The sequence below is a fragment of the Brachybacterium sp. NBEC-018 genome, from assembly GCF_024860185.1.
Taxonomy (GTDB): Bacteria; Actinomycetota; Actinomycetes; order Actinomycetales; family Dermabacteraceae; genus Brachybacterium; species Brachybacterium rhamnosum.
In genome coordinates this window covers 734624-789743 of sequence record NZ_CP100650.1, presented here as the reverse complement: position 1 = coordinate 789743, position 55120 = coordinate 734624, and the positions used below count along the sequence as shown (strand labels likewise).

The 55120-nt window shown below is 74.3% G+C and carries 57 protein-coding genes (2 of these 57 cut by a window edge); 29 read left to right on the top strand and 28 right to left on the bottom strand.

All coding sequences use genetic code 11. The features are described from left to right. Window positions 1-808: the 3' portion of a S41 family peptidase gene (locus NLU66_RS03575; RefSeq protein WP_259361572.1), read on the top strand. It extends 2750 nt beyond the left edge of the window; 808 of the gene's 3558 nt are visible here — the last part of the coding sequence; the start codon falls outside the window, past its left edge; it ends in the stop codon at window positions 806-808. 105 nt (window positions 809-913) lie between these two features. Here NLU66_RS03575 and NLU66_RS03570 read toward each other — a convergent pair whose 3' ends face one another. Further along, window positions 914-1285 (bottom strand): hypothetical protein, encoded by a 372-nt coding sequence (locus NLU66_RS03570; protein WP_259361571.1) that lies wholly within the window; start codon window positions 1283-1285, stop codon window positions 914-916. An 89-nt stretch (window positions 1286-1374) separates the two neighbouring features. Here NLU66_RS03570 and NLU66_RS03565 point away from each other — a divergent pair, with 89 nt between their 5' ends. Then, entirely contained in the window at window positions 1375-2466 is a 1092-nt protein-coding gene (locus tag NLU66_RS03565) for a LysR family transcriptional regulator (RefSeq protein WP_259361570.1), read from the top strand. A gap of 105 nt (window positions 2467-2571) precedes the next feature. Beyond that, entirely contained in the window at window positions 2572-3117 is a 546-nt protein-coding gene (locus NLU66_RS03560) for a hypothetical protein (protein WP_259361569.1), read from the top strand. 348 nt (window positions 3118-3465) lie between these two features. Here NLU66_RS03560 and NLU66_RS03555 read toward each other — a convergent pair whose 3' ends face one another. The 5 genes from NLU66_RS03555 to NLU66_RS03535 form a co-directional block, all read right to left on the bottom strand. Next, window positions 3466-4419 carry a hypothetical protein gene (locus NLU66_RS03555; RefSeq protein ID WP_259361568.1) on the bottom strand — a complete coding sequence of 318 codons (954 nt, stop codon included), beginning with the start codon at window positions 4417-4419 and terminating at the stop codon, window positions 3466-3468. Beyond that, on the bottom strand, window positions 4416-4907 hold the full coding sequence (locus NLU66_RS03550) for a heme-degrading domain-containing protein (protein WP_259361567.1): 492 nt from the start codon (window positions 4905-4907) through the stop codon (window positions 4416-4418). Before NLU66_RS03550 ends, NLU66_RS03555 begins: the two co-directional genes overlap by 4 nt. Beyond that, window positions 4904-6016, bottom strand: a complete 1113-nt coding sequence (locus NLU66_RS03545) for a Gfo/Idh/MocA family protein (RefSeq protein WP_259361566.1) — start codon at window positions 6014-6016, stop codon at window positions 4904-4906. Before NLU66_RS03545 ends, NLU66_RS03550 begins: the two co-directional genes overlap by 4 nt. Window positions 6017-6157: 141 nt before the next feature. Further along, window positions 6158-7297 carry a LacI family DNA-binding transcriptional regulator gene (locus NLU66_RS03540; RefSeq protein WP_267136239.1) on the bottom strand — a complete coding sequence of 380 codons (1140 nt, stop codon included), beginning with the start codon at window positions 7295-7297 and terminating at the stop codon, window positions 6158-6160. Between the two features lie 25 nt (window positions 7298-7322). Beyond that, window positions 7323-7613 (bottom strand): DUF1905 domain-containing protein, encoded by a 291-nt coding sequence (locus NLU66_RS03535; RefSeq protein WP_259361565.1) that lies wholly within the window; start codon window positions 7611-7613, stop codon window positions 7323-7325. A 246-nt stretch (window positions 7614-7859) separates the two neighbouring features. Here NLU66_RS03535 and NLU66_RS03530 point away from each other — a divergent pair, with 246 nt between their 5' ends. The 4 genes from NLU66_RS03530 (at window position 7860) to NLU66_RS03515 (ending at window position 12179) form a co-directional block, all read left to right on the top strand. Then, on the top strand, window positions 7860-9347 hold the full coding sequence (locus NLU66_RS03530; RefSeq protein WP_259361564.1) for a gluconokinase: 1488 nt from the start codon (window positions 7860-7862) through the stop codon (window positions 9345-9347). Window positions 9348-9352: 5 nt separating this feature from the next. Continuing rightward, a complete protein-coding gene (locus NLU66_RS03525; RefSeq protein ID WP_323374439.1) occupies window positions 9353-9802 on the top strand; it encodes a GNAT family N-acetyltransferase in 450 nt (149 codons plus the stop codon). A 397-nt stretch (window positions 9803-10199) separates the two neighbouring features. Beyond that, window positions 10200-11129, top strand: a complete 930-nt coding sequence (locus tag NLU66_RS03520) for a DUF559 domain-containing protein (RefSeq protein WP_259361563.1) — start codon at window positions 10200-10202, stop codon at window positions 11127-11129. A 108-nt stretch (window positions 11130-11237) separates the two neighbouring features. Continuing rightward, window positions 11238-12179, top strand: a complete 942-nt coding sequence (locus NLU66_RS03515; protein ID WP_259361562.1) for a methyltransferase family protein — start codon at window positions 11238-11240, stop codon at window positions 12177-12179. Window positions 12180-12563: 384 nt separating this feature from the next. Here NLU66_RS03515 and NLU66_RS03510 read toward each other — a convergent pair whose 3' ends face one another. The 5 genes from NLU66_RS03510 to NLU66_RS03490 form a co-directional block, all read right to left on the bottom strand. After that, window positions 12564-13835, bottom strand: coding sequence for a mannitol dehydrogenase family protein (locus NLU66_RS03510; RefSeq protein WP_259361561.1), 1272 nt, complete (start codon window positions 13833-13835; stop codon window positions 12564-12566). Window positions 13836-13855: 20 nt separating this feature from the next. After that, window positions 13856-15283: a glucuronate isomerase gene (gene uxaC / locus NLU66_RS03505; protein ID WP_259361560.1), complete on the bottom strand. Its 1428-nt coding sequence runs from the start codon at window positions 15281-15283 to the stop codon at window positions 13856-13858. A 78-nt stretch (window positions 15284-15361) separates the two neighbouring features. Further along, window positions 15362-16360, bottom strand: coding sequence for a LacI family DNA-binding transcriptional regulator (locus NLU66_RS03500; RefSeq protein WP_259361559.1), 999 nt, complete (start codon window positions 16358-16360; stop codon window positions 15362-15364). 72 nt (window positions 16361-16432) lie between these two features. Further along, window positions 16433-16753, bottom strand: a complete 321-nt coding sequence (locus NLU66_RS03495; protein ID WP_259361558.1) for a DMT family transporter — start codon at window positions 16751-16753, stop codon at window positions 16433-16435. Then, window positions 16750-17211 carry a multidrug efflux SMR transporter gene (locus tag NLU66_RS03490; protein ID WP_323374438.1) on the bottom strand — a complete coding sequence of 154 codons (462 nt, stop codon included), beginning with the start codon at window positions 17209-17211 and terminating at the stop codon, window positions 16750-16752. Before NLU66_RS03490 ends, NLU66_RS03495 begins: the two co-directional genes overlap by 4 nt. Before the next feature lie 295 nt (window positions 17212-17506). On the opposite strand from NLU66_RS03490, the gene NLU66_RS03480 reads away from it, so the two are divergent. Together NLU66_RS03480 and NLU66_RS03475 are read left to right on the top strand one after the other, a co-directional pair. Further along, window positions 17507-18889 carry an AAA family ATPase gene (locus NLU66_RS03480; RefSeq protein WP_259361557.1) on the top strand — a complete coding sequence of 461 codons (1383 nt, stop codon included), beginning with the start codon at window positions 17507-17509 and terminating at the stop codon, window positions 18887-18889. Between the two features lie 98 nt (window positions 18890-18987). Continuing rightward, a complete protein-coding gene (locus NLU66_RS03475) occupies window positions 18988-19662 on the top strand; it encodes a hypothetical protein (RefSeq protein WP_259361556.1) in 675 nt (224 codons plus the stop codon). 18 nt (window positions 19663-19680) lie between these two features. Here NLU66_RS03475 and larB read toward each other — a convergent pair whose 3' ends face one another. The 3 genes from larB to NLU66_RS03460 are packed head-to-tail and all read right to left on the bottom strand — an operon-like array spanning window position 19681 to window position 22620. Further along, complete coding sequence (gene larB, locus NLU66_RS03470) at window positions 19681-20415, bottom strand: nickel pincer cofactor biosynthesis protein LarB (RefSeq protein WP_259361555.1); 735 nt, start codon at window positions 20413-20415, stop codon at window positions 19681-19683. Then, window positions 20408-21289, bottom strand: a complete 882-nt coding sequence (gene larE / locus NLU66_RS03465) for an ATP-dependent sacrificial sulfur transferase LarE (RefSeq protein ID WP_259361554.1) — start codon at window positions 21287-21289, stop codon at window positions 20408-20410. The genes larB and larE overlap by 8 nt, the downstream gene beginning before the upstream one ends. Further along, window positions 21286-22620, bottom strand: a complete 1335-nt coding sequence (locus tag NLU66_RS03460; protein WP_259361553.1) for a lactate racemase domain-containing protein — start codon at window positions 22618-22620, stop codon at window positions 21286-21288. Before NLU66_RS03460 ends, larE begins: the two co-directional genes overlap by 4 nt. 146 nt (window positions 22621-22766) lie before the next feature. Here NLU66_RS03460 and NLU66_RS03455 point away from each other — a divergent pair, with 146 nt between their 5' ends. Both NLU66_RS03455 and NLU66_RS03450 read left to right on the top strand, forming a co-directional pair. Next, window positions 22767-23945 (top strand): AI-2E family transporter, encoded by a 1179-nt coding sequence (locus NLU66_RS03455; protein WP_259361552.1) that lies wholly within the window; start codon window positions 22767-22769, stop codon window positions 23943-23945. Between the two features lie 246 nt (window positions 23946-24191). Continuing rightward, window positions 24192-25124 carry an aminoglycoside phosphotransferase family protein gene (locus NLU66_RS03450; RefSeq protein WP_323374652.1) on the top strand — a complete coding sequence of 311 codons (933 nt, stop codon included), beginning with the start codon at window positions 24192-24194 and terminating at the stop codon, window positions 25122-25124. 9 nt (window positions 25125-25133) lie between these two features. Here the strand turns inward: NLU66_RS03450 and NLU66_RS03445 are convergent, their stop codons facing one another. Beyond that, window positions 25134-25508 carry a TraR/DksA family transcriptional regulator gene (locus NLU66_RS03445; protein ID WP_259361551.1) on the bottom strand — a complete coding sequence of 125 codons (375 nt, stop codon included), beginning with the start codon at window positions 25506-25508 and terminating at the stop codon, window positions 25134-25136. A gap of 82 nt (window positions 25509-25590) precedes the next feature. Between NLU66_RS03445 and NLU66_RS03440 the strand changes: the two genes are divergently transcribed. The 7 genes from NLU66_RS03440 to NLU66_RS03410 all read left to right on the top strand — a co-directional run bounded on the left by NLU66_RS03440 (window position 25591) and on the right by NLU66_RS03410 (window position 31518). Then, window positions 25591-26853, top strand: coding sequence for a sensor histidine kinase (locus tag NLU66_RS03440; protein WP_259361550.1), 1263 nt, complete (start codon window positions 25591-25593; stop codon window positions 26851-26853). Further along, on the top strand, window positions 26850-27524 hold the full coding sequence (locus NLU66_RS03435; RefSeq protein WP_259361549.1) for a response regulator: 675 nt from the start codon (window positions 26850-26852) through the stop codon (window positions 27522-27524). The genes NLU66_RS03440 and NLU66_RS03435 overlap by 4 nt, the downstream gene beginning before the upstream one ends. A gap of 130 nt (window positions 27525-27654) precedes the next feature. Next, window positions 27655-29007 carry an acyltransferase family protein gene (locus NLU66_RS03430; protein WP_259361548.1) on the top strand — a complete coding sequence of 451 codons (1353 nt, stop codon included), beginning with the start codon at window positions 27655-27657 and terminating at the stop codon, window positions 29005-29007. Window positions 29008-29174: 167 nt separating this feature from the next. Further along, on the top strand, window positions 29175-29432 hold the full coding sequence (locus tag NLU66_RS03425; RefSeq protein ID WP_259361547.1) for a hypothetical protein: 258 nt from the start codon (window positions 29175-29177) through the stop codon (window positions 29430-29432). Window positions 29433-29441: 9 nt separating this feature from the next. After that, the gene (locus NLU66_RS03420; protein WP_259361546.1) at window positions 29442-29618 is read left to right on the top strand and encodes a hypothetical protein; all 177 of its coding nucleotides are present in this window, start codon (window positions 29442-29444) and stop codon (window positions 29616-29618) included. A gap of 323 nt (window positions 29619-29941) precedes the next feature. Next, window positions 29942-30796 (top strand): 3-methyl-2-oxobutanoate hydroxymethyltransferase, encoded by an 855-nt coding sequence (panB, locus tag NLU66_RS03415; protein WP_259361545.1) that lies wholly within the window; start codon window positions 29942-29944, stop codon window positions 30794-30796. Window positions 30797-30876: 80 nt separating this feature from the next. Then, the gene (locus tag NLU66_RS03410) at window positions 30877-31518 is read left to right on the top strand and encodes a dihydrofolate reductase family protein (RefSeq protein ID WP_259361544.1); all 642 of its coding nucleotides are present in this window, start codon (window positions 30877-30879) and stop codon (window positions 31516-31518) included. A gap of 19 nt (window positions 31519-31537) precedes the next feature. Here NLU66_RS03410 and NLU66_RS03405 read toward each other — a convergent pair whose 3' ends face one another. Both NLU66_RS03405 and NLU66_RS03400 read right to left on the bottom strand, forming a co-directional pair. Beyond that, entirely contained in the window at window positions 31538-32452 is a 915-nt protein-coding gene (locus NLU66_RS03405; protein WP_259361543.1) for a DUF4862 family protein, read from the bottom strand. A gap of 112 nt (window positions 32453-32564) precedes the next feature. Next, the gene (locus NLU66_RS03400) at window positions 32565-33101 is read right to left on the bottom strand and encodes a GNAT family N-acetyltransferase (RefSeq protein ID WP_259361542.1); all 537 of its coding nucleotides are present in this window, start codon (window positions 33099-33101) and stop codon (window positions 32565-32567) included. 47 nt (window positions 33102-33148) lie between these two features. Here NLU66_RS03400 and NLU66_RS03395 point away from each other — a divergent pair, with 47 nt between their 5' ends. From NLU66_RS03395 to NLU66_RS03365, 7 genes are all read left to right on the top strand, one after another. After that, window positions 33149-33829, top strand: coding sequence for a hypothetical protein (locus NLU66_RS03395; RefSeq protein WP_259361541.1), 681 nt, complete (start codon window positions 33149-33151; stop codon window positions 33827-33829). Window positions 33830-34105: 276 nt separating this feature from the next. Continuing rightward, a complete protein-coding gene (locus NLU66_RS03390; RefSeq protein ID WP_259361540.1) occupies window positions 34106-34741 on the top strand; it encodes a copper chaperone PCu(A)C in 636 nt (211 codons plus the stop codon). Then, window positions 34738-35997: a Dyp-type peroxidase gene (locus NLU66_RS03385; RefSeq protein WP_259361539.1), complete on the top strand. Its 1260-nt coding sequence runs from the start codon at window positions 34738-34740 to the stop codon at window positions 35995-35997. Before NLU66_RS03390 ends, NLU66_RS03385 begins: the two co-directional genes overlap by 4 nt. 104 nt (window positions 35998-36101) lie before the next feature. Then, entirely contained in the window at window positions 36102-37538 is a 1437-nt protein-coding gene (locus tag NLU66_RS03380; RefSeq protein ID WP_259361538.1) for a PepSY-associated TM helix domain-containing protein, read from the top strand. 46 nt (window positions 37539-37584) lie between these two features. Next, on the top strand, window positions 37585-38346 hold the full coding sequence (locus NLU66_RS03375) for an alpha/beta fold hydrolase (protein ID WP_259361537.1): 762 nt from the start codon (window positions 37585-37587) through the stop codon (window positions 38344-38346). 210 nt (window positions 38347-38556) lie between these two features. Next, complete coding sequence (locus NLU66_RS03370; RefSeq protein WP_259361536.1) at window positions 38557-38766, top strand: type II toxin-antitoxin system VapB family antitoxin; 210 nt, start codon at window positions 38557-38559, stop codon at window positions 38764-38766. A gap of 6 nt (window positions 38767-38772) precedes the next feature. Beyond that, window positions 38773-39177 (top strand): PIN domain-containing protein, encoded by a 405-nt coding sequence (locus NLU66_RS03365; protein ID WP_259361535.1) that lies wholly within the window; start codon window positions 38773-38775, stop codon window positions 39175-39177. Between the two features lie 30 nt (window positions 39178-39207). Here NLU66_RS03365 and NLU66_RS03360 read toward each other — a convergent pair whose 3' ends face one another. The 6 genes from NLU66_RS03360 to NLU66_RS03335 form a co-directional block, all read right to left on the bottom strand. Then, window positions 39208-40479 (bottom strand): hypothetical protein, encoded by a 1272-nt coding sequence (locus tag NLU66_RS03360; protein ID WP_259361534.1) that lies wholly within the window; start codon window positions 40477-40479, stop codon window positions 39208-39210. Window positions 40480-40547: 68 nt separating this feature from the next. Next, complete coding sequence (locus tag NLU66_RS03355; RefSeq protein WP_259361533.1) at window positions 40548-42806, bottom strand: heavy metal translocating P-type ATPase; 2259 nt, start codon at window positions 42804-42806, stop codon at window positions 40548-40550. Between the two features lie 87 nt (window positions 42807-42893). Beyond that, a complete protein-coding gene (locus NLU66_RS03350) occupies window positions 42894-43103 on the bottom strand; it encodes a heavy-metal-associated domain-containing protein (protein WP_259361532.1) in 210 nt (69 codons plus the stop codon). A 408-nt stretch (window positions 43104-43511) separates the two neighbouring features. After that, window positions 43512-45641, bottom strand: a complete 2130-nt coding sequence (locus NLU66_RS03345) for a heavy metal translocating P-type ATPase (protein WP_416232178.1) — start codon at window positions 45639-45641, stop codon at window positions 43512-43514. Between the two features lie 83 nt (window positions 45642-45724). After that, window positions 45725-46549 (bottom strand): sugar phosphate isomerase/epimerase family protein, encoded by an 825-nt coding sequence (locus tag NLU66_RS03340; protein ID WP_259361531.1) that lies wholly within the window; start codon window positions 46547-46549, stop codon window positions 45725-45727. An 85-nt stretch (window positions 46550-46634) separates the two neighbouring features. After that, a complete protein-coding gene (locus tag NLU66_RS03335) occupies window positions 46635-46949 on the bottom strand; it encodes a hypothetical protein (protein WP_259361530.1) in 315 nt (104 codons plus the stop codon). Between the two features lie 73 nt (window positions 46950-47022). Between NLU66_RS03335 and NLU66_RS03330 the strand changes: the two genes are divergently transcribed. Together NLU66_RS03330 and NLU66_RS03325 are read left to right on the top strand one after the other, a co-directional pair. Continuing rightward, window positions 47023-48018: a hypothetical protein gene (locus NLU66_RS03330; protein WP_259361529.1), complete on the top strand. Its 996-nt coding sequence runs from the start codon at window positions 47023-47025 to the stop codon at window positions 48016-48018. Between the two features lie 53 nt (window positions 48019-48071). Continuing rightward, window positions 48072-48896: a phosphotransferase gene (locus NLU66_RS03325; RefSeq protein WP_259361528.1), complete on the top strand. Its 825-nt coding sequence runs from the start codon at window positions 48072-48074 to the stop codon at window positions 48894-48896. A gap of 21 nt (window positions 48897-48917) precedes the next feature. Here NLU66_RS03325 and NLU66_RS03320 read toward each other — a convergent pair whose 3' ends face one another. Continuing rightward, on the bottom strand, window positions 48918-49628 hold the full coding sequence (locus NLU66_RS03320) for a Pr6Pr family membrane protein (protein WP_259361527.1): 711 nt from the start codon (window positions 49626-49628) through the stop codon (window positions 48918-48920). Window positions 49629-49816: 188 nt separating this feature from the next. On the opposite strand from NLU66_RS03320, the gene NLU66_RS03315 reads away from it, so the two are divergent. After that, on the top strand, window positions 49817-50785 hold the full coding sequence (locus tag NLU66_RS03315) for an aldo/keto reductase (protein WP_259361526.1): 969 nt from the start codon (window positions 49817-49819) through the stop codon (window positions 50783-50785). Between the two features lie 54 nt (window positions 50786-50839). On the opposite strand, the gene NLU66_RS03310 is transcribed toward NLU66_RS03315, so the two are convergent. Both NLU66_RS03310 and NLU66_RS03305 read right to left on the bottom strand, forming a co-directional pair. Then, window positions 50840-52195 carry a NupC/NupG family nucleoside CNT transporter gene (locus NLU66_RS03310; RefSeq protein ID WP_259361525.1) on the bottom strand — a complete coding sequence of 452 codons (1356 nt, stop codon included), beginning with the start codon at window positions 52193-52195 and terminating at the stop codon, window positions 50840-50842. An 81-nt stretch (window positions 52196-52276) separates the two neighbouring features. Next, entirely contained in the window at window positions 52277-52690 is a 414-nt protein-coding gene (locus NLU66_RS03305; protein WP_259361524.1) for a VOC family protein, read from the bottom strand. Between the two features lie 88 nt (window positions 52691-52778). On the opposite strand from NLU66_RS03305, the gene NLU66_RS03300 reads away from it, so the two are divergent. Continuing rightward, window positions 52779-53519 (top strand): 3-keto-5-aminohexanoate cleavage protein, encoded by a 741-nt coding sequence (locus NLU66_RS03300; RefSeq protein WP_259361523.1) that lies wholly within the window; start codon window positions 52779-52781, stop codon window positions 53517-53519. A 16-nt stretch (window positions 53520-53535) separates the two neighbouring features. Here the strand turns inward: NLU66_RS03300 and NLU66_RS03295 are convergent, their stop codons facing one another. After that, window positions 53536-54759: an MFS transporter gene (locus NLU66_RS03295; RefSeq protein ID WP_259361522.1), complete on the bottom strand. Its 1224-nt coding sequence runs from the start codon at window positions 54757-54759 to the stop codon at window positions 53536-53538. 20 nt (window positions 54760-54779) lie between these two features. Next, window positions 54780-55120: the 3' portion of an NADPH-dependent F420 reductase gene (locus NLU66_RS03290; RefSeq protein ID WP_259362531.1), read on the bottom strand. 301 nt of this gene lie beyond the right edge of the window; 341 of the gene's 642 nt are visible here — the last part of the coding sequence; its start codon lies beyond the right edge, outside the window — the gene reads right to left on this strand; the stop codon is at window positions 54780-54782.

Genomic DNA, 55120 nt, shown 5'->3' with positions numbered 1-55120 from the left:
CGACGGCCGCGAGGTGGGCGAGGCGGGCGTGGCCCCGCTGCTCATCGGCTCCGCGGGCCGCGCCACGGAGCTCGTGCTCGAGCGGGACGGCGGCGAGCGCCGCGTCGCGGTCGTGCCCCTCGCCGACGAGTCCGCGCTGCGCTACCAGGCGTGGGTCGACTCGCGGCGCCGGGCCGTGGCGGAGGCCTCGGGCGGCCGCCTCGGCTACCTCCACATCCCCGACATGGTCTCCTCCGGCTGGGCGCAGATGCACCGCGACCTGCGGGAGGCGTCCACGAAGGAGGGCATCGTGGTGGACGTCCGCTACAACAGCGGCGGCCACACCTCGCAGCTCGTCACCGACCGCCTCGCCCGCACGGTCCGCTCCTGGGACTTCCCGCGCCATGAGCGGCCCGGCACCTACCCGCAGTTCGCGCCGCGCGGCCCGGTCGTGCTCGTGACGAACCAGGAGGCCGGGTCCGACGGCGACATCGTCAACGCCGTCGCGCAGGCGATGGGCATCGGCCCCGTGATCGGCACCCGCACCTGGGGCGGCGTGATCGGGATCGACGGCCGCTACGACCTCGTGGACGGCACCGGCATCACCCAGCCCAAGTACGCGAGCTGGTTCGAGGGCGTGGACTGGGAGATCGAGAACTACGGCGTGGACCCCGACATCGAGGTGCCGCTCCCGCCGAACGCGTGGGTGGCCGGGGACGATCCGCAGCTCGCCCGCGGCGTCACCGAGGCGCTCGCCCTGCTCGAGCAGCACCCGGCGAAGACGGCCCCGCCGCTGCCCGCGCCGCGCTTCGCCCCGCGCGAGGGCTGAGCGGTCCGGAGGTCCGCACGCCGGCGGCCCGTCGGCCGGTCCCCGATCCCGGGGCCGGCCGACGGGCCGTCGTGCTGGTCGCGCCCGAGCGGATCCCCTGCGCTCTCAGCGCCGGGTCGCCCCGGCGAGCGGTGTGCGCGGCGCCTCGACGGTCTCCGCGACCGTCGGTCGCGACGTCTCCGGCTCGGCGGGCTCCCGCTCGGTGCGGGGCTGCTCGACGTCGGCGAGGCGGGCCATGGGGACCACGGCGTCGGGCATGAGGGTGCGGATCATGAGGGCGCCGCCGCGCTCGGCGGCCTGGGCGGCGGTGCGGGGTGCACGGCGCTCGGCGGGCGTGCGGCCCACCCAGCGGGGGTCGTCGTCCGGGGCGGGGGCCGGGAACAGCGCACCGAGGACGATGCGGCCCAGCGCGCCGAGGGCGACGGAGGCGGTGGCGATGAGGAGGAGGGCGGGGATTCCGATGAGCAGTGCGTCCATGCCTCGATCCTTCGCCCGTCGGCCGTGAAGGACAAGCGAACGTTTCTACCGCTCTGTTCACCCGGACTGAACAGTCGTAGGGTGGTCCCATGCTCGATCCCGTGAAGCTCCGCGTGCTCCGCTCCGTCGTCGAGACGGGCAGCATCCGCGCGAGCGCCGAGGCCCTCGGCTACACCCCCTCCGCCGTCAGCCAGCACCTCTCGACCCTGCGCCGCGAGACCGGCCTCGACCTGGTCGAGCGCTCGGGCCGCGGCATCGTCGTCACCCCGCAGGGCCGCCTGCTCGCGGAGCAGTCCGGCGCCGCGCTCGACGCCCTCGCCGCGCTCGACCGCACCGTGCAGGCCCTCCGCTCCGGCCGCTCGGGCGCCCTGCGACTCGGCTACGCCTCCTCCGTCGCCTCCACCTGGATCCCCGAGCTCGCGCAGGACGTGCGCCGCCGCTTCCCCGAGCTCGACCTCGAGCTCGTGCTGCGCAGCTGCAGCATCGACGACCTCGTCGAGGACGGCATGGACGTCGCCGTGGGCGAGAGCAGCCGGTCGCCGCTCGTCGAGGACTGGATCGCGCAGGACATCCTCGAGGAGGGCTACGTCGCGATCGTCGGCGTCGGCCACCGCCTCGCCGGCCGCACCTCCGTCCAGCTCAAGGACCTCGCCGAGGAGCCCTGGACGACGGACGACCCGATCCCCTCCCCCTGGTTCCGCCGCATCGCCTCCGCCTGCCTCGCCGCCGGGTACACGCCGCGCGTCGAGATCAACCCGACGGACTTCTCCACGGTGCTGGGCTTCGTCGCGACCGGCGACTACGTCACCGTGCAGCCCTCGATCATCGCGCAGGACCTCCGCGCCGATCTCGTCGCGATCCCGGTGGAGGACACGACGCTGCGCCGCCGCATGAGCGTGCAGGTGCGCCGCTCCGTGATCCGCCACCCCGCGGCGCGCTACATCGTGCGCCGCGTGCACGACATGGCGGGGGACCGCGCCCGCGACATCGTCGGCGTCGTGCACCTCAATGCGCCGGACGCCCGCGGCGTCGGCCCCGGCTGGACCGATCCGGCCGACGCCGCCGCCGACGGTGCCGCCGAGGGTTCCGCGCCGACCCAGGCGACCGGCGTCGGCGGGCCGGCTGCCGAGGCCGGCGCCGTCGAGGGCGCGACTCCCCGGCCCCAGCCCGCCGCGCTCTGAGAGGATCGACGGGCGACCGCGCGTCGCCCGCCGGCACGGCCGCCGCCCGCATTCACGCCTCACGCCTCACGCCTCACGCACCATCCCGCTCACCGAGGAGGACCCATGACCGCCGAGGACACCCCGGACATCGACACCCGCATCCGTGACCTGCTCGTGCGCGCCGAGATCGCCGACGGCAGCCTCGTCATGGAGGTGGACGTCGCCGGGAGCGCCGAGCAGCTGTGGCGCGCGATCACCGACCCCGAGCAGCTCGCCCGCTGGTCCCCCGTGGTCCCGGACCGCGCGCTCACCTCGATCGGCCCCGCGCTGTCCCGCGAGAACCCCGACGAGGACCCGGTCGCCGCGGACGTCCTCGCCCTCGCCGCCGACCACGCCGTCACCCACCGCTGGGCCGATGCGACCCTGGGCTGGGTCGTCGACGAGGGGCAGGTGGACCTGCAGGTCATGCTCCCGGAGGTCGAGCAGGCCCAGTACTTCGCCGCCGGATGGCACGTGTGCCTCGCGGTGCTCGACGCGCAGCTGAGCGGCGAGGACCAGGCGCGGATCGTCGGCATGGAGGCCATGGACCACGGCTGGGAGGAGCTGCGCGCCGGCTACGCCCGCGAGTTCGGCCACCCCGACGGCCCCGCCCCCGGCCACGACGCCTGACCCCGCCGGTCGCGGCGCGCCCCACCAGACCTACGGGACCACTTCGTACGGGTCGGCCCCGTAGGGCGAGGACCCGGTCGAAGAGATCCCGTACGCCCCAGCCCGCCCCGGGCGGCGGGACCATATCGCTCAGGTCCCGCCCTCGACGCCGCCACCTGCGCGATGACGTCCCGTGCAGATCCCGCGCCGCCCACCCGAGGCCTACGGGACCACTTCGTACGGGTCGGGCCCGTGGGGCGGGGACCCGGTCGAAGAGGTCCCGTACGCCCGAGCCCGCCCGGCCCGCGGGACCACATCGCGCAGGTCCCGCCCCATACGCCGCCACCTGCGCGATGACGTCCCGTGGGCTCAGACGTCGGCGCGCGGGTAGTCGACGAAGGCGAAGGCGGAGCCGTCCGGCGCCCAGCTGGGGACGTTGATCGTGCCCTGCCCGCCCTGCAGCGCCACGAGCGTCGTGGGCCGGCCCCACTCGCCCACGCGCACGAGCCGCAGCTCGACGTCGCGATCCTCGGGGTGGCCCTCGGTGCCGGGCGGGAAGCTGAGGTAGGCGACGACCTCGCCGTCGGGCGCGATGTGCGGGAACCAGTTGACCCGCTCGTCGGAGGTGAGCTGCTCGAGGCCGGTGCCGTCGGGCCGCACGCGGGCGAGCTGCGCGTGGCCGGGGGCGTCGCTGAACTGCTCGGTGTTGAAGAGGATCCAGGCGCCGTCCGGACTGTACTCGCAGCCGTCGGCCGGGCCGGGATCAGTGGTGACGGCGCGGTCGCCGGTGCCGTCCACGCCGATCGTGCGGATAGTCCCGGCGGCCCACCAGTTCTCACCCTCGGGCTGGAGGTGCACGTAGGCGAGGGTCGTGCCGTCGGGGCTCACACCGTGGAGGAAGTGCAGGCCGCCGTCCTCCGGGGTGATGCGGCGCGGGGTCCCCGCAGCCACCGCACCGTCTGAGTCGCTGCTGGTGAGCGGCACCTCCCAGACGTGGAAGTCGTTCGCGGAGGCGTAGACCGCGGAGCCGTCGGGGGCGAGCACGTGGTCGTTGTTGACGGGCGGCAGGCCGGGCGCGTCGAGCTGCTGGGGGGCGGCGGAGCCGTCGGCCGGGAGGAGCCAGAGCAGGCCGTCGGCGTTCACGAGGAGGCGGCCGTCGGCGGTCCAGTTGGGGGCCTCGAAGAGCCGCTCGGCGGTCTCGTGCACGGTGCGCACCTCGCCGGTGGCGCGGTCCCAGATCCGGATGCGGCAGGTCTGGCCGGGGCGGAGGCGGCGCCCGGCGGGCTGGTCCTCGGCCGAGGCGGGGGTGGGGTCGGCGGTCACGGGGCGGCTCCTTCGCCGGCGAGGATGCTGAGGTGGGCGCGCAGGCCGGCGACGGCGAGGTCGTGGTCCTGCTGCGAGCTGAGGCCGGAGACGGTGATCGCGGCGACGACGCCCGCGCCGCGCACCCGGATCGGGAAGGACCCGCCGGTCACGGCGTAGCGCTCATCCAACCAGCCGATCGCCTGCGGGTCCACGCCCGCGCCGGAGAGCCGGGCGTCGACGAGCGCGCTCGAGGACTCCATGCGCAGGGTGACCGCGGCCTTCCGCTCGGCCCAGGCCTGCTGGTCCGGGGCGGCGCCCGGGAGCACGGCGCGGAAGAGGATCAGCTGGGGGCGGCGCACGTCGATCACGACGCCGTGGCCCGCGGCGGCGGCGATCTCGCGGGTGAGCACGCCGAGCTCCCAGGCGCCGTCGGCCTCGAAGCGGGGCAGCACGAGCTCGCGCTCCTCCGCCTCGAGCAGCGCGATGTCGACGGGGGCGGCGCTCATCGGCCGGTCCCGCTCGACGCCGGCGCCTCGCCGTGGGCGGGGGTCGCGGCGGAGAGGTCCTGCGGCGGGGCGGGGACGCCCGCGGTGAGGACCTGCGCGCGGGCGGTCTCGAGCAGCTCCATGACGGCGACCGTCTCGTCGTGCGTGTGGACGGGCGACTCGGTGCGGCCCTCCCCCACGAAGCGGGCGAGCGCGGTGGCCTCGTAGGAGAGTGCGGCGAAGCCCCGCAGCATCGTCGGGTCCGTCCAGCGGAGCGTGGGCGAGCCGTGCGCGGCACCGGTGACGGTGAAGCTCGTGGGGTTGTAGAACGAGCCCTCGACCTGCAGGAATGCCGAGGTGCCGCTGATCGTCGCGGTGGTGGGGGTGCGCTCGAGCAGGGAGGTGTAGAGCGTGGAGACGGCGCCGCCGGCGTGGGTGGAGACCACCGCGGCGGAGGCGTCGACGCCGGTCGCGGTGACGGTGCCGCGGGCCTCGATCGCGGTGGGCGCACCGAGCACCATGGTGATGAACTGCGCGGGGTACACGCCGAGGTCGAGGAGGGCGCCGCCACCCAGCTCGGGCGCGTACATGCGGTGGTCGGCGGGGCGGATGATCTGCTGCGAGTGGTCCGCGGCGACGGCGCGCACGTCCCCGAGGCCCCCGCCGTCGACGAGGGCGCGGATGACGGAGGCCTGCGGCAGGTAGCGGGACCACATGGCCTCCATGACCAGCACGCCGGCGGCGCTGGCGGCGGCGAAGACCTCGCGCGCCTCGGCGGCGGTGACGGTGATCGGCTTCTCGATGAGCACGTGCTTGCCGGCCGCGATCGCGGCGAGGGCGACCTCGGCGTGGCCGCTGTGCGGGGTGGCGACGTAGACGACGTCGACCTCGGGGTGGGTCACGAGCGCCTCGACGGAGCCGACGGCCTGCTCCGCACCGAAGCGGGCGGCGAACGCGCGGGCGTTGTCGAAGGAGCGGGAGCCGACGGCGACCAGGCGCTGCGCGGTGTGGGCCCTCAGCGAGGTCGCGAACTCGCCGGCGATCCAGCCGGGGCCGACGATCCCCCAGCGCAGCGAGGGCTCGCCGCTGCGGGGCAGGTACAGGGTGGGGTCGGGCAGGGCGATGGGCATGCGGGCCTCCGGGAGGGTCGCGCCGACGGGAACGACGACGCTGTTGGCACGAGACAAGATCAGGTGGCGCCGAGACTAGCACGTGCCAAAGCGGGGGCGTCCAGGTCGACCGTGACTGCGAGGAAGTGGTCCCGGACCCGCTCAGCCGCGGGAGGGCGCCGGCCCGGTCGACCCGCGGACCACGAGATGCGCCGGTGTCGCGATCACGCGAGCAGCGCCCTCAGCCCGATCGGACCGCACGGCCGTGTCGACCCCGTCGGCCCCGTCGGTCGGAACGGCCCCGTCACCCACATCGGCCCCGTCGGCCGGAACGGCCCCGTCGCTCCCGACCCCGAGCCGCTCGAGCAGCACCCCGAGCGCCGCCTCGACCGTCGCGTCGACGTCCTGGTGCACCGAGGTGAGGTCATGGAAGGACAGCGCGGCGATGGGGCTGTCGTCGAAGCCCACCACCGAGATCTCCCCCGGCACGGCGACCCCGGCGCGGGCGAGCACGGCGAGCACCCCGGCGGCCGCGTGGTCGCTCACGCACACGAGCGCCGTGGGCCGCACCGCGCGGGCGAGGACCGTGCGCGCGGCCTCCGCGCCCTCCTCCTCGCCGAGGTCGGAGGGGACCACGTCGATCCGCTCCCCCAGGCCCGCCTGCCGCATCGCGTCCTCGTAGGCGCGGGCGCGGGCCGGGCCGGGCTCCTCACCGCGGCCGCCCACGAAGGCGATCGCCTCGTGCCCCAGGCCCACGAGGTGCTCGACGGCCAGGCGCAGGCCCGTCGCCTCGTCCACGTGCACCGTGTCCTGCGTGGGATCCGCGGACCACTCCCCCAGCTGCAGCACGGGCACCACGCCCCGGGCGGCGGCGAGCGCCTCGGATCCGGGCTCCGGGTTGAACACGGCGAGCGCCTCCACCCGCTGCTCCATGAGCGAGCCGACGGCCTCGTCGGTCCCGCGACCGGCGTGGATCGGGGCGAGCGCCATCCGGTATCCGCGCTCCCCGGCGGCCGCGATGAGCCGCTCGACGACCTTCACCTGGAAGGCGTTGCCCAGGGAGAACGCGATGCCGAGGGTGCGGGTGCTCGACTGCCGCAGCAGCCGCGCGGAGGCGTTGGGGCGGTAGCCGAGCTCGCGGGCCGCCGCGAGGATCCGCTCGCGGGACTCCGCGCTGGGGCCGTCCGCGCCGCGCAGCACGAGGGAGACGAGCTGCCGGGAGACGCCGAGGTGATCGGCGACGTCCTTCATCGTGGGCAGGCGCCGCGCCGGGCCGGGAGGTCGGGTCGCGGGATCGGTCATGGCGAGGATTCTGCCAGGGCGCCGATCAGGCCCCGTCGATCGTGAGCTCGACGGTGACCTCCTCGCCGGGCTCGACCCCCTCCGCGCGCTGCACCGCGACCTTGACGGGCACGAGGTACCCGCCGTCCCGCGGGAACAGGGAGATGGTGAACTCGGTGCCGCCGATCCGGCCGGTCACGGGGATCGCGCCCCAGCCGTAGGTGACGCGGGAGGCGACGGCCGCGATCTCGGCGGCCTCGTCTGCGGCGACGGGCACGAACACGAAGGGGGCGGGGCCGCGCCACTCGATCGCGGTGCCCGTGAAGCGGAGGTGCATGCCGGGAGCGTACGCCGGGCGCGCGGGGCCGACAGGGCATACGGAGCGCGCCGTCCGCCGTCAACCTCCGGCCCAGTCGGGCTTGCCACGAGGGAAGCCCCGGCCCACCCTGACGGCGGTGGCAACAGGCGGACGCGACCGGGCGTCCGTCGGCCCCGCCCCTATGCTGGGCGCATCGGATCGCGCCCTGCGCAGCGGCGCCGGAGGCGGCGCGATCCCCGCCCACGCACCTGCAGGAGTACGCGCATGCCCCGTTTCAACGTCTCCGAGGACGACGCCCTGGGTCCCTTCGTCATCGGCCTCGACGTGGGCTCCGGCGGCACGCGCGCCGCCGTGTACGACGCGACGGGTCGTGAGGTGGGCAAGCGCCACCACAAGGAGCCGCACACCTTCACCACCGCGGCCGACGGCACCTCCACGATCGACGCGGACCTCGTCGTCGACGAGCTGCGCACCTCGATCGCGGCCGTGCTCGCCGAGCCGCTGCCGGGTCCGGTCGCCGGCATCGGCGTGGACACCTTCGCCTCCTCCCTCGTCGCGGTCGACGCCGCCGGGAAGGCCCTCACCCCCTGCATCACCTACGCGGACACGCGCTGCCGCGACCAGGTCGCGGCGCTGCGCGAGGCGGTCGACGCCGAGGCCCTGCACCAGCAGGTCGGCGCGCGCCTGCACTCCTCCTACACCGCGCCGCGGATCGCCTGGCTGCGGGAGACCCAGCCGGAGGTGTTCGCGAAGGCCACGCAGTACATGGCGCTCGGCGAGTACGCCGCGTTCCGCCTGCTCGGCACGCCCGTGCTCGGCACCGCCTCCGCCGCCTGGGCGGGCCTGCTGGACCGCCGCACCGGCGAGTACGCGACCGGCCTGCTCGAGGCCGCGGGCGCCGATCCAGCGACCCTCTCCGCCCCGCGCGACCCGAACCAGGGCCAGCCGGTCGCCGGCACCGTTCTCGCGAAGGAGTTCCCGCAGCTCGAGGGTGCCACCTGGCTGCCCGTGATCGGCGACGGCCTCGCCGCGAACATGGGCATCGGGGCGCTCGGCACCGGCACCTGGGGCATCTCCACGGCGACCTCCGGCGCGATCCGCCAGCTCGTCGAGACGGACATCGAGACCCTGCCCAGCGGCCTGTGGGCCTACCGGGTCGACGCGCGCCGCACCCTCGTGGGCTCCGCGATGAGCGACTGCGGCCGCGTGCTCGACTGGGCCCGCTTCCAGCTGGGCCTGCCCGAGGACGTCGCCGAGATCGACACCGAGCGGATCTTCTCCGCCCCCGTCTCCGAGGGCACCCCGATCGTCGTCCCGTTCTTCTCCGGCGAGCGCGGCACCAAGTGGCGCGACTCCTCGAAGGCCCTGTTCGCGAACGTCTCCGCGTCCACCACCGCGGAGGACCTCCTGCGCGGCGCGCTCGAGGGCGTGGCCCTGTCCTACCTGCGCATCGCGGACCAGATGCGGGAGCTCGGCGGGGAGCCGGAGCGGATCGTGCTCTCCGGCGGCATGACCGAGGCGATCCCCTCGTGGCTGCACCTGCTGGCCGACGCCCTCGGTTCGCCGATCGAGCACGTCGCCGTGTCCCGCTCCACGATGCGCGGGGCGGCGCTCATGGCGATCGAGGAGACGGTGCCCGGCGCGCAGGTCGCCGAGGCGCCCGTGCTGCGCAAGGTCGAGCCGGTCGCCGAGCACGCCGACTACTACCGTGCGCGCCTCGAGCGCTTCGAGGCTCTCGCGGACCTCGCCTGAGCGCCGTGACGGAGGTCGACTGGCGCTTCCGGCCGGCGACGGCGCAGGACGCACCGTGGATGGCGGAGCTGCGCGCCCAAGTCATGCGCCCGGACCTCGAACGGCTGGGACGCTTCGACGAGCGCCGCGTGCGCGAGCGGTTCCTCACCGCGTACGTCCCCGCGCACACCCGTGTGATCGTGGCCGACGGGCGCGACGCGGGACTCGTCGCCCTGCGGCCCGACGGCGACGCCCTGTGGGTCGAGCACTTCTACCTCTCTGCGCAGGTCCAGGGGCGCGGGATCGGCGGGCAGGTGCTCGCGGCGATCCGCGCGGAGCACCCCGCGGCGCTGCTCCGCCTCGACGTGCTCCAGGGCAGCCCCGCGCGGCGCCTCTACGAGCGCAGTGGCTTCGTCCTCGAGGGCGAGGACCCGGTGGACGTCTACATGGCCGCGGCGCCTCAGCGGGCGAGCTAGCGGGGCGCGGCCGGCCAGCCCCGGACGGCCCCGGATGGACCCCACGCATGCCCGTTTGCGCGCCCCAGTTCCACGAATGGAACCCAGCCGCGCAATCGGACACCACCGCTCGACTCGCCCATGCCCGTTTGCGCGCCCTGCTTCCCGAATCGGAACCCAGCCGCGCAATCGGACAACCGCAGAAGCGCTCCGCCCCACTCCGCCCCTCCTCGCCCCGCCCGCCGCGAGCTCCCGCCCTGATCGCCGATGTCCGTTTGCGCGCCCCAGCTCCACGAATGGAACCCCGGTGCGCAATCGGACAGGCACGCGCCGTGGATCGCTCCTCCCCATCCGTTCTCCGTCCACACCGGAGGCATCGAACCGGCTGCTCGGAGGTCCGCTTCCCTAACGTCAGGCCATGACTCCGCGCTGGTCCCCGCCCCCGCACAGCCTGCTGCGGCGATCCGAGCTGCGACGACGCGGGGTCCACTCCCGGAGGCTGGCCTCCGACGAGTTCACCCAGGTCATCCCGGGCTTCTGGACACCCACCGCGCAGCCCGCTCCGCTGCACGCGATCGCCCGCCGCCTGCAGCACGTCGTCTGTCCCGAGGCCGTCGTCAGCCACGTGACGGCCGCGGAGATCCTCGGCCTGCCGCTCCCGCCGGGCCAGCGCTACGAGAGACTCCGCGTGCTCCACGTGTCGTTGCCTCCCGCGGCCCGACGCAGGCTCGGGCGCCAGGCGCACGTCCACCGCCGTCGGCCGTCGGAGGTCCGCGTGGTCCTGGGGGTGCGCCTGAGCGCGACCCTCCCGATGCTCTGCGACCTCGCCCTGCAGCTCAGCCCGCTCGAGCTGGTGCAGGTGTGCGATGCGACGGTGGGCCCGGACGCACCGTGGCCCCGCGCCTCCCTCGCCGAGCTCCGCGAACTGGCGGGGACGTCGGCCCCGAGGCCGGGCCTCGCCGCGGTGCGCACGGCGTTGGGCTCCGCCCGCCAACGGGTCGAGTCGCCGAAGGAGACCGAGCTGCGCCTCCTCCTGCTCGCCCGGGGGTTCGCCGAGCCGGACATCAATAGCGCGGTGCAGGTGGTCGACTCCCACGACGAGCGGCGCGGCTTCCGGCTCGACCTCTCGTACCGGGAACCGCGGATCGCGATCGAGTACGACGGAGACGGCCACCGCACCGATCGGAGACAGCGGCTCAGGGACCGACGCAAGGATGCACTGCTGCGCAGGGCCGGATGGGAGGTGGTGCGGGTGACGCAGGAGGATCTCCGCGATCCGGCCGACCTCGTCGCTCGGCTCGACCAGCTCGGGGCGCCGCGTGCCGGCCCGCTCCCGCTGGCCGCGTGATCCGGTCCCGACGGCTCGTGTCGCCGCTCGCGGGCCCGTCGGCCGGTGGTCGCAGGAAGAGGCCAGGAGTCCCGCAGCGCGCGGCGACATGAGGGCTACTCTGCGCTCATGACGGTGCTGAGCCCCGCGCTCGGGCGCGCGTACTTCCTCCTCCAGGCAGTGGCCGGCGCCGTGTGGTGGGCGGCCGTGGCGACGGTCCCGGCGGTGCGCGAGGCGACGCTCGGTGGGGTGCCCGCGCTGCCGATGGCGGTGCTCGACGTGCCCCTGTTCGTCCTCACCTCGGCGCTCGTGGCAGTGGGCCGTCGGCGTGCGGTCCACGTGCTCGTGCCGTGGATCCTGCTGATCACGCTGGTCATGGTCGTGTACGCGACCGTCGCGGGCCGCGCTGGCTGGGGTGCGGTGCTCATGATCGTCTCCGCGACCGCGTCGATCGGCGCCGCCGGGCTCGTGCTGCACGGACGCCTGCCGGGGACGGCGCTGCTCAAGGGACCGCTCGGGTTCCGTTCCGCCCCCGCGGCGAGCACCCGCACCCTGCTGCTCGCGACGGCCGCACAGATCGTCGTGTTCTGGTCCCTGTTCCTGCTGGTGATCCCCGTGCCGATCGCCCTGCTCGAGCAGCGCTGGGGCGTGCACCTGGAGCTGCCGGTGCTGCTCCGCGTGCTCGGAGCGGTCGCGATCGTTCCGGCCAGTGCGCTCGGGCTGTGGTCCGCGGTGACGATGACCCGCCTCGGTGAGGGCACGCCGCTGCCGGCCGCGATGCCGCACCGCCTCGTGGTCGCCGGCCCGTACCGCTGGGTGCGCAACCCGATGGCGGTCTCCGGGATCTCGCAGGGCGTGGGCGTGGGGCTCGCGCTCTCCTCCTGGGCCGTGGTGGCCTACTCGGTCGCGGGCGGCCTCATCTGGCATCTTGTGGTGCGTCCCGAGGAGGAGGCGGATCTCGCCACACGCTTCGGCGCGGACTACTCCCGCTACCGCGCCGCGGTGCGCACCTGGCTGCCCCGGCTGCGCCCCGTCCCCGGGAGCGCCTCGCGCACAGGGACCCGGGACTGACCAGGGCCGACGGGGCCAACGGCAGGCGGGGCGGATGCGGTCCGCGCGGCCGACAGGGCCGACAGAGCCGACAGGGCTGACAGGGCCAGCTGGGCCGACGGTCCGGCCGCCGCCTGACGTGCCGGTCGTCCGCCTCGCCTCGCCCAGCGGTGTCCAATTGCGCGCTGGAGAACCATTTGTGGAGCCCAGGCGCGCAAACGGGCACGGCCAGGTCCGGCAGGTGCAGCCACCTGCTGCGGCGACCGCCCGGACCGGCATGACCAAGGCGGGCGCGGGTGTCCGATTGCGCGCTGGAGAACCATTTGTGGAACCCAGGCGCGCAAACGGGCACTGCGAGGGCGGGCGGGACCCAGGGACGGACGACCCGGTAAGGGCGGGCGGGGCTCAGGGGCGGGGCAGGCGGGGCTCCTCGGCGAGGACGGCGGCGGCGAGCTCGTCGGTCGCCCCGTCGAGCAGGCCCACCAGGGCGGCGACCCGCTCGCGGTCGTCCTCGAGCCCGGCGGCGGCGACGATGGCCTCGGCCTGCGGGTCCGCGACCTCGTGGCCGGCCCGCACCCGGTCGGTGACCCAGGCGGTCCAGGCGGCGACGGCGGAGACCTCGCCGGGCGCCTGCGCGGGGCCGCCGCGCTCGGCGATCACGGGGAGGGCGCGCACGGGCAGCTTCGAGGTGCCGTCGGCCGCGATGCGGATGAGGTTGTCGGCGAGGCGCGGGTTGCGGAAGCGCTCCTCGAGGGCGGCGGTGTAGGCGTCGAGCTCGTCCGCGGGGAGGTCCAGGGTGGAGCGGGCCTCGTCCCAGAGCGCCTCGACGAGGGCGCGCACCTCGGGGTGGGAGATGGCCTCGTCGACGCGCTCGGCGCCGGCGACCTGGCCGGCGTAGGCCATGAGGGTGTGGGCGCCGTTGAGCAGGCGCAGCTTGCGCAGCTCGTGGATGGACACGTCGGGCACGATCTGCACGCCCTCGGCGCGCTCCCACGCGGGGCGGCGGCCGCGGAAGCCGTCCTCGATGATCCATTCGGTGAAGGGCTCGGTGACGACGGGGACCTGGTCGTCGAGGCCGGTCCGCTCGCGCACGAGGTCGCCGGCGCCCGCATCGGCGGAGGGGGTGATGCGGTCGACCATCGTGGAGACGACGTCGACGTGCTCGGCGAACCAGGCCTGCGCCTCCGCGTCGAGGCAGGCGAGGACCGCCTCGCGCAGCGCCTCGCCGTTGCCGGTGAGGTTGTCGCAGGAGACCAGGGCGATCGGCTCCTCGACGCCGGCCTCGCGGCGCGCCTGGAGGGCGAGGGCGAGGCGGGCGGGGGCGGAGGTCGCGGGGTCGGTGCCGGCGGCGTAGCCCTTCTCGGTGATGGTGAGGGTGACGACGGCGGTGAGCGGGTCCGCGACGAGGCGCTTGAGGGCGTCGACGTCGTCGGCGGCGTAGGCCTCGTCGATGACGTCGATCAGCTCGACCTCGTCCTCCTCGGGGCCGCGCACCACGAGCCCGTACTTCCCGCCCTGGGCGTTGAGCGCGTCCGCCATGGCGGCGGTGCGTCCGGTGACGACGCTGACGCCCCAGCCGCCCGCCCGCTGGGTCGCGAGGAGGGTGTGGGAGCGGGCGAAGTTGCCGATGCCGAGGTGGACGAGGCGGCCGTCGAGGGCGCGGGGGTCGGTGCTCATGGGTGGTGCTCCTCGGAGGGTCAGACGTCGGCGTCGAGCTTGAAGACCTGGCTCGGCTGCTGGGTGGGCAGGGTCGTGGCGAGCGCCGCGGCGTCCTCCTCGCGCAGGCGGTGCTCGGCGACGAGCCCGGCGAGGTGGTGCGCGTCGAGCCGGCGGGACATGTCGTGCCGCGCGGGGATCGAGCAGAAGGCCCGCGTGTCGTCGATGAACCCGCTGGTCCGGCTGTAGCCGATGGTCTCGGACACGGCGCGACGGTAGCGCAGGATCGCGTCCGGCGCATCGATGAACCACCAGGGGGCGCCCGCGTACACGGAGGGGTAGAAGCCGGCGAGCGGGGCGATCTCGCGGGAGAAGACGGTCTCGTCGATCGTGAACAGGACGACCCGGAAGTTCGGGTCCAGGCCCACGTCGTTGAGCATCGGGGCGACGCCGTGTACGAAGTCGACGGCGTGCGGGATGTCGGCGCCGACGTCGGCCCCGAACGTCTCGAACGTCGCCTGCGAGTGGTTGCGGTAGACGGCCGGGTGCAGGGTCATGACCAGGCCGTCCTCGGCGGCGAGGCGGGCCTGGTCGGCGAGCAGGTGCCGTCGCAGGGCGACCGCGTCGGCGGCGGCGATGCTGCCCTCGCGGGCGGCCGTGTAGAGGCGGCGGGCGTCGGCCGCCTCGAGCCGCTCGGTGCCGACGTCGGTGTGCGCGTGGTCCGAGGAGACGGCGCCGTGCTCGCGGAAGTACAGCCGACGGGCACGCATGGCGGCGAGGTGGCCGTCGTAGGTGCCGGCGTCGACCCCGGCGGCCTCGCCGAGGGCGTCGGTGAGGGCGCGGAAGTCCGCGCGGGCCGGCTCGAGGTACTTGTCCGGGCGGAAGGTGGGGGCGACGCGGCCGGTGAAGGAGGGGTCCGCGGCGAGGGCGTCGTGCGGGGCGAGGTCGTCGACGGGGTCGTCGGTCGTCGCGAGCACCTGGATGCGGAACTCGTCGAAGAGGGCGCGGGGGCGGAACGCGGGCTGCGCGAGCTTCTCGGCGATCGCGTCGTACATGCCCTCCGCGGTGGACGGGGAGAGCACGGTGTCCAGGCCGAACACCTCGTGGAACTCGTGCTCCATCCAGTACCGCGAGGGGGTGCCGGCGTAGGCGTGCCAGTGCTCGGCGAGCAGCCGCCAGGCGGCGCGGGACTCCGTCTCCTCGAGCGGGCCGCGGCCCACGCCGAGGTCCGCGAGGTCGACGCCGCGGGCGTGAAGCAGCCGGGTGACGTAGTGGTCCGGGGTGATGAACAGGGAGGTGGGGTCCCGGAAGGGCTCGTCGTCGAGCAGGAGGCGCGGGTCCACGTGCCCGTGGGGGGAGACGATCGGCTGCTCGCGCATGGACCCGTAGAGGGTCCGGGCGATGTCGCGGATCGCCGGGTCCGCGGGCAGCAGGCGATCGGGGTGGGGCACGTAGGCGTCGTCGCTCATGGGGCCCATGATGGGTGGGCGTCCCCGCGCGGGTGCATCTGTTGTCGCAGGTTGCCGGACGCCCTGACCGGGCGCGGGTCAGGCGGTGGTGCGGGGCCCGGTGGAGGCGCGGGGCACGAGCCGCACGGGCAGCGCCCCCTCCACGGGGGTGCGGTGCGCGGAGGGGTTCTCGATGCGACGGATCAGCCGTTCGACGGCCGCCCGGCCCTGCGCGCGCTTGGGGGTGACGAGGGTGGTGAGGCCGCCGCCGATGAACCTCGTGAGCGGGATGTCGTCGTGCCCCATGACGGAGAGCTCCCCGGGCACGGTCACGCCGGCGCGCAAGGCGGAGACCAGGAAGCCGACCGCGATGAGGTCGTTGTAGCAGATCACCGCGTCGGTGAGCTCCTTGATCTCCGCGAAGGCCAGCTCGCCGCCGGTCGCGGTGGGCGGGTAGGGGCCGTGGCGGTGCACGCTCAGCCCGTTCGCCTTGCCGACGGCGCGGGCGGCGCGCCAGCGCTCGCCGTCGGACCACGAGTTCACCGGACCGGCGACATAGGTGACGGAGCGGACGCCCTGCTCGACGAGGTGCGCCATCGCCTGGGTCATGCCGTGCTCGTAGTCCGGGGTGACGGAGTCCAGGCCGGCGACGCGGCGGTTGAGGACCACGGAGGGGAGGCGCTTGGTGAGGTGGTTCAACGTCGCGTCGGAGAGCCGGGAGCCGGAGAGGACGACGCCGTCCACGACGTCGACGGCGCTCTCGAGGCTCGCCTTCTCGCGCTCCTCGTCCTCGACGCTGTCCAGGAGCAGCAGCAGGTAGCCGTGCTCCTGCGCGGCCTCCTGCATGCCGGAGACGATCTCCGCGAAGTAGGGGTTGGTGAGGTCCGGGATCTCGATGCCGAGCCGCTGGTGGCGGTGCGCGCGCTCCTGCGCGGCGGGGGCGGAGGTGCGGTAGCCGAGCTCCTTCGCCGCGGCCATGACCTTCGCGTGGGTCGCGGCGCTGACGCGGCCGGGCCGGGAGAAGGCACGGGAGACCGTCGACGGCGCCACCTCGGCCGCACGGGCCACGTCGTAGATGGTCACGCGCTCGTCGTCCACCCTGCATCTCCTCCTGGTCCTCGGCGACCGGGCCGCCGGGGCCCGCCCCTACGGTACTGCCCAGAGCGTTCCTCAGTGCGCGGCGCCCAGCTCGATGAGCAGCACGCCGAGCACGATGAGGCCCATGCCGAGCGCCATGACGCGGTTCAGCGCCTCCCCGAACAGCAGCCGTGAGGCGAGGGCGGTGAGCACGATCCCGGCGGCGGTCCACACGCCGTAGGCGACGCCGAGCGGGAGGCCGTGGGCGAGCGCGGCGGAGAGCAGGCCGAAGGCGAGCAGGTAGGCGACGCCGACGACCGCGTAGAGGGCGCGGCGCCCGGTCGCGGCGACCCGCAGGGTGAGGGTGCCGGCGACCTCGGCGAGGATCGCGCCGGCGAGCAGCAGGGCGCTCACCTCGGGTCCTCCTGGTGCGGGTCGACGACGGGGATCTCCGACGTCGCCGTCGCGAGCGCGGCGGCGGGGCCGGGTGCAGTGGCCGACGGGGCCGACGAGGCTGACGAGGACGACGGACTTCCCGGATCCTCTGTCGCATGAGCGCGCTGCGAGCCGAGCTCGACGACCATCACCCCGGCGGCGACGAGCACGATGCCGAGACCCATGAGCGCGGTGAGCGGCTCCGCGAACAGGAGCGTGGACAGCAGCGCGGTGAGCACCACGCCGCTCGCGCCCCACACCCCATAGGCGACGCCGAGCGGCATCCCGCGCCGCAGTACGACCGCGAGCAGGCTGAAGGAGGCGAGGTAGCCGGCCACGACCAGCACGTACAGCGCGGGATGGGTGAGGGCGGCCTTGAGGGAGAGGCTCGCGGTCACCTCGCTGAGGATCGCGCCAGCCAGGAGCAGCCAGGTCATGGGGCCATTCTCCCCTGCCCGGGCGCGGTATGGGGGCGCTGTCCTCCGGCCCGCTGGGCGGCGCCAGAGGCATGGGCGTGGGCGAGTTCGCCGATGCCATCGGCATCGCTCCGGCGAACGTCGCGGTCCTGAAGAACGGACCCGCCACGGCCGTCCGCCTGTCGGCCCTCGACCCTCGACCCTCGACCCTCGACCCTCGACGCGATCTTTCGCGTCCTCGAGTGCCGATGCGACGACCTCCTCCACCACGAGAATCGAGAAGACGAACCTGAGCAGTACGGATAGGTTTGACGACATGTCCCCTGAACTCGACGTCTCGGCCTTCGCCATCCAGTTCCAGAAGTTCCTCGACACGATGAGCGACCTCGCCGAGCAGCCCGATCGGGACGTCTTCGAGTCCGAGCTCGGCAGGCATCTGGGAGCCAGCCCTCGCTCGCTCGCCCCGGTGCGCCAGGAGTTCCCTCACTGGAGATGGGTCGACGTCGACGCCGCTCTGGACGCGCTCTCGGCGACGCAAACCCTTCGCGGAGTCGTCCCGGCCGACGATCCCGACGGCCTCTCCGAGGTGCTGTCGAACCGGTACGGCAACTACGCGTGGGGATCGGTCGAGCGCACGGCCCTGCCCTCCGGGCCGGGCCGGGTCACGCACGTGGCGACCAACGCCATCCGACAGCTGGAGATCGACGGCCTGCCGGTCATCGCGTTCGCGACCGAGTCGACCAGTCAGGACCCGGAGGGCGCCATCGCGGTCGAGGTGCTCTCGGCCGACGCCGCCGTCTCCCGCCGTGTGCTCTCCCGCATCGACACCCATGTCCGGGAGCAGTCGGCGCTCGGCGGGCAGGTGGTCAGCTTCGTCGCAGGGCAGTACGGCTCGGAGCAGGGCGAGATCAGGTTCCATCCCCGGCCCCGGGTCCCTCGCCGGGATGTCGTGCTGCCGGCGGGGAGCCTGGATCGCATCGAGGAGTCCGTGCTCGGGGTGAGTGAGAACGCCGCCGCGCTCCGCGAAGCCGGGCAGCACCTCTCGCGAGGCGTCCTGCTGTTCGGCCCTCCCGGGACAGGCAAGACCCATACCGTCCGCTACCTCCTCTCCCGCGCCGCGGACACGACGGCGATCGTGCTGAACGGGGACTCCCTCAGCCACATCAGGCAGGCTGCTGACGCTGCTCGAGATCTGGGCCGAGCCATCATCGTCCTCGAGGACGCCGACCTCGTCGCCGCCGATCGCGACTTCAGCGAGGGAGAGCGCTCCGTCCTCTTCGACGTCCTGGACATCCTCGACGGGCTCGCCGACGACGCCGACATCGCCTTCGTGCTGACCACGAACCGCGTGGGGGTGCTCGAAGAAGCTCTCGCTCTGCGGCCCGGACGCATCGACCTCGCCGTGGAGATCCCGCTCCCCGATCTTGAGCTCCGCCGCCAGCTCTTCACCCGGTACGGGCACCACCTCCCCTTCACCGAGCGGGGGATCGATCAGGCGGCCGTCGCCGCTGAAGGCACCACGGGCTCCTTCGCGAAGGAAGCAGTGCGCCGCGCCGTGATGAGCGCACTCGCCCTCCACGAGGACCTCACCGACACGCACCTCATCTCAGCCGTCGATGCGCTCGTCCGCGAGGCCGGCGAACTGCGCGACGCCATGGCACACGACGCGGAGGACCACGACGTCAGCGACGACGACTGAGTCGACGAGACGCGACACCGAGCCGGGGAGACCGTCCGCCACCAGACAGCCGCGAGGGCGGACGGCTGTCGTGCCCTCGTCGCCGGTACGCTTCACCCATGGGCTCATCGCCGTCCCCCGTCCCTGTCGTCCTCATCGTGGGTCCGCAGGCGGCGGGCAAGAGCACCGTCGCTCGTGCGCTCGTCGAGGCGCTCCGCGAACGGGACGAGCGTGCCGCCCTCATCGAGCTGGATGCGATCGCGGGCATGGCGCTGCCGACCCTCCCGAGCTGGGACGTGGCGGCCGACGTCTTCGCCACCGTCATCGGCGAGTGGGCCGGGGCCGACCTGACCTGCGTGGTCGCTGAGGGGATCGCGAGCCGAAGCGAGATCGACCTGGTCTCGGCCCGAGTACCCGAGCCCGCTGCGATCATGACGATCACGATGACGACCCCTCTCGGGACCGCCGTGCCCCGGGCACTCGCTGATCCCACCCGGGGCATCTCTCGCGACGAGAGATGGCTGGCAGACCGCTATGACGAGTGGCAGCGCGAACGAGCCCTCATCGAGGAGGACCTCGCGCTGGACATGGGGAGCCTCTCCGTGCAGGAAGGCGTCGCCCGTGCCGTGGCGGCCATCGATGCCAAGCGCTCCAAACTGTTCGACCAGTCGCGACACCACGGCACAGCGCCTGGTCCTGCCGCTGCGCGACGGGCTTCTGGACGCACGGTCGGCCGGCAGTCAGCAGCGGCGCGCAGCCGCTACGCCGACCTCCTGCACCGCCTGTCCCGCTGAGAGCTCGGCCTCCGGCCTTCAGCCAGGCGGCGCGGGCGCCCAGCGGGCGATCTGCGCGGCGAGGTGGCCGGCGCCGTAGCCGTTGTCGATGTTGACCACGCCGATGCCGGGGGCGCACGCGGAGAGCATCGTGGTGAGCGCGGCGCGGCCGCCCTCGGCGACGCCGTAGCCGACGGAGGTGGGCAGGGCGACGACGGGCGCGGCGATCTGACCGGCGACGACGGTGGGCAGCGCTCCGTCCATGCCGGCGGCGACGACCACGCAGGCCGCCTCCCGCAGCTCGGGCAGGCGCGCGATGAGCCGGTGCAGGCCGGCGATGCCGATGTCCGCGATGAGGCGGGTGGGGCGGCCCAGGTGGCGGGCGGTGAGCTCCGCCTCGCGGGCCACGGGCAGGTCGCTCGTGCCGGCGCAGGCGACGATCACGAGGCCGCCGCTCGGCGCGGGCGGCTCGGCGGGCCAGGCGAGGAACCGGGCGCCCGGGTCGTGGTGGGCAGCGGGGAGGGCGGTGAGCACGGCTGCGGCGCGATCGGCGTCGGCCCGGGTGAACAGCACCGGGCCCAGGTCGTCGCGGCCCGCGGCGAGGCGCGCGTACTCCCCGGCGATCGCGGCGACCTGCTCGACGCTCTTCGCGTCGCACAGCACCGCCTCGGGGGCGCCGCGGCGGGAGGCGCGATCGAGGTCGAGCTCGAGCAGCCCGTCGATGCGGCCGTCGGCCCCGTCAGCCCCGTCGGCCCCGCTCCCCCGGTCAGGCATCGTCCCGCCGCACGACCTGCAGCGCGAAGAGGCCCGAGCGGATGCCCTCGAGGTCGATCGTGACGTGGCGGAACCCGGCGGAGCGGCCGGCGGCGACGAGGGCGCCGCGCACGTCGGGCTCGACGGCGCGGGGCAGCTCGTCGGTGGGCAGCTCGATGCGGGCCACGTCGCCGTGGTGGCGCACGCGGCAGTCGCTGAAGCCGGCGTCGAACACGGCGTCCTCGAGCTCGTCGATCTGGCGCAGCTTCTCCGGGGTGACGGCCTGGCCGAAGGGGATGCGGGAGGAGAGGCAGGGGGCGGCGGGCTTGTCCGCGACGCTCAGTGAGAGGCCGCGCGCCACGTCCCTCACCTGGGCCTTCGTCATGCCGGCGGTCGCGAGGGGGCGCAGCACGCGGTGGCGGGTGGCGGCGCCGGCGCCGGGGCGGTCGTGGCGGGTGGCGTCGTCCGCGTTCTCACCGTAGGCGACGGCGTCGAGCGCATGAGCGGCGACGATCTCCTCGTCGATGCGGGTGAACAGCTCGTCCTTGCAATGAAAACACCGAGCAGCGTCATTGCGTGCGTACTCGGGGTTGTCCATCTCCGCGGTCGCGATCTCGACGACCTCTGCGCCGATCTCCTGCGCGGTGCGCAGGGCGAGGCGGTGCTCGCGGCGGGCGAGGGACGCGGAGACGCCCAGCAGCGCGACCACGTTCTCGCTGCCCAGGGCGCGCACGGCGAGGGCGAGCAGGGTCGCGGAGTCCACGCCGCCGGAGTAGGCGACGCCGAGGCGGCGCACCCCTCTGAGCTGCGCGGCGACGTCGTCCGCGAGGGTGAGCGCCTCGCCGGTGAGCGCGTCCGGGGTGAGGGTCGGGGCGATGGTCGCGGCGGCGCTCACACGCCCTCCTTCTCCGAGGCGAGACGGAACAGGACCTCGCCCGCGTGGTCGATGACGAGCGTCTCCGGATCCGCGCGCAGGGCGTCGAGGTCCAGAGCGGCCGGGTCCTGGTAGAGCACGTTGTGCGCGGCGCACTCCTCCGCACTGATGGAGGTCGCGAAGTAGCGGTTCACCCGCTGCTTCTCCTCCCCCGTCTCCGGGTCGTAGGTGCCCAGGCCCGTCACGTGCGTGGAGTGCGCGAGCTCGCCCCAGGGGTGGCCGGCGAAGCGGTCCCACTGCTTCGTGAAGTACTCGATGTTGTGGTACCCGATCTCGCGGATCCCCGGGTGCATCGCGGCGACCTCGGTGATGTGCGGGGCGTAGATGATGACGTCGCCGCCGTCGGCGCACACGGGCTCGGACTTGTAGAAGCCCTTCGCGCCGGTCCACATGTCGTCGTACATCTCCGGCACGATCGCGACGATCCGCCGGTACGGCTTCTCGACGTAGGTGATGTGGGTCTGCGCGGAGATCTTCGCGCACGCGGCCCACGCGGCCTGCGGGTCGCCGAAGGCGATCGCGCCGAGATCCGCCCCACCCTCCTTCACGTCCATCGTGAAGGCGAGCTTCGTGGTCGTGATGAGCTCGCTCGCGGCGTCGATCAGCTGGCGCACGGGCGTGATGCCGAGGGTGCCGATGATGCGGCTCGCGGTGATGAGCGCCCCCACCCAGTGGGAGATGTCGATGACGTCGTGCACCGAGCAGCCGGGGAAGAAGTACTTGTTGCCGCCGGAGAAGCCGACGACCTCGTGCGGGAACACGGGGCCCACGATGAGGTTGACGTCGGACTCGGCGACGAGCCGGTTGATCTGCACGCGCATGGGGACGTCGGTGAGCAGGCCGCCGGTGAGCTCGGCGATGCGCTCCGCGGGGATCTCGCCGAGGTCCGCGATCTGCGCGGGGTCGTGCCAGGCGTGGTTGACGACCTCCCAGCCGGGGTAGGTCGCCGCGGCGCCGCGCTCGGTGGAGCCGAGGAGCACGTCGATCGCCTCCGCGCTCATGGCGGCGTGGGTACCGAGTGCGATGAGCACGGTGACGGAGGCGGCGCGGCCCGCGAGCGCCTCGTGGATCGCGGGCAGCACGAGCGGCAGCGGCACGGAGCGGGTGCCGTCCGGGATGATCAGGCAGACGCTCTTGCCGTCGAGGTCCTGACCGGCGAGCTGCTCGAGGACGAAGCCGCGGATCCCCTCCGGGGCGAGGGTGCCCTCGGGGCCGCCCAGGAGCGCCGCGCGTTCCGCGAGCCCCTCGGGGATCGGCTGGATCGGCGGGATCGTCACGCTGGGCTCGCTCATCGCTCCACTATGCGCGGTGACCTCGGCCGGGACAAGCCGCGTCCCGCCTGTTGCCACGGGCGTCGCGGCCCGCTGCCGACCGCCATCCGTGCCGCAACGGGTCGACGTCGTCCCCTGTGCGGGACCGAAAGGCGTACCGTCATCCCATGAACGAGGGCGTGGAGGCGACGAGCGGCGCCGTGGTGACCGATCCATCCGCTCAGGATCCGATTCCGACCGGCCTCAAGGTGGCAGCAGGTTTCACCTGGCGCGTGCTGGTCGTGGGGGTGGGCATCGCAGCCGTCGCAGGGGTGGCCGTGTGGTTGGAGGACATCGTCGTCCCGTTCCTGCTCGGACTCCTCCTCTCGGCCCTGCTGGTCCCGCTGTCCGCATTCCTGCAGCGGCACCGCTGGCCCCGCTGGGCCGCGGTCATCACCGCCTGGGTCGTGGTGTTCGCGGTGCTCACCGGGCTGATCCTGCTGGTCGCCGCACAGGTGCGCAGTCAGCTTCCGGCCCTCGGCGCGCAGGCCGAGAAGGCTCTGGACTCCGCCCAGGCCCTGATCGCGAAGAACCCCTTCGGCGTGAAGGAGGCGGATCTCGACATGTATGTCTCCCAGCTGACGACATGGCTCCAGGAGCACGCCTCGGACATCGGCCTCGGTGCCGCGGAGGCGGGATCGGGGGTGGCTCACCTTCTCGAGGGCCTCTTCATCATCATCTTCGTCACCCTCTTCGCTCTGCTGGACGGTCGGCGGATCTGGGAGTGGACGACTCGCCTCTTCCCGGCGCAGGCCCAACCGCGCATCCGGGTGGCGGGCGATGCCGGCTGGCACACCCTCACCAGCTTCATCCGCATCCAGCTGGTCGTGGCGGCGACCGACGCTCTCGGCGTCGGGATCGGAGCCGCGATCCTCGGCGTGCCGCTGGCGGTGCCGATCGCCGTCATCGTGTTCTTCGGGGCCTTCGTCCCCGTCGTCGGGGCGATCGTGGGAGGGGCGGTCGCGGTGGGGATCGCGCTGGTCTTCCTCGGCTGGGTCCACGCCCTGATCATGCTCGGCATCGTGGTGCTCGTGCAGCAGCTGGAGTCGCATCTGCTGCATCCGCTGTTGACCGGCTCCGCGGTGAAGGTCCACCCGCTGGGCGTCGTGCTGGGCGTCGTCACGGGCACCGCGGCCGCAGGCGTGGTCGGGGCATTCTTCGCGGTGCCGTTCATCGCGACCGTGAACTCCATGGTGATGGCAGCTCGCCGCTGGGCCCCGCAGACCGCCACGGTCGAACCGGCCGCCCACCCGGCGGCGAGCTCCGCCGATCCCGAGGAGCAGCCGGGTCCTGAGCCCGCCCGCTGAAGGGATCATGAGTAGTGCAGCGACGTCGCATCAGGCCCGCACCGGCTCCGATCCGCGACCGGAGGAGGTGCACGATCCGGGGCGGCGCTCGGGGACATCACCGATCACGCCAGAAAAGGGCCGGGTGGAAGCCCTTCCAGGGGGCTCACCCGCGATCCGCTGCCGTCCGGAAGCATCGCAGCGTGGGACTGAGCACGGGCCACCCCGACGCCGCCCTCGGCGGGACGAAGATGCCGGCATGACGCCCTGGCCCCGGCGCTGTCCGAGGCGTTCCGCACCCGACTTCTCGCGCAGGACGATGCCGCCTGCCGGCCGTGGCTCGCGGCGCTCCCCGCGCTCTGCGTCGACGTCGCCGCGGGGTGGCGACTCGAGCCGTCGGGCCCGCCGGTCTTCGGCGGTGCCGGGCTCGTCCTGCCGATGACCGGGCACGACGGTCGCCTGGTGGCCCTCAAGCTGGTCTCCCCGCTCGCGGACGCTGACGCGGAGCAGCGGGCGCTCGCGGAGCTCGGCGGGCGCGGCGCCGTCATCCTGCTCGACGCCGACCTCGAACGCGGTGCGCTGCTGCTCGAGCACGTCCCCGGTCCGACGCTCGAGGTCGAGGCCGCCCGCCTGCGTCCCGTCGAGGCGGCGGCCATCGCCGGTCACGTGGCCCGACGGATCGCGGAGGTCCCGGCCCCGGCCGACGCTCCGCAGCTCGCCGACGGCGCCGCGGCCTGGCTCACCCAGCTCGAGGCGCAGCACACGACGGCCCTCCGACGCGGCCATGCGCTGGACGAGGAGGCCGTCGCCGCGGCCCGCGACGGGATCAGCCGCCTGGGCACGTGCCGCTCGACGACGCTGGCCCACGGCGACCTGAGCTTCGCGAACATCATGCGCCGCGCCGACGGCACCTGGATCGCGATCGACCCCGGATTCGTCGCCGGTCCGCTCGAGAACGAGGCGCACACCGTGCTGCGCAGCCTGCTGCCGTCGATGATGAGCGCCCCGGACCCGTCCGGCGCGATGGCGGAGGTCGTGCGGGCGTACTGCTCTGCGGCGGGCGGCGATCCGGGCCTCGCCCTCGATCTGTCCCACGCCCGGTTCGTCGCCTCCTACTACTGGGAGGCGCAGCATCATGGCGCACCCGATGACGTGGAGAACCTCCGTCGGGCGGCGACGACCGACGGCACCGGGCGCTGACCGGACGGCTCAGTCGACGAGGTCGGCGCAGTCGATGCAGGTCGTCGCCTCGGGGCGCACCGCGAGACGGGCCGGGGCGATCGGCGTCCCGCAGCGTGCGCAGCGGCCGTCCTCCCCGCGGCGGAGCCGCTCCTGCGCCTCGTCGATCCCGGCGAGCGCGTCGAGGCGGGCGAGGCGCAGCCCCTCGAGGCGCGACCACTGCGCCGAGAGCGGCACCCCGTCGGGGTCGTGCTCGTCGTCGTCCGCCTCGCCCTCGCGGGTGCGGCGAAGCGCGACGAGCTCCTGCTCGATCTCCTCGAGCTGCGCGCGCACCGCGGCCCGCCGCTCCGCGAGCTGCGCGGCCCGGTCGCCGGGCGGCGCGGGATCCTGCCGGGAGTCCTCCATCGCCCCATCGTGCCCCGTGCGGGTGACAGTCGCGGTACCTGAGAGCGATGCGCCCGCGCTGGCGCGGTCCTAGCATCGAGCCGTGGATCCCTCGACGCCTGCGCCGTCGACGCCGGACCTCCGGCAGGAGGACGGCGCCGGCACCGACGACGCCGCCGTCGGCCGTCCCTCCCGCCGGCGCACCGCGGTGGTCGTCGTGCTGGCGTCCGTGTCATTGGCGCTGTTCAGCGTGCTCGCTGCGATCCATGCCTCCCTGTACGGCACGCCCGTGGTACTCGCGCTGCCGCTCGGGGCGGCGCTCGGCGGAGCGCCCGTGCTGGCCCTGCCGCGCCCGCGCACGGCGGCCGCGCTCGCCTGCCTCGCCTCGTGGATCCTGCCCCTGGTCTCCGTGCCGCCGGACGGCACCGCCTGGCCGTGGCCGTGGTCGGTCCCCGCGATGGTCGCGTTCGTCGTGACCGTCCTCGTGCTCACGCTCGCGCACGGCTGGAGGATCGGCACGGCCGTGCTCGCCCTCGGGAACCTGGGGCCGCTGCTGATCGCCCCGCTGCTGGGCCGCGCGGAGGTGGCCGGCGCCGATCTCATCGTCACCGCCTCGGTGAGCACCGGGTTGCTCCTCGTGGGCGTGCTGATCGCGAGCCGGCTGCGGGTGGGTGAGGAGCTCAGCCGCGAGCGGGAGGTCTCCGCCGCGGAGCATGCGCAGCGCCTGCTGGTCGAGGAGCGCACCCGGATCGCCCGCGAGCTGCACGACGTCGTCGCGCACAGCACCGCGCTCACCCAGGTGCAGGCGTCGACGGCGCGCTACCGGATCCCGGACCTCTCCCCCGAGGCCGCCGCCGAGTTCGACGACATCGCCGCGAGCGCCCGCGCCTCGCTGCAGGAGATGCGACGCCTGCTGGGGGTGCTGCGCACCGAGGACCACACGCCGCCGCTCGCCCCGCAGCAGGGCATCGCCGAGGTCCCGGAGCTCGTCGAGGGCTTCCGCCGCGCGGGCGCGCAGGTCACGATGCACCTGGACGAGGTGACCGAGGGTCTCCCCGCCTCCGTGGACCTCACCGCCTACCGGATCGCGCAGGAGGCGCTGAGCAATGCGGTGCGGCACGCGCCCGGCGCGCCGATCGAGATCGGCGTGGACATCGGCCACGACGCCGTGACGCTGCGCGTGCACAATGGGATCGCCACCGAGGCGTCGGCCGCCGTGACCGCCGGATCCGGCAACGGACTGCGCGGCATGCGGGAGCGGGTCGTCCCGCTCGGCGGGACCCTCCACCACGGCCCCGACCCGGCCGGGGGCTGGACCGTCCTGGCCGTCCTCCCGCTCACCGATCCCCCGCAGGAGCCCGCATGACCGTCTCCGTCCTGCTCGCCGATGACGCCGCCATGGTGCGGGCGGGCTTCGCGGCCCTGCTCGACGCGCAGCCCGACGTGCGCGTCATCGGGCAGGCCACGACCGGCAAGGAGGCCGTCGCGCAGGCGGCCCGGCTGCAGCCGGACGTGGTGCTGATGGACGTGCGCATGCCGGAGATGGACGGGATCGAGGCGACGCGACGCATCGGCGCACCGGACTTCCCCGCCCCCCCCCCGCCGCCGCGGATCCTCATGCTCACCACCTTCGACATCGACGACTACGTCCACGACGCCCTGCAGGCCGGGGCGAGCGGCTTCCTGCTCAAGGACGCGACGCCCGAGGAGCTCGTCCACGCGGTGCGCGTCGTCGCCGCGGGGGACGCGCTGCTCTCCCCCGGGATCACCCGGCGGATGATCGAGCAGTTCGCGACGCGCCGGCCCCGCGCGCGGCGCGACGCGGCGCTGCTGGCCCGGCTCACGGATCGCGAGCGGGAGGTGCTGCTGCTGGTCGCGCAGGGCCGCTCGAACAAGGAGGTGGGCGAGGAGCTGTTCATCTCCGACCACACCGTGAAGACCCACGTGGGGCGGCTGCTGACCAAGCTCGAGGCGCGCGACCGGGTGCAGCTGGTGATCCTCGCCTACGACAACGGCCTCGTCTCGCCCCTGAGCTGAGCCCCGCGGGTCCCTCGGAGGGACCACGCGCATCGCCCTTCGGGGTGATCCCGGGACCGCTCCCGCGGGCGACGTGGCCGCGGGCATCTCGTCCCTAGCCTCCTCGGCGTCATCCCGAGGAGGAGCCCCCATGGCCGTCATCGATCTCGCGCCCCCGCGCCCCGCACCCGTCCCCGTCCCGCCGCCCGTCCCGTCCCGCCGTGACGCGAGCATCGACCTCGTGCGCGCCCTGTGCGTGCCGGCGGTGATGCTCGTGCACGGCCTCCAGGTCACGGCCACGCTCGGCGCCGCCGGCCCTGTGCTCGAGTACGCGACCCGCGGCGCGGCCTGGTACCCGCCGATCACCTGGCTGCTGCAGGTCATGCCACTGTTCTTCGTGGTCAGCGGCTTCGCGGGGGCGATCGCGCACCGCCGGCTCCGGGAGCGCGGCGGCACGGCGACGGCGTTCGTCACCGCCCGGGTCCATCGCCTGCTGGTTCCCCTCCTCGCGCCGGTCGCCGCGGCCGTCGTGGTGCTCGCCGCGCTCGGTGCCGCGGGCGTCCAGGCGGGGCTGCTGGACGAGGCGGGGCTGCGGTGGCGGGAGCCGCTGTGGTTCCTCGCCGTGTTCCTCGGCGTGCAGTCCCTGCTGCCGCTGCTGCTGCGCGCCCACGAGCGCGCCCCGTGGGCCTCGCTCGCCGCCCTCGCCGGCGGCGCCGTCGCCGTGGACCTGCTTCGCGGGCAGACGGGGATCGAGGCGATCGGCTACGCGAACCTCGGCTTCGTGTGGCTCGCGCTGCAGCAGGCGGGATTCCTGCTGGCCGACGGCCGCATCGACGCCCTGCCCCGACGCGTGCGGGCGGCCGGCATCGTCCTGGCCCTCGCCGGGCTCGGGACGGCCTTCGTCACCGGGTTCTGGTCCCCGGACCTCATCGCGCACCTCAACCCGCCGACGACGGCGCTGCTGGTGCTCGGCGCGGCGCAGACCCTCGCTCTCTCCCTCGCCCGGCCGCACCTCGCCCGCCTCGCCGCCCGGCCCCGCATCGCGGCGGTCACCGGCTTCGTCACCGCCCGCACCATGACGTTCTACCTGTGGAACCTCTCCGCCCTGCTGCTCCTCGCGGGCGGCTCCCTGCTCCTCTCCCAGCAGGGCCTGCTCACCCTGCCGGAGCCCTCGAGCGCCGCCTGGTGGGCGAGCCGGCCCCTGTGGCTCGCCGCGTCGATCGCGCTCACCGCCGCCGCGGCCTGGCTCGCCGGTCCCCTCGAGCGCCTCCGCCCGGTGCGGCCCACCCACGCTCCCCGGCGCACCGCGCAGGCGGTGCTGCTGGGCCTCGCCGGCCTGCTGGTGCTGCTCGCCGCGGGGATCTCCCCGCTCAGCGGGCTGCTCGCCCTGGCCCTGCTGCTGGGGGCGCTCGCCCGGATCCGGGGCCCGCGCTCCGGTGAGCCGGAGATCTCGAGGAGCCCGGTGGCTCCGACATCGTCCGCACCTGCCCTGGCGAGCAGGTGACCTCCTCGCCAGCCCTGAAGGTCTCGGCTCTGTCTCGGCGGCGGGATCCGCTCGTCCGCTCCGCCCGGTTCCCGCTACCTTGTCCCGAATGGACGGGCCGCAGACGCCGCCGGTCCTGTTCTCCGTGCGCGCCGCGCGGGTCCCCGAGCAGAGGTGGAGGCAGAGCCATGAGCGATCCCGATTCCGGGCTGATGCCCGTCGGCCTCTCCACGCCGTGGGACCCCTCGATGCTCGTGATGCTGCTGATCTTCGTGCTCGGTGCGCTCGTCATCGTCGCCGTCGCGGTGATGAACCGGCACAGCGGCCCGACGGGGCAGGTGACTCCGACGGACCCCACGGCGGATCCCGCCCTGATCGCGCTCCAGCAGCCCCCCGCGCCGAACGCGCTCCCCGAACCGACCCCGGACCAGGCCCTCCGCGATTAGGCTCTGACCATGGAATACACCGGACTCGGCGGCTACGAGGCGCTCTTCTTCCTGCTCCCCCTGCTCGCCTACGCGGTGGGGCTCGCGATCTTCTTCGTCATCCTCTACTTCGTGGTCCGCGCGGCCGTGACCTCGGGGATCCGCCGGGCCCGCGAGCACGCGGCGCCCACCACCCCGGACGCCTGACCCGCGGGCCCGGCAGGACCGGGCTCCCCTGCGCTGCCGCTCAGCGGCGGCCGTCGAGCTCGTCGAGCCGGAGCCAGGCGTAGCGGTAGGTGCTCGTCTCGAGCGCCACGGGTCGGCCGGTGCCGGTGGCGGTGCTGCGGGTGTCGGTGTCGGTCATCAGGGCCTCCTTCGGGCACATCGGTTCGAGCCCACATTTCACCTCGCCCTCGCGGCCGGTCCGGACCGTTCTCACAACTTTCCGCCCGGCCCGGCGGCACCGCGAGCGTTGATGGTCACGCCCACCCCGTTCCCGCGTGCACCGACGGCGGTGCGAGCATGGGCGCATGACCGAGCAGCCCGCGCCCTACGGCACCCCGTCGACCCCGGCCACCCCGTCCCCGCGTCGGCGGCGTGTGCGGATCCCGCACCTCCAGGAGATGAAGCAGCGCGGTGAGCGCTGGTCGATGCTCACCGCCTACGACCGCTTCTCCGCGGAGGTCTTCGACGAGGCGGGGATCCCGGCCCTGCTGATCGGCGACTCCGCCTCGAACACGGTGCTCGGCAACGACGCGACACAGCCGATCACGGTCGAGGAGATGCTGCCCATGGCGCGCGCGGTCTCCCGCGCGGCGCGCCATGCCCTGGTGATCTCCGATCTGCCCTTCGGCTCGTACGAGGCCTCGCCGGAGCAGGCCTTCGCGACGGCGGTGCGCTTCGTGAAGGAGGCCGGGGTGCACGCGGTCAAGATGGAGGGCGGGGAGCCGATGCTCCCGCAGATCGAGATGCTCACCTCCCGCGGCATCCCCGTCATCTCCCACCTGGGCTTCACCCCGCAGTCCGAGCACACGCTCGGCGGGTACCGGGTGCAGGGGCGGGCCGACGGCGGCGACGCCCTGCTGGCCTCCGCCCTCGCCGCCCAGGACGCCGGCGCGTTCGCGGTGCTTCTCGAGATGATCCCGGCGGAGCTCGGCGCGCGCATCAGCGGCGAGCTGCGGATCCCGACGGTGGGGATCGGCGCCGGGGCGGGCTGCGATGCGCAGGTGCTGGTGTGGCAGGACATGGCGGGCCTGAACACGGGACGCCTGCCCCGCTTCGTGAAGCAGTTCGCGGACCTGCGGGGCGCGCTCGCCGGTGCGGCGCGGGCCTTCGACGAGGAGGTGCGGGGCGGGTCCTTCCCCGGCCGCGAGCACAGCTTCTGAGGGAACCCGTCCCCCCGAGGTGGTGACACGGCCGCCGCGGCGGAGGAGCATGGGCCCACCCTTCGGCGAGAGGACCTCCCATGGCACAGCGCGTGCGCGTCCAGAACTTCGGCGTCTCCCGTGACGGCATCGGCGCCGGCGCGGAGCAGACCCTCGAGCGGCCCTTCGGCCACGTCGACCCGATGCAGCTGATGGGCTGGGCCTTCACGACGGCGAGCTTCCCGGGCATGGAGAACCCGGAGGGCTCCCGCGGCATCGAGGACTACCTGACGCGGGACTTCGCGCACGGGATCGGCGCGGAGATCATGGGCCGCCACAAGTTCGGCCCGCAGCGCGGCCCGTGGCCGGAGGACGGCTGGCGCGGCTGGTGGGGCGAGGAGCCGCCGTTCCACACACCGGTGTTCGTGCTCACCCATTTCGAGCGGGAGCCGCTGCAGGTGGGCGAGACGACCTTCCACTTCGTGAACGGGACCCCCGAGGAGGCGCTCGCCCTCGCGAAGGAGGCCGCGGGCGGGCTCGACGTGCGGATCGGCGGAGGCGTGAGCACCGTGCGCCAGTTCCTCGACGCGGATCTGATCGATGACATGCACGTGGCGATCGCGCCGCTCGAGTACGGCGAGGGGCTGAAGCTGTGGGACTCCCCGGAGGACCTCGCGGGCCGCTTCACGATCGAGAAGGTCACCGCGCCGAGCGGCGTCGAGCACTGCTTCCTCTGGCGGTGACGCGCCGACCCGCCGCGCGTCACCGCACCAGGCCCGCGATCGAGCCGATGATCGCGAGGCGCTCGGCGACGGCGGCCCCGGCCGGGGCCTGCACCTTGATCGCCCGGTAGCGTTCGGCGCCGCCCGCCGCGTCGAGGCTCGCACGGACGGTCCCGGCGGTGAGGAGCGAGGCGGGCTCGTCAGCGTCGAGCGGCAGGTGGATGTCCGCCCACGGGGCGCCGTAGGGGGTCGTGTCCCCGGAGGCGCCGGAGAAGGCGATGCCGCCCAGCAGGCCGGCGGCGGCGAGCTCGCGGATCTGCTGCTCGGGCGTGGCGGGGTCGTGGGACTCGACGACGCTGCGCCCCCAGTTGACGGTGAGCGGCACCCCGAGCGCGGCGGACGCCTCGAGCTCCTCGGCGAGGCTCAGGAAGCGCTTCTCGCCGGGACCGGCACCGTCGGCGGCGTCGCAGTGCTCGACCATCAGCCGGATGCCGCGACGCTCGGTGGTGGCGGCGAGCTCCTCGAGGGAGCGGCGGAAGGCGCCGACGTCGGCGGCGCCGGTGGGGGCGGAGTGGACGAGCACGCCGGTGATCGCCGCGCGGCCCAGGTGGTCGTTGACCCGCTCGATCGCGGCGCCGATCTCCTCGTGGAAGCCGAGCGCGGCGCGCCGGAGGTCCTCCCGGGCGCTCGCGAGACCCTCGCCGGGGTTCCCGGCCTGGCGCTTCATGGTGGAGGGGATCGCCGTGACGACGCTCGAGGTGAAGCCGAGGCCGAGCACGTCCAGCAGGCCCTCGACCAGCGAGCCGTCCTCCGCGCGGAGGTGGTGGTCGGGGATCTCGAGGCCGTCCGCCCCGCTCCCCCGCAGGCCCGCGTACAGCTCGGCCTGCTCCGCGGGATCCGTGGGCAGCATCGCGTAGGCGCCCACCAGCAGGGGCGTCGTCGTGGTCTCGGACATGGGTCTCCTCTCGCCGCCGACCTGTCGCCGCGCGCTGCTGCGGGGCCGCTCGGTCGGGCGCACCGGGGCCATCCTCGCCGATCCGCCCGGTCGGAGCGGGCGCGGTCCGGGCTCAGCGCAGGGTCGCGGCGAGCTCCTGCTCGCTGAGCTCCCGATCGGCCATGACGAGCCGGATCGCCGTCGGATCCGGGTTCCCGGCGTCCGGGGCGCGGTGGCGCAGCGAGAGCCCCACCTTCCGGGCCACCGCGGCGGAGGCCGCGTTGTGCTCGAGGAGGTAGGCGACGACGGGCAGCTCGGGGCTCCGCTCCCGGGCGGCGTCCACGGCGGCGCGGGCGACCTCCGTGGCGAGGCCGCGGCCCTGCGCCTCGGGCGCGAAGCGGTAGCCGAGGTTCCAGAAGGCGCCGCCTCGCACCGCGCAGCCCCCGTGCCCCACGACCGTCCCGCCCTCCCGCACCACCCAGGCGCCGAGGCCCTCGTGCTCCCAGTCCTCGATCCAGCGCGCGAGCGCCGCCCGGGTCGTGGCGAGGTCGGCGAAGCGGCCGCTCGGCAGGTGGGTCCAGGTGCGGGCGTCGGAATAGATCCGGTGGAGGTCCTCGAGGTCCCCCGGCCGGGGGGCGTCGAGGGTGAGGCGCGGGGAGGGCGAGGTCATGGCGCCATGGTGGCAGGGCCGTGCGACACCGGGGCAGAATGGACGCCATGACCTCGAGCCGGGAGCCCCTGCGCCTCGTGCGGGGCGCGGCCGCGGCGACGGTCACGACCGCCGTGGCGCTCACGGGTCACCTCCTGGGAGGCGGCGAGCTGCCCGCGCCGCTCGGGATCGCGATCACCTGGTGGCTCGCGGTCACCGCGTGCACCGTGCTCGCCGGCACCCGCTTCTCCCTGCTGCGCCTGGGCGCGGCGGTGCTGGGCAGCCAGGCCCTCTTCCACGCCCTGTTCGTCGTCGCGACCGGCGGCAGCGGCACGGTGACGATGGTGGACCCGCCCGGCTCCCAGCTCTACCACCACCAGCACACGCTCACCACGGCGGGCGGCGCGGCCGGCGCGCATGCCGGGCACCTCGCACAGATCGGCGACGCGGCCTCCACGCATGCCGCGCACGGGCTCGTCATGGACCCGCGGATGCTGCTGGGCCACGTGCTCGCCGGCCTGCTCACCACGCTGCTCCTGCACCGCGGGGAGCGCTTCCTGTTCCGCGCCTTCGGGGCCGCCCGGCGCCTGATCGGCGTGCTGGGCCGGCTCCCCGCCCCGGCCGCGCCGGTGCTCGTGCCGGCAGCCCGGCCGCGCCCGGTCCCGGATCTCACGCACCTCGACCACGCCCAGAGGGCGGTGCTCTCCGAGCAGGTCCTGCGGGGTCCTCCGCTGCTCCTCGCCGCCTGAGCCCGGGCCCACGGGCCCTCCCCTCGCGCCCCGACCCCGTGTCGCGGGTGCTGCTCGGCGGCACGCGGACGATCACGCGCGGAGCCCCTGCTCCGCGCCCCGCACCGGGACCTCCCCCGGTCACCCCTGCCCGTCCCCTGCCCTGCAGGGCGCCGCGCCGACGGTCAGCGTCGGCCCTGCGGCTCTGCCGGCGGGGCGGCGACGCGCCCACGGATGCGACGCCGACGGCGCAGAACCCGGTGACCGCGCGAGCCCGGCCCTCACCGAAGGACTCCCATGTCTCGCACCACCCTGCCCCCGACCCTTCTCACCTCGCCCCTCTCGCGGCGCGCGGCCCTGCTCGGCGCGCTCGCCCTCCCCCTCGCCGCCTGCAGCGCCGGCGGCTCCGACGACGGCGGCGCCACCGGATCCTCCGCCTCGGACGGCGCCGTCGACACTGTCGACACCGCTGCCCTCTCCCTCGCCGACGCGTGGGTGAAGTCCGCGGAGTCGGGCATGTCCGCCGTGTTCGGCACCCTCACCAACGCCTCCTCGAGCGCCGTGACGCTCGTCGGCGCGGCGTCCTCCGCGGCGGGCATGGTCCAGCTGCACGAGACCAACGCCGACGGCTCCGGCGGCATGAGCATGAAGGAGAAGGAGGGCGGCTTCGCGATCCCCGCGGGCGGCGAGCTGCGGCTCGAGCCGGGCGGGGACCACATCATGCTCATGGACCTCACCGCGCCCCTGCTCGCCGGGGACGCGGTCGAGGTGACGCTGCAGTTCGCGGGCGGGGCCGAGCTGCCGATCACGGCGACCGTGAAGGACTTCGCGGGGGCGCAGGAGAACTACAGCCCCTCCGACGGCGGCGGCGAGATGGAGGGCATGGAGGGCATGGACCACGGCTCCATGGCCTCGGACGGCGGCGACGAGTGACCCGCCGCGACGCGCCCGACCCACGAGGCACCGCGGACCGCGGCCGGCGCCGACTCCTGCTCGCCGGCACCACCGGTGCCGGGCTCGTGGGCGCCGGTGCCGCAGGGGCGCTCCTGGACCGGGCCGTCGGCCCCGCCCGCGGAACGACCACCCCCGCCGCACCCGCCGAGCCCGCGCTCATGGGCGCGGGGACGATCCCCTTCCACGGCGCCCACCAGGCGGGCGTGGAGACGGAGCCGCAGGCCCACGCCACGTTCCTCGCCCTGGACCTGCGCGACGGCGTGGACCGGGACGGGGTGCTGCGCCTGCTGCGGCTGCTCACCGAGGACGCCGCCCGCCTCACCGCGGGGCAGGCACCCCTCGCGGACGTCGAGCCGGAGATGGTCACCGCCCCGGCCCGTCTCACGGTGACGGCCGGGTTCGGCCCGGGCCTGCTGCGGCGGGCGGAGCGGGAGGTGCCCTCGTGGCTCGCCCCGCTCCCGGCCTTCGACATCGACGAGCTGCAGGACGCGTTCTGCGACGGGGACCTGCTGCTGCAGGTGGGGTCCGATGACCCCGTCACCCTGTCCCACACGGTGCGGATGCTGCTGAAGGACTCGCGCTCGTTCACGACCGTGCGCTGGATCCAGCACGGGTTCCGCCGGGCGCACGGCGTGCAGCGGCCCGCGACCACGCAGCGGAACCTCTTCGGGCAGCTCGACGGCTCCGCGAACGCGGCGCTGGGCAGCGAGGACTTCTCCCGGATCGTGTGGATCCCGGAAGGTCCCTTCGCGGGCGGCACCTCGATGGTGATCCGCCGGATCCGGATGGACCTCGACACCTGGGACGAGGCCGATCGCACCGCCCGGGAGGAGGCGGTGGGCACGCGCCTGGACACGGGCGCCCCGCTCACCGGGACCGAGGAGACGGATGACGCGGACTTCACCGCGCTCACCGAGAACGGCTTCTCCCGGATCGCGGAGTTCGCGCACATGCGGCGGGCGAACGGGGTGGACGACGGCGAGCACCAGGAGATCTTCCGCCGGCCGTTCCACTACGACGTGCCGCCGCCCGCGGGCTCGGACGCGGTCTCCGAGGCGGGGCAGATCTTCTGCTCCTTCCAGGCGGATCTGGAGGGGCAGTTCCTGCCCATCCAGCGTCGTCTCGCGGAGCTGGACCTGCTGAACGAGTGGACGACCCCGATCGGCTCGGCGGTGTTCGCGATCCCGCCGGGCTGCGCCGAGGGCGAGTACCTGGGCCAGTCCGTGCTCGCCTGACGCCGCTCCCGCTCCACCTCCCGCCCGTCGGCCGGGGTCTCCGTGACCCGGCCGGCGGGCGGGAGCCTGCCCTGCCCTCCCCTCCTCCGACACGAGGTCCTGCCATGTCGTCACCCCGTCCCCCTGCCCATCCCCGCTGGTTCGTGCCGCTGCTGCTGCGGCTGCACACGCTCGCCGGGATCGTGGTGGGCCCCTTCCTCATCGTCGTCGCCCTGAGCGGCGCCCTCTACGCCCTGTCCACCCCGCTCGAGCGTGTGGTCGACAAGCACGAGCTCACGGCGCCCTCCACCCATGCGCCGCTCCCGCTCGCCGATCAGGTCGCCGCCGCCACGGCCTATGCCGGGGAGAGCGACGTGGTCGCCGTGCGCCCCGCCCCGTCCCCCGGGGACACGACCCGCGTCATGCTCGCCGGGGAGGGCCTCGGCGAGAGCGAGACCCGCGGGATCTTCGTGGATCCCGGCAGCGGCGAGATCCGCGGCGATCTCACCGTGTACGGGACGAGCGGCGCGCTGCCGCTGCGCACCTGGATCGACCAGCTCCACCGGAACCTGCACCTCGGGGAGGCGGGCCGGCTGTACAGCGAGTTCGCGGCCTCCTGGCTGGGGGTGGTCGCGGTCGCGGGGATCGGCCTGTGGATCGCGCGGGTGCGTCGCCCGGCGACCCGCGCCGCCGTGACCCGGCCGCGGCTGCGCGCACCGGGGCGGCGCCGCACGCTCTCCTGGCACGCCCCCGCCGGGGTGGTGCTCGCGCTCGGCATGCTGTTCCTCTCCGCCACCGGCATCACGTGGTCCGCGCATGCGGGTGCGAACGTGACGGCCCTGCGCGCGGCGCTCGACTGGACGGCGCCCGCGGTCGACACCGCCCTGGACGGGTCCGGCAGCGGATCGGGTGCCGGTGAGCACGCCGGGCACGAGGGCCACGCCGGGCACGGCGCGGGCATGGGCGACATGGACATGAGCGAGATGGACATGGGCGACATGGCGGGGATGGACGGGGGCGAGGACTCCCCGGTGCTCTACGACCACGTCCTCGCGGCCGCGCGGGACGCCGGCATCGGCTCCTCGCAGGTGGAGATCCGCCCGCCCGAGACCCCGGGCACCGCCTGGGTGGTCCAGGAGATCCACCGCAGCTACCCCACCCGGGTGGACGCCGTCGCGATCGACCCCACGACGCTCGAGGTCGTGGACCGGGCGGACTTCGCGGACTACCCGCTCATGGCGAAGCTCGCCCGCTGGGGCGTGGACCTGCACATGGGCACCCTGTTCGGGCTCGTCAACCAGCTGGCGGTCGCGGCCGTGGCGCTCGGCATCGCGGGGGTCGTCGTCACCGGCTACGTCATGTGGTGGCAGCGGGGCCGGGGCTCGCGTCCCGGCCGTGTGCCCTCCCGGGGTGCGCTGCGCGCGGCGCCCTGGTGGGGCGTGCTCGCCGTCGCCGCCGCCGGCCTCGTGATCGGGCTGTTCCTCCCGATGATCGGACTGGGTCTGCTCGCCTTCCTCGTCGTGGACCAGGTGGCCGCCCGGCTCCCGCGCGGCGCTCGCTAGGCTCGGCGCAGGGTCCGGCCGGGCCCGGCGAGGGCAGGGGGATCCGATGGCGGCGCTGCACGTGCGCAGGCGGGAGTCGGCCGACGGTCGCTGGGTGGTGCTCCTGCACGGGGCCGGCATGGACGGCGCCATGTTCGACGCCCAGGTCGAGGCCCTGCCGCCCGGCGTGGGCGTGCTCTGCCCGGACCTGCCCGGGCACGGGCGCTCGGCGGCCGCGGGCCCGTTCCGCTACGGCGCGGCGCTCATGGAGATCGAGGCGCTGCTCGCCCCGCTCGCCGGCGAGGACATCACCCTCGTGGGCCAGTCGCTCGGCGGGAACCTCGTCCAGTCCCTGATCGCGCGGGACCCGGCTCTCGCGCGCCGCGCCGTGCTCGTGGACTGCACGGACAACCACGGCCCGCTGCGCAGGAGCGACGTGCTCGCGCTGCGCAGCACGGGCCCGGTGCTGCGGGTGCTCCCGTGGAGCTGGACGGTCGCCGCCTCCGCGCGCGCCTGCGGCACCGAGCCCGCCACCCGCGCCTACGTGCAGGAGCGCCTCGGGGCCGTCGGCCGGGACGACTTCGCGCAGGTCATGGACTTCTGGCGGGAGGCGCTGACCCCGGATCCCGCCTACCGGCTCCCCGTGCCCGTGCTGGCGGTCCTCGGCGAGCGCGACCGCTCGGGGAACATCGCCGCGGCCCTGCGACGCCTCGCGGAGCGGGACCCGCAGGTGCGGCTCGAGGTGGTCGCGGGCGCCGCCCACAACGCGAACCAGGACCGCCCGGCGCGGGTCTCGGCGCTCATCGAGGAGCACCTCGGGCGGGGCTGAGCGCAGCCCCCCGCACCTCCGGACTCTCCGTGCAACGTCTCCTCCCCACATCGCTTCGTCCACAGCCCCGGCCGACGTCCCTTCGCAGGAGGGTCGGCGCGGCACCATGCCGACATGACCACCGCCGCCCGCGGCCCGCTCTGGCCCGCCTCCGCCCCCGTCTATACACTCGGATATATAGAGCACATCCGAAGGGGGCCTGACATGCCTGTGACCTCGATAGACATCGACCCGGATCTTCTCGCCCAGGCGAAGATCGCCGCGGGGACGAGGACGACGCGCGAGACCGTCGAGCTCGCCCTGCGCACGCTGACGGCCATGCACCGGCAGCCTGCGGCCGTCGAGCGGATCATCGCGCACCGCTTCGCGGACGAGCAGATCCACGCCCCGACGATCGACTACCCGCTGCCCGGCGAGTGACCGGCGATGGCCGTCTATCTCGTCGACAACAGCGTCTGGCAGCGCGCCGCCTCCACGCCGTCCGTCACCGCGCGCCTGCGCCGGGTGATGGTCGACGACCTGATCATCACGTGCCCTCCGCAGGTGCTCGAGTACTGCCACTCGGCGCGGGACCCGGAGGAGCACACCCTGCTGCGTGACCACATGGCCGCCTTCTTCCCCGCGCCTGTTCACCCCTCGACGGAGGACGCCCTCGCGCTGCAACATGCCCTCTGGGCCGACGGGAAGGTCCGCGCCGCCGGGGCGCTCGACTGCCTCATCGCGGCCTACGCGGTCGTCAACGACGCGATCCTGCTCCACGCGGATCGGGACTACATCCATCTCGCCCACGCGACGGAGGGGCGGGTGCGCGAGGAGTACGTGGCGCCGTGATCCGGCGGGCGCCGCGTCCCGCAGTGGGGATCAGCGCACCAGCTGGGTCCTGCCGTCGGCCCCGTCGGAGGTGAGGACCAGCACCGCCCCGCCGCCCACGGGGTGCATGACCTCGGCCGAGGCCACCTGCGGCGTGCCGAGCACCTGGCCGGTGGACATGGAGAGCACGGTCAGCTGACGGCTGCCGGGGTGGCGCCAGGACCGGTAGGGGCCCCAGCCGCGGGCCCCGGCGCTCACGACGAGCTCACCGTGGGCGGCGACGGTGCGCACCCCGTCGTCCACCTCCCCGGCGAGTCGCGCGGTCCAGACGACGTCGTCCCCGCGGCGGGCGGTGAGCGCCGCCCCGTCGCGGGTGACGGCGAGGCCGCCGACGTCCACGGCCTCCCCCTCGGGGAGGGTCGTGGACTCCTCGGGGACGGGAAGGGCATCGCCGAGGAAGTCCTCGGGGTCCTCGGAACCGGCCGCACTGCGCACCACCTCCCCGTTGCGGGGGTCCACGGCGACCGGATCGAGGGTGCCCTCCGTCGCGAGATACGCGAGGCGCGGCACGGGGTGCTCGAGCACGGAGAACCTCAGGGCGGCGCCGTAGGTGCGCTGCCAGGCCAGCCGGCCGGCGGTGTCGTAGCCGGTGACGGTGCAGTCCAGGGGGTCGAGGGTGTCCGTGCCGGGCGGGCAGTCCCGCACCGCCGCGACGCCGTCCTCCGCGCCGACGACCACGAGCGAGTGGTCCTCCGCTGCGGCGTCCTGGAGCTTCGTCGCGCCGCCCGCGTCGACCCGCCAGGCCTGGGGGGTGCGGCCGTCGGTCCCGGTGACGTAGTAGGTGCTGCCCGCGCCGAAGGCCGCCTGGCGGACGTCGTCGAGCCCCGTCGAGGGACGCGCGACCTCCTCCCCGGTCTGCGCGTCGACCACGGAGAGGTCGGCCCCGGCGGGGATCAGGTACTGCCCCTCGGCCACGACGGGGACGTCGAGATCGGGGTGGTCCGCCCGGTCGAGCGGGGTCGCCGCCTGCCACACGCGGCCGCGGTCCAGGGCGGCGTCCTCGATCAGGCCCGGGATCCTCACGAGCACCACGACCAGCGCGAGCGCGAGGAGCGCGGCGATCACGGTGCGCAGCACCCCGCGGAGGTGGACGGTCGCGAGCAGGAACGCGCCGACGCCGAGCAGCACTGCACCGAGCACGTACCAGCCGAGCGGGGCCAGGCCCAGCAGGGCGAGGCCTGCGGCGATGAGCAGCAGCGCGCCGCCCGGCCGCCCCGTGCCTCCGCGGCGCATGCCCGTCGCCGTGCCTGTTCCTGCGCTCATCCGATCCCCTCCCGTCCCTGCGCCCAGGGTAGGCCGAGGGGTCCGGCCCCCGCCGCGCTCCCCGGCGCTCAGCGCGGGATGACGGAGCGGAAGCCGCGCAGGCGCAGGCTGTTGCCCACCACGAACACGCTCGAGAGCGCCATGGCGGCGCCGGCGAGCATCGGGTTCAGCAGGCCCAGCGCGGCGAGCGGGATCGCCGCGACGTTGTAGGCGAAGGCCCAGAAGAGGTTCACCTTGATGGTGCGCAGGGTGCGCCGGGAGAGGCGGATCGCGTCGACGGCGCTGCGGAGGTCGCCGCGCACGAGGGTGACGTCGGCCGCCTCGATCGCGACGTCGGTGCCGGTGCCCATCGCGAGGCCGAGGTCAGCCTGGGCGAGGGCGGGGGCGTCGTTGACGCCGTCGCCGATCATCGCGACGACCTTCCCCTCCCCCTGGAGGCGGGTGATGACGTCGACCTTGTCCTCGGGGAGCACCTCGGCGACGACCTGCTCGATGCCGACCTCGGCGGCGACCTGCCGGGCGACGGCGGTGTTGTCGCCGGTGAGGAGCACGGGGGTGAGGCCCAGGTCCACGAGACCGCGGATCGCCTCGGCGCTCGTGGGCTTCACGGCGTCGGCGACGACGAGCAGCCCGCGGGCCGCGCCGTCCCAGGCGACGGCGACGACGGTGCGGCCCTGCGCCTCGGCGTCGGCCTTCGCGGCGGCGAGATCCTCCGGCAGGCCGGCGGCGGAGGCGTCGAGCAGGCTCGCGCGGCCCACGGTGACCTCGTGGCCCTCCACCGTGCCGCGCACGCCGCGACCCTCGAGGTTCGTGAAGCCGGTGACCTCGGGCAGGGACCCGGCCTCCTCGGCGGCGCCGGCGGCGATCGCGCGGGCGATGGGGTGCTCGGAGGCGTGCTCGAGGGCGCCCGCGCGGCGCAGCAGCTCGGCGCGGTCGGTGCCGGGCGCGGTGACGACGTCGGTGAGGGTCATGCGGCCGGTGGTGACGGTGCCGGTCTTGTCGAGGACGACGGTGTCCACCGCGCGGGTGGACTCGAGCACCTCGGGGCCCTTGATGAGCACGCCCAGCTGGGCGCCGCGGCCGGTGCCGACGAGCAGGGCGGTGGGCGTGGCGAGGCCGAGGGCGCAGGGGCAGGCGATGACGAGCACGGCGACGGCGGCGGTGAAGGCGGCGCTCGCGGGGAACCCGGCGATCAGCCAGGCACCAAGGGTGACCAGGGCGATCGCGATGACGATCGGTACGAACACGCCGGAGATGCGGTCCGCGAGGCGCTGCACCTCGGCCTTGCCGGTCTGGGCGTCCTCGACGAGCCGCGCCATGCGGGCGAGCTGGGTCTCGGAGCCGATCCGGGTGGCGCGGACCACGAGCCGGCCGCCCGCGTTGACGGTCGCGCCGGTGACGGTGTCCCCCTCCCCCACCTCGACGGGGACGGACTCGCCGGTGAGCATCGAGGCGTCCACGGCGGAGGTGCCGGAGACGACGACGCCGTCGGTCGCGATGGTCTCCCCGGGGCGCACGACGAACTCGTCGCCGACGGCGAGCTGCGCGGTGGGCACGCGCACCTCGGTGCCGTCGCGCAGCACGGCGACGTCCTTCGCGCCGAGCTCGAGCAGGGCCCGCAGGGCGGCGCCGGCCTGCCGCTTGGAGCGCTTCTCGAAGTAGCGGCCGGCGAGGATGAACAGGGTGACCCCGGCGCCCACCTCGAGGTAGATGTTCCCGGCGCCGTCCGACGGCGCGATCGTGAGGGAGAAGCCGTGGGTCATGCCGGGCATGCCGGCGGTGCCGAGGAACAGCGCGTACAGGGACCACAGGAACGCCGCGGAGGTGCCCATCGAGATGAGCGTGTCCATGGTGGCGGCGCCGTGGCGGAGGTTGGTCAGCGCGGCCTTGTGGAAGGGCCAGGCGCCCCAGGTGATGACGGGGGCGGCGAGGGTGAGGGACAGCCACTGCCAGTACTCGAACTGGAGGGCGGGGATCATCGCGAGGGCGATGACGGGCACGGTGAGCACGGCGACGCCGATGAGCCGCTGGCGCAGGGATCGCAGCTCGGGATCCTCCGCCTCCGCGGCGTCGTCGGCCTCCGGCGCCGGCGGCGCGGGGAGGGCAGCGGTGTAGCCGGCCTTCTCGACCTCGGCGACGAGCAGCTGCGGGTCGTAGCCGCTGGGCGCGGTGACCTTCGCCTTCTCGGTCGCGTAGTTGACCGTGGCGCTCACGCCGTCGAGCTTGTTGAGCTTGCGCTCGATCCTGTTCGCACAGGAGGCACAGGTCATCCCACCGATCTCGAGCTCGATGCCGGAGTCGGCGATGAGCGGGGCGCGGCTGTCCATGGTGCTCCTGTCCTTCTGTGCGGGGTGGGGTGTGCGGTGCCGGGAGTGCGCGACGGGAGACGCCGGGGGCCCGCCGGGTGGCGTCGATCAGGCGGGGACGGCGGTGTAGCCGGCCTCCTCGACGGCGCCGATGACGGCCGTGTCCTCGAGAGGTGCCGCGGCGGTGACGACGAGCCTGCCGGTCTGGTGGCTCACCTGGACGTCGGTGACGCCGGGGATCTCGCCGACCTCCTCGCGCACGGACATCTCGCAGTGCCCGCAGGTCATCCCGGTCACCTGGTACTCCTGTGCTGCCATCGAGGGCCTCCTTCGTCGATCATGCGGGGAACCCCTCCTGGGTACCCGTCCGTTGAGCAATCTATACCCCTAGGGGGTATGGGTCAAGCCGTGTGGCCACCACCATCGGACTGGCCGGCGCGCAGGTCAGGTGGGGGTGTCACAACGCTCCAGAGGTGGCGCGGAAACGAGCCATTCGCCATGACGCCACCACCGATGGATTCCCGACGGCCATGGCTCGTTTCGCGACCACTCCTGGAGCGTCGCCGCTCCTCCCTCCGCACCGGCCCCACCACAGCGTCATGGCTCGTTTCGCGACCACTCCTGGAGCGTCGCCACTCCAGCCACCGCGCCGGCCGCGATGGCCACGCCGACCACCCTCGAGCGACGCGCGCCCCAGCCACCGGTGAACGACACCCCGCTCCGTGGTCACCGGCGCGCGAGGGCGGCGGCGACGCCCGCGGCGGGACGCAGGTCCAGACGCCGCAGCAGCTGCGCGTTCAGCGCCACCACCACGGTCGAGGCGGACATCAGCAGCGCGCCCACGGACATCGGCATGACGAACCCGATCGGGGCGAGCACCCCCGCGGCGAGCGGCACGGACAGCAGGTTGTAGCCCGCCGCCCACCAGAGGTTCTGACGCATCTTGCGGTACGCGGCCCGGGAGAGCGCGATGACGGAGAGCACCGAGCGCGGGTCGGAGCTCGCGAGCACCACCCCGGCGGAGGCGATCGCGACGTCGGTCCCGGCGCCGATCGCGATGCCGACGTCGGCCCGGGCGAGGGCCGGGGCGTCGTTCACGCCGTCGCCCACCATCGCGACCTTCCGCCCCTCGGCCTGGAGGGAGGCGACCGCCTGCTCCTTGTCCTCGGGCCGCACCTCGGCGAGGACCCGGTCGATCCCGAGTTCGGCCGCCACGCGTTCCGCGACGGAGCGCGCGTCGCCGGTGATCATGACGACCTCGATGTCGAGGGCGTGCAGCGCCTCGACCGCCTCGCGGGACTCCTCGCGCACGGCGTCGGCGAGCCGCAGGGCCCCGGCGACCTCCCCGTCCCGCAGCACGTGCAGGACGATCGCGCCCTTCTCCCGCCAGGCGGCGGTGCCGGGCAGTGGGTCGAGCCCGGACTCCTCGAGCAGGCGCGGCCCGCCCACCCGGATCTCGTGCCCGTCCACGCGGGCGCTCACGCCGAGCGCGGGGGTCGAGCTGCGGTCGGTGCCCGCCGGGACCGCGAGGCCGTCGCGCTCGGCACGCTCGAGGACGGCGCGGGCGAGCGGGTGCTCACTCTCCGCCTCCGCGGCGGCCGCGAGGGCCAGCAGCTGCGGCTCGTCGAGCCCGGCGCCCGACGCCGCGAGGACCTCGGTGAGGGCGGGCTCGCCGCGGGTGAGGGTGCCGGTCTTGTCCATGAGCACGGTGTCCACGGTGCGCATCGCCTCGAGGGCGAGGCGGTCGGTGACGAGCACGCCGCCGCGGGCCGCGCGCTCGGTCGCGATGGCGACGACCAGCGGGATCGCGAGGCCCAGGGCGTGGGGGCAGGCGATGACGAGCACGGTGACCGTGCGGATCACGGCCTCGTCGGGCATGCCGAGCAGCGACCAGACGATCGCGGTGATCACGGCCGCGCCGAGAGCGAACCAGAACAGCCAGGCGGCGGCCGTGTCCGCCACGCGCTGGGCGCGCGAGGTGGAGGCCTGGGCCTCGGCGACGAGCCGGCGGATCCCGGCGAGCGCCGTGTCCTCCCCGGTCGCGGTGACCTCGATGCGCAGGTTCGAGTCCGTCGCGACGGTGCCCGCGACAACCCTGTCTCCGGCGGAGCGCTCCACGGAGCGGGACTCGCCGGTGACCATGGACTCGTCGACCTCGGCGCGGCCGCTCGCGACGCTGCCGTCGGCCGGGATCGCGGCGCCAGGCCGCACGAGGACGAGGTCACCGGGGCGCAGATCCGCGGGGCTCACGGGGACGACCCGCTCCCCCTCGATCCGCTCGGCCTCGTCGGGCAGGAGGGCGGCGAGGGAGTCGAGCGCGGAGGAGGTCTGCGCGAGGGAGCGCATCTCGATCCAGTGGCCCAGCAGCATGATGACGATCAGCAGGGCGAGCTCCCACCAGAACTCGAGCTCGTGGTGGAGCAGGCCCAGGGTCGCGCCCCAGGAGGCGACCAGGGCGACGGTGATCGCGAGCGCGATGAGCAGCATCATCCCGGGGCGGCGGGTGCGCAGCTCCGAGGCGGCGCCCGTGAGGAAGGGCCGACCGCCCCAGACGTGCATGACGGTGCCGAGCACCGGCGCGACCCAGCGCAGCCCCGGGACCAGCGGCAGCGGGTAGCCGAGGAGGTCCGCGAACATGGGCGAGAGGCCCACGACGGGCACCGCGAGGGCGAACATGATCCAGAACAGCCGACGGAACCGGCCGACATGGTCGCCGTGCCCGCCGTGTCCGCCATGCCCTCCGTGCATGTCATGGCCCGCATGCATGTCGTGCCCGGCGTGCGTGTCATGACCGGCAGGCATGTCGTGACCGGCGTGCGAGCCGTACTCCGACGGCATCCTCCGCTGTGCGTCCATGCAGCGAAGCTATACCCCCTAGGGGTATTAGTGAAGGGGTGCGCGTCCGTCGACGGCGAACACGCCGCCCCTCCCCCGGAGGCTCAGCCGAGCTCGCGCACCGCGATCTCCCGCAGCTGCGCGAGGCGGCCCCATTCGTCGTCGTCCGTCCCGGCGTAGACCAGCGACAGCCGCCCGCCGTACTCGACCTCCCGCAGCACCGCGAGGGAGCGCTGCAGATCCTCCTCGTCGATCACCCCGGGAGCGGACTCCCGTGCCTTGACCTGCGAGCACTCCGCGACACCGGCGACCGCGCCGATCCGGCGGTACTTCTCCTCGTCGTCCCAGTTGCCGGTGTCGATGAGCATGCCCACCTCGCCCTCGACCAGCTCGAGCAGGCGGCGCACGGCCTTCTCGTCCGCGAGCAGGGACTTCCAGTTCTCGGTGAGCACCCGGATCCCCGGATGCTCCGCGGCGAGCGCCCGCAGCCCTTCCGCGCTCGCCCTCAGCGTCTCCTCGCTCGGCGCGCGATCCCCCGCGGGGACCCGCACGCGCGGGGCGCCCAGGCGCTCGGCCACGTCGATCCATCCGGAGATCCACGCCCGCTGCTCCGTGCCGCGGTCCGGGTCCACGAGGTCGCCGTCGTCCACGAGGAAGCACTCGAGGTCCACGCCCGCCTCGTCGAAGGCCGAGCGCAGCTCACCGAGGTACGCATCCTCCGTGCTCGGGAGGTAGAAGTGGCACAGCTGCGCGCTGCGGAAGCCGTGCGCCGCGAGCTCACCGGGCAGCTCGAGCAGCGGCAGCCCGCCGCCCTCGGTGTTCTCCGTCAGCGCGCCCGAGGGCGCCGATCCCGGGGCGACATAGCGGCCCATCGTGCGGAACAGCGACCAGGTGTGCACGGCGGGGGTCGGGTCGAGCTGGTGGGCCATGGGATCTCCTGTGATCGGGGGCGGAGCTCCGATCCTTCCGGATCCGGGGCGGGCTGTCGACGACGCCGCCCGCGCTGGACGGTAGTCAGAGCTCCACGCCGGGTTGCACTGCACTCAGCACCTTGCCGTGATCACGCGCGTACGCGATCTCCCTGCGGGTCGCCTCACCCAGGTACCCGTCCTCGCTCACCACACGGACCTCATCGGCCAGGTCGATGCGCCGGAGATGGAGCTCTCCGAGCGCTTCCCGCATCCGTGGGGTCAGCTCACCCTCGGCCTCCTCAGGCCCGAGGACGATCACCCCTAGCGCGGTGAGCCTGCGGCGCTCCGCGGCGAACAGCGGCGCGAAGCGCAGCGACCCGCACAGGCACACCACCTTCGGTCGATCTGCGACAGCCATGATTCATCCTTCCCGGAGCGGTGCGAGCACCGTCGGGGCGTCCTCGATGCCACCCCCTGACTATGGTGCCCTCATGCCTGCCGTCGTCGTCCGCCCTGCCGCCCCCGACGACGTGGGAACGCCAGGCCTCCTCGACCTCCTCCCCGACCGCTGGCGCGAGGGGGACAACCGCCGCTCGCTCGTCGCGGTGAGCGGCGACGGCCGCGTGCTCGGACATTGCCGCGGCATCGACAACGTCTTCCACCCCGACTCCCGGGTGTACGTCACCGAGCTCCTACCCGATGTCGAACTCGCCCCGCTGACGTGGGCCGACGTCGCCGATGCGCTCCTCGCCGCGCAGCGGGAGGTCTCCACGCTCCCGCTCCACCTGAAGCCCGATTCGGACGATGACCGCCTCGTCGGCCTGTGCGCGCGCAACGGTGGCGTGCTGGTGCAGCTCATGCCGCCGTGGCGATACCCGGTCGACGCGGCTCTCCAGGCCTGGGCGCAGGATCATCGGAGGACGCCGGACGGTCTGCAGGCACAGGTGTCGGGCACGGACCGCACCGAGGAGATGCTCGACCTGTACGTCGAGCACTACACGGCGCAGCATGCCGCCTGGTCGCCCGCCGCAGAGCCTGCCGTCCTCCGTGAGGAGAACGCCCCCGACTTCGTGCCGGGCTCCTCCGGATCCTTCGACCCGCGGCGCAGCACGATCCTCGTGCGGGACGAGGAGCTCGTCGCGCAGGCCCTCGCCTGGCCGCCGGAGCCCGACGGCGGAGTCGAGATCTCCCTGCAGTGCCGTCCGCACGACGGTCCGTCGGCCCGCACCGACATGGAGTCGTGTCTCGCCGCCTCGATCCTCGCCGCCCCGGAGGGCTCCACCTTGCTGATCGACTCCCACGCGGGCGAGGCCCTGGAGAGCGCGATGCTGAAGGACGTGCCACGACCCGAGGGGGACCTCCCGGACACGTGGACCGCGATTGTCGCGTTCCCGGTGGCCGACGGGCCCACGCCGATCTCGCTTTCCGCAGGTCGGGTTCCCGCCGCCGCGCAGCCTTTCGCCGCTGCCCTGCACAGCGGCCGCTGACCAGCCCCAATAAACTGGACGCCAGAACAAGCTCTCGCGCCTACGCTCGGACCGTGCACCCCACCGACGCCGACCGGGCCCGACGCGCCGCCGCCGACCTCGTGAGCTCCCTCGGCCTCGAGGTCGACGAGGTCCTCGACCTCCACGACTCGAACCGCCTGACCGCGCGCCTCCTGCCCTGCGACCTCGTCGCGCGCATCGGGCCGCCCTCCTCCGGCGGCGCGCAGACCGAGCTCGACCGTGCGCAGCGGCTCGCTGAGGCCGGCGCCCCGATCGGGTTTCCTGATCCGCGCGTGCCGCCGCAGGTGCACGTGCGAGGCGGCCTCGAGATCACGCTCTGGACGCACCACCCCACGGCCTCTCGCACTGAGCTTCCCCCTGAGGAGTACACCGAGGTCCTGCACCGTCTGCACGCGGCCATGCGGCATGCGGAGCTCGACGCTCCCTCCTTCACCACCCGCGTCGACGCCGCCCTCGCACTCCTCGACGACCCCGCGCGCACGCCGCGACTGTCGGCCGCCGATCGGGTCTTCCTCCGGGAGACCCTCGTCGAGCTCTCGGCACGGGTGGACCGCAGCGACCGCCAGCAGGTGCTCCACGGCGAGCCGCACCCGGGCAACGTCCTGGACGCCGCCGACGGCCCCCTGGTGATCGACCTCGAGACCTGCTGCACGGGGCCCGTCGAGTTCGATCTCGCGCATGCCCCGGCGCAGGTCGCCGCGCACTATCCGGGCCTGGACGCCGATCTGCTCGAGGACTGCCGGATTCTCACCCGCGCCATCGCGACCACCTGGCGATGGGACCGCGAGGACTCCCTGCCCGACGGCGAGCGGCTGGGCGTCGCATGGCTCGCCGAGGTGCGCGCGCTGCGCGGGTGACAGCGTCCGGCATCGCCGCCCTCAGGCCTCCGCGATCCGCACCCCGTGACGCCGGCCCGCCCAGGTCACGCCCGCCGCGACGCCGATGATGAGGGCGGCGACGCCCACGATGGCACCGGCCACGCCGAGGTATCCGCCGGGCATCAGGTGGGGATCGAGGAAGGGGTACGGGTACCACCACGGGTCCCCGGTCATCGGGCTGACGACGAGGTTCGCGCGGAGCATCGTGTAGACCGCCCAGAGGATCGGCGGCACGGCGGCGATCCCGACGGCGCGCCACGGGAGCGCGCGGCGGCCCGGCGCGACAAGGGCGTCCAGCAGGAGGAACAGCGGGCCCACGACGTGCAGCACCTCGTTCGTCCAGACGTCGGAGCTGCCCTCGATCGGGATGGACCGCAGCACGAGGTTGTAGACCACGCCGGTGATGATCATGTAGGTGCTGACGCAGACGAGCGCGGTCGCGAGCCACGCGGGATCAGGATCGTCTCCGCGCCCACCGCGGCGGCGTCTCAGCGCGGTGCGCAGTCCCGCGAGACCCAGCACGACGACGGCGCCGATGTTGGAGAGCACCGTGAAGTAGCTGAAGTGGTTCGCGACGACCGTCGCGACGTCCCCGGCCGGGCCGGAGCCGGCGCCGAGGGCGTTGCCGATCGACAGCCCCAGCTGGCGGTTCAGCGCCGCGAGGCAGAGCACGGCCACGCCGATCCGCAGGGCGGGCCACAGTCGCGTCATCGTCAGCCTCCTGGGGGTGCTTGGGTCATCGAGAGGATCCCACGGCCCGCGCTGCCGCCGCGCCGTCCACCACGGGGACCACCCCTCGCCCCGCCCTGGCCACCGCCGCGCGGTCGGAATAGGGTTTCCCACGGCGCGACCGGCCGCCCGCCTGCGGCCCCGCCATCCCTACGAGGAGTGATCCAGAGATGCAGTACTCCCAGCTCGGACGCACCGGCGCGACCGTCTCCCGGCTCGTGCTCGGCACCATGAACTTCGGCCCGCACACCACGGAGGAGGACGCCTTCGCGATCATGGATCGCGCCGTGGACCAGGGCGTCACCTTCGTCGACACCGCGAACGTGTACGGCGGCGCGGAGCATCGCGGCTGGACCGAGGAGATCGTGGGCCGCTGGCTCGCCTCCTCCGGGCGGCGCGACGAGATCGTGCTCGCCACGAAGGTGTACGGCGAGATGGGGCCCGGCGCCAACGACCGCGGGCTCTCCGCGCTGAACATCCGCCGTGCGGTGGACGCGTCCCTCCGGCGCCTGCAGACGGACCACATCGACCTCTACCAGATGCACCACGTGGACCGGTCGACCCCCTGGGAGGAGATCTGGCAGGCGATGGACCTGCTGGTCGCGCAGGGGAAGATCAGCTACGTGGGCTCCTCGAACTTCGCCGGGTGGCACCTCGCCCAGGCGAACGAGACGGCCGCCCGGCGCGGCTCCCTGGGCCTGGTCTCCGAGCAGTCGCTGTACAACCTGCTCTCCCGGGACGTGGAGCTCGAGGTGCTGCCGGCCGCGGAGCACTACGGCCTGGGCGTCATCCCGTGGTCGCCGCTCTCCGGCGGGAAGCTGGGCGGCCGCAGCGAGAAGGGCGTCCGGCGCGGCGGCGCGGACCGTCGCCACGACCCGGCCGACGCCGCGCTCACCGCGCAGCTGGACCGCTGGGAGGCGTTCTGCGCGGAGCGGGACCTCGCGCCCGGGCAGGCGGCGCTCGCCTGGCTCCTGCACCGGCCCGGTGTGCTGGGCCCGATCATCGGCCCGCGCACCATGGAGCAGCTGGACTCGGCGCTCGACGCCTTCGAGATCGAGCTCACGGCGGAGGACCTCACCGCGATCGACGAGATCTTCCCGGGCCCCGGCGGCGCGGCCCCCGAGGCCTACGCGTGGTGATCAGCGAGGGGTGATCACCGCAGGGAGATCAGCAGCCGCTGATCACCCGCGGGGTCACCAGACGAACAGCCCCACGAGCGCGGCGGAGAGCAGCGAGACGAGGATGCCGGCGAGCAGCATCCGCCCCACGTTGCGGGAGATGAGGTCGTTCTTCTCGCGGTCCACGAGGCCCTTGAAGGCGCCGATGATCATGCCCACCGTGGAGAGGTTCGCGAACGAGGTCAGGAACACCGTGAGCACCGCCTGGTGGTGGCGGTCGTAGCCGGCGACCTCGCCGGTGATCTGCCCCATGACGACGAACTCGTTGGTGACGAGCTTGAGGCCCATCATCTGCGAGACCTCGGTCGCGGTCGCGGGGTCCAGGCCCAGCAGCATCGCGGGGACGAACAGCACGATCCCGAGGATCGCCTGCAGCGACAGCCCCGAGTGGATGAGGCCCAGCAGGTGGTTGACGAGCCCGGCGAGCGCGACGAACGCGATGACGTTCGCGAGCACGATGAGCACGATCTTCCCCGCACCCAGGATCGAGTCGCCGAGGAACGAGAAGAACGGCTCCCGCTCGGGCTTGGCGGGCTTCGTCGGCCCCGGCGCCTCCGTCGGCCCCGCGTCGGCGGCCTCCGCAGCGGTACCGGCGGCAGTGCCGACGGCGGCGCTGTCGGCGGCGGCGACGTCGGCCCCGGTCGTCGCGGCCTGCGGGGCCTCGCTCTCGACGGCACCCACGCCGACGATCACGTCCTCCTCGGCGGGGACCTCGACGGGGAACAGCAGGCTCGCCACGAGCAGCGCGTTGATGCAGTTCAGCGGCACGGCGGTGAGCACGAACTCGCCCGGCACGAGCTGCGTGTAGGCGCCGATCAGGGCGGCGGTCACGCAGCTCATCGACATCATGGCGATCGTGACGGTGCGCTGCGGGGACATGTGCTTGAGCTGCGCGCGGGAGACGGCGAGCGCCTCCGTGTTCCCCAGGAACATCATCTCCACCGCGAAGAAGGTCTCGAAGCGTGGCTGGCGGGTCACGAAGCTGAGCCCGCGGCCCACCCAGCGGATCAGCCAGGGCAGGAAGCCGATGTAGCTGAGGATGTCGAACAGCGGGACGATCAGGAGGATCGGCAGCAGGGCGCTGACCACGAAGTTCACGGGGGCGGGGTCCACGCCGGTGGGACCCACCCAGTCCTGGAGCGCGAAGCTGATGCCCTCGTAGGCGATCGCGACGAGCCAGGCGAAGCCGTCCGCCGCGGCGCGCACGACGGCCCGGCCGACGGGGAAGCTCGTGAGGAACCAGGCGATGACGACGTTCAGCGCGACCATGAGGCCCACGGACTTCCAGCGGATGCCGCGGCGGTCCTTGGAGAACAGCCAGCCGAGGCCGAGGAACACGGCGACGCCGAGGACGTTCAGTGCGAGGTACACCGGGGCTCACTTCCCGCCGGGGCGGGGATCCGGCGGCGGCCACCCTACCTGTCGGTCGCGGGCCGGTGAGGGTCTCCCTGCTCAGCCCACGAGGAGGCAGAAGGGGTGCCCCTCGGGGTCGGCCATGACGTGCAGCGGCTCGTGGGGGTCGGCGCTGCGGTCCATGAGCAGGCGGGCGCCGAGCTGCTCCGCGCGGGCGCGCTGGGTCTCGAGCGCGGCGGCGTCGGGCACGCGGAAGTCCATGTGGAGCTGCATGGGCACCTCCTCGCTGGGCCAGGTGGAGGGGCGCAGGTCCGGCTTGGCCTGGACGGCGAGCACACGATGCTCCTCGTCGTCGAGCAGCACGATCCAGTCGGTGTCGTCCGCCTGCGGGGGCGGCGGCGCCTCGTCCCCGGGGCGATAGTGCAGGCCCAGCAGGGCACGGTAGAACTCGGCGAGCGCGCGCGGCTCGCGGGCGTCGATCGCGGTGCAGCTGAGCACGGGGTACTGGGTCATGGGGCCTCCTCGCCCGGGCTCTCCACCGTAGACCGGGCGGTCGCCGCCCGCCATCGTCCTGCGCCGTCCCGGGCCGTACGCTCGGCGCATGCTGCTGACGGTCTGCGTGAACGGCGCCCGCACCCCCGAGGACCATCCCGCCCTGGTCGCGGATCCCGCGACGATCGCGGCCGACGCCGCCCGGGCGATCGCCGCCGGCGCGGGCGAGGTGCACGTGCACGCGAAGCGGCCCGGCGGCCGGGACTCGCTGCGCGCGGAGGACGTCGCCCGCTGGCTCCGCGCCTTCCGCGCAGCGCTGCCGGGGGTGCGGATCGGGCTGACGACGGGCGCCTGGGCGGCGGGCTCGTCGGCCGAGCGGCTCGCGCAGGTGCGGGCGTGGGAGGCGCTGCCGGATCTCGTCTCGGTGAACTGGCACGAGGAGGGGGCGGAGGAGGTCGCCGATCTGCTCCTCGAGCGCGGGGTGGAGGTCGAGGCGGGGCTGTGGTCCCCGGCGGCGGCGCGCGCCTGGGCGCGCTCCCCGCTCGCCCAGGGCTGCCACCGGGCGCTCGTGGAGCTCCCGGACCTCCCTGCCGGCGAGATCCGGCCGGCGGCGGAGGCGGTGCTCGTGGAGCTCGCGGCGGCGCAGCGGCGCCCGCCCGTGCTGCTGCACGGGGAGGAGCGGTCCACGTGGACGGCGACGCTGCTGGCCCTCGAGATGGGGCTCGGCACGCGGATCGGCCTCGAGGACACGCTCACCCTGCCCGACGGCACGCGCGCCGCCTCGAACGCGGAGCTCGTGGAGCGCTGCCTGGACTTCCTCGGCATCGACCCGTCGGACATGCCCTCCTGACCCGCGAGGCGGAGGCTCAGGCCCTCCCGGCGGGCTCCGCGGCGGGCTCCGCGGGCGTGGCCGACGATCGCGGCGCGGTGGACGGGGCGATCAGGGCCGCGAGGAGCACCACCACGAGCGGGACCACGAGGGCCCCGCGCAGGCCCACGTGCTCGCCCAGCAGGCCCAGGGTGGGCGGCCCCACGAGGAAGGCGAGGTAGCCGATCGTCGAGGCGAGGGCCACGCGCGCGGTGGGGTTCGGGCCGGAGTCCCCGGCGGCGGAGAGCGCGAGCGGGAAGCCGAGCGAGGCGCCGAGGCCCCACAGCACCACCGCCGTGACCGCGACCGCCTGGCTGTCCACGAAGGAGATCAGCGCCAGCCCCGCGGCGGCGAAGAGCGCGCTGACCAGCAGCACGCGGGCGCGCCCCACGCGCGCCACGATCGGTCCCCCGCCGAACCTGCCCACGGTCATCGCGGCCGCGAAGAGGGCGAACACGGTCGATCCCATGGTCGCGCCGAAGCCGTGGCCGTCGACCATGACGAGCGGCAGCCAGTCGTTCGCGGTCCCCTCGGCGAGCGCCATGGCGAGCACCACGCCGCCGATGAACAGCAGCCGCACGTCGCCGAGCAGCGCGAGCTTCGGGGCGGCGGCCTGCGCCTCCCGCTCCTCGGGTGTGGTGCGGCCGGTGCCCGCGGGGATCGCGGGCGCGGCCCACAGCAGCAGCGCGGCGCCCACGACGGCGGTGAGGCCCAGGTGCGCCGCGACGGGGAAGGCGACCGCGTTCGCGAGGATCCCGAGGCCCGCCCCGAGCACCGTGCCGAGGCTGAAGCAGCCGTGCAGGGCGGGGAGGAAGGGCTTGCCGCCGATCCGTTCGACGTCCGCCCCCTCGATGTTCATCGCGACCTCGCCGGCACCCACCCCGAGCCCGAACAGGGCGAGGCCGGCGGCGGTGACCAGGGGCTGGCCGGCCACGGCGCCGAGGGCGATCGTGGGCAGGGCGATCACCACGAGGGCGGCGCCGGTCAGCGCGACGGGCCGCGTCCCCAGGCGCATGACGAGCGGGCCGGAGGAGAGGATCCCGGCCATCGAGCCGAGCGAGAGCCCGAACAGCACCAGTCCCATCTGGGCGGTCGAGGCGCCGAGCAGGTCCCGCACCTCCGGGGTGCGGGTGACCCAGGCGGCCATGGACAGCCCGGGCAGCAGGAACAGCGCGAAGAGGGCCCAGCGGCGGCGGCGCAGGGTGGGGGCGGACGAGCTCATGGGGACGATCGTACGCAGGCTCAGGGGAGGCGGTTCGCCCGGTCCAGGTTCGCGCGGAGCTCCTCGGCGGTCTGGCGCACCACGTAGGCGGGACGGTCCCGCTCGACCCTCCACGACTCGCTGAGCGGGCTCACGTCCACCGCGTCGAAGCCGAGCTCGTCGTAGAGGCGGGTCGCCACGGCGACCGCCTCCGGGTCGTCGCTCGAGACGGCGAGCGCCCGGCGGCCCGGGGTGCCCGCGGGCGCGGTGTCCGTCGTGATGTCCGCGGCGGGGATGTGGTTGAACGCCTTCACGACGCGCGAGGTGGGCAGGTGCTCCTGGAGCAGCTGGGAGGTGGTGGTCTCGCCCGCGTCGAGGGCGG

Coding starts and splice junctions, on each gene's coding strand:
- NLU66_RS03430 (WP_259361548.1), top strand. CDS start 27,655: ATGGCCGTCATCGATCTCGCGCCCCCGCGCCCCGCACCCGTCCCCGTC.
- NLU66_RS03445 (WP_259361551.1), bottom strand. CDS start 25,508: ATGGAGGACTCCCGGCAGGATCCCGCGCCGCCCGGCGACCGGGCCGCG.
- NLU66_RS03335 (WP_259361530.1), bottom strand. CDS start 46,949: ATGGCTGTCGCAGATCGACCGAAGGTGGTGTGCCTGTGCGGGTCGCTG.
- NLU66_RS03520 (WP_259361563.1), top strand. CDS start 10,200: ATGACTCCGCGCTGGTCCCCGCCCCCGCACAGCCTGCTGCGGCGATCC.
- NLU66_RS03390 (WP_259361540.1), top strand. CDS start 34,106: ATGTCTCGCACCACCCTGCCCCCGACCCTTCTCACCTCGCCCCTCTCG.
- NLU66_RS03355 (WP_259361533.1), bottom strand. CDS start 42,806: ATGGACAGCCGCGCCCCGCTCATCGCCGACTCCGGCATCGAGCTCGAG.
- NLU66_RS03365 (WP_259361535.1), top strand. CDS start 38,773: ATGGCCGTCTATCTCGTCGACAACAGCGTCTGGCAGCGCGCCGCCTCC.
- NLU66_RS03455 (WP_259361552.1), top strand. CDS start 22,767: ATGAACGAGGGCGTGGAGGCGACGAGCGGCGCCGTGGTGACCGATCCA.
- NLU66_RS03375 (WP_259361537.1), top strand. CDS start 37,585: ATGGCGGCGCTGCACGTGCGCAGGCGGGAGTCGGCCGACGGTCGCTGG.
- NLU66_RS03530 (WP_259361564.1), top strand. CDS start 7,860: ATGCCCCGTTTCAACGTCTCCGAGGACGACGCCCTGGGTCCCTTCGTC.
- NLU66_RS03515 (WP_259361562.1), top strand. CDS start 11,238: ATGACGGTGCTGAGCCCCGCGCTCGGGCGCGCGTACTTCCTCCTCCAG.
- NLU66_RS03400 (WP_259361542.1), bottom strand. CDS start 33,101: ATGACCTCGCCCTCCCCGCGCCTCACCCTCGACGCCCCCCGGCCGGGG.
- NLU66_RS03550 (WP_259361567.1), bottom strand. CDS start 4,907: ATGAGCGCCGCCCCCGTCGACATCGCGCTGCTCGAGGCGGAGGAGCGC.
- NLU66_RS03540 (WP_267136239.1), bottom strand. CDS start 7,297: ATGACCGATCCCGCGACCCGACCTCCCGGCCCGGCGCGGCGCCTGCCC.
- NLU66_RS03340 (WP_259361531.1), bottom strand. CDS start 46,549: ATGGCCCACCAGCTCGACCCGACCCCCGCCGTGCACACCTGGTCGCTG.
- uxaC (WP_259361560.1), bottom strand. CDS start 15,283: ATGAGCGACGACGCCTACGTGCCCCACCCCGATCGCCTGCTGCCCGCG.
- NLU66_RS03535 (WP_259361565.1), bottom strand. CDS start 7,613: ATGCACCTCCGCTTCACGGGCACCGCGATCGAGTGGCGCGGCCCCGCC.
- NLU66_RS03435 (WP_259361549.1), top strand. CDS start 26,850: ATGACCGTCTCCGTCCTGCTCGCCGATGACGCCGCCATGGTGCGGGCG.
- NLU66_RS03410 (WP_259361544.1), top strand. CDS start 30,877: ATGGCACAGCGCGTGCGCGTCCAGAACTTCGGCGTCTCCCGTGACGGC.
- NLU66_RS03295 (WP_259361522.1), bottom strand. CDS start 54,759: ATGAGCTCGTCCGCCCCCACCCTGCGCCGCCGCCGCTGGGCCCTCTTC.
- NLU66_RS03545 (WP_259361566.1), bottom strand. CDS start 6,016: ATGCCCATCGCCCTGCCCGACCCCACCCTGTACCTGCCCCGCAGCGGC.
- larB (WP_259361555.1), bottom strand. CDS start 20,415: ATGCCTGACCGGGGGAGCGGGGCCGACGGGGCTGACGGGGCCGACGGC.
- NLU66_RS03405 (WP_259361543.1), bottom strand. CDS start 32,452: ATGTCCGAGACCACGACGACGCCCCTGCTGGTGGGCGCCTACGCGATG.
- NLU66_RS03475 (WP_259361556.1), top strand. CDS start 18,988: ATGGGCTCATCGCCGTCCCCCGTCCCTGTCGTCCTCATCGTGGGTCCG.
- NLU66_RS03305 (WP_259361524.1), bottom strand. CDS start 52,690: ATGACCCAGTACCCCGTGCTCAGCTGCACCGCGATCGACGCCCGCGAG.
- NLU66_RS03380 (WP_259361538.1), top strand. CDS start 36,102: ATGTCGTCACCCCGTCCCCCTGCCCATCCCCGCTGGTTCGTGCCGCTG.
- NLU66_RS03510 (WP_259361561.1), bottom strand. CDS start 13,835: ATGAGCACCGACCCCCGCGCCCTCGACGGCCGCCTCGTCCACCTCGGC.
- NLU66_RS03350 (WP_259361532.1), bottom strand. CDS start 43,103: ATGGCAGCACAGGAGTACCAGGTGACCGGGATGACCTGCGGGCACTGC.
- panB (WP_259361545.1), top strand. CDS start 29,942: ATGACCGAGCAGCCCGCGCCCTACGGCACCCCGTCGACCCCGGCCACC.
- NLU66_RS03570 (WP_259361571.1), bottom strand. CDS start 1,285: ATGGACGCACTGCTCATCGGAATCCCCGCCCTCCTCCTCATCGCCACC.
- NLU66_RS03490 (WP_323374438.1), bottom strand. CDS start 17,211: ATGACCTGGCTGCTCCTGGCTGGCGCGATCCTCAGCGAGGTGACCGCG.
- NLU66_RS03460 (WP_259361553.1), bottom strand. CDS start 22,620: ATGAGCGAGCCCAGCGTGACGATCCCGCCGATCCAGCCGATCCCCGAG.
- NLU66_RS03300 (WP_259361523.1), top strand. CDS start 52,779: ATGCTGCTGACGGTCTGCGTGAACGGCGCCCGCACCCCCGAGGACCAT.
- NLU66_RS03360 (WP_259361534.1), bottom strand. CDS start 40,479: ATGAGCGCAGGAACAGGCACGGCGACGGGCATGCGCCGCGGAGGCACG.
- NLU66_RS03565 (WP_259361570.1), top strand. CDS start 1,375: ATGCTCGATCCCGTGAAGCTCCGCGTGCTCCGCTCCGTCGTCGAGACG.
- NLU66_RS03330 (WP_259361529.1), top strand. CDS start 47,023: ATGCCTGCCGTCGTCGTCCGCCCTGCCGCCCCCGACGACGTGGGAACG.
- NLU66_RS03315 (WP_259361526.1), top strand. CDS start 49,817: ATGCAGTACTCCCAGCTCGGACGCACCGGCGCGACCGTCTCCCGGCTC.
- NLU66_RS03560 (WP_259361569.1), top strand. CDS start 2,572: ATGACCGCCGAGGACACCCCGGACATCGACACCCGCATCCGTGACCTG.
- NLU66_RS03425 (WP_259361547.1), top strand. CDS start 29,175: ATGAGCGATCCCGATTCCGGGCTGATGCCCGTCGGCCTCTCCACGCCG.
- NLU66_RS03480 (WP_259361557.1), top strand. CDS start 17,507: ATGTCCCCTGAACTCGACGTCTCGGCCTTCGCCATCCAGTTCCAGAAG.
- NLU66_RS03395 (WP_259361541.1), top strand. CDS start 33,149: ATGACCTCGAGCCGGGAGCCCCTGCGCCTCGTGCGGGGCGCGGCCGCG.
- NLU66_RS03345 (WP_416232178.1), bottom strand. CDS start 45,641: ATGGACGCACAGCGGAGGATGCCGTCGGAGTACGGCTCGCACGCCGGT.
- NLU66_RS03320 (WP_259361527.1), bottom strand. CDS start 49,628: ATGACGCGACTGTGGCCCGCCCTGCGGATCGGCGTGGCCGTGCTCTGC.
- NLU66_RS03420 (WP_259361546.1), top strand. CDS start 29,442: ATGGAATACACCGGACTCGGCGGCTACGAGGCGCTCTTCTTCCTGCTC.